The organism is Tenacibaculum sp. M341 (genome assembly GCF_004337695.1).
Classification (GTDB): Bacteria; Bacteroidota; Bacteroidia; order Flavobacteriales; family Flavobacteriaceae; genus Polaribacter.
Genome location: NZ_SJXJ01000009.1, coordinates 1 through 57671 on the forward strand (window position 1 = coordinate 1; position 57671 = coordinate 57671).

Sequence of the window (57671 nt, forward strand, 5' to 3'; positions counted from 1 at the left end):
TTCGTTCTTTATTGAATAGATTTGACACCACAATTACTAGTTGGAAAGGCTTTAATTTCCTAGCATTTATTGTAATCGGATTAAAGAAATTTCATAAAATTGAAAAGTCAAGATGACTTCTATATTTAAGAATGTATTTTTAAGTATGTAAATTAATAAATAAAACAAAAAATATTTGGTTTTATCATAGAATACGATGAACGAAACATAGTGAAGTGAAGAAGTAATCTGTTAATTCAATAACGAAAACCTCATTTTAAAAATAAAGATTGCTTCATCCGTTGTAGTTCTTCGCAAAGCCTTCTTTATTTACAAGTAAGTTAAAAGTGAAATCACATTGAACTGATGTTGATTACTAAAAAAATAAGCCTCTTAAAAAGGCTTATTTTGGTTGTTTTCTGTGAAATTATAGAGTTGTGCAACGGCTACCATTGTTGTGTACTGTTTTTTACTCCAATTCGTCATAAACAATGTTAAAATCCAAATCGTTCGGAATCTTTAATTTTTTTCTTTCACGCTCATATTGCTCGATAGTCAAATTCGGACTTTGTTCTGTATTTTTATTTACTTCAATTATGTGATAGTTAGTCACGCTTTTATTAATTCCGTTTTCTGATGTTTTTGGATGGCTTTTAGCAATTATAAAATCTCCATTTTCTCCAACAGCAAAACTGTTTCGGGTACAATTAGTCGGTTTGATTTTTTTTCTGAGTGATACCAAATACTCATTTCGTCAAGCGCATTATTAGCTAATAAAAAATAGTCGTCGGTTATTTCTCTTTCAACTAATCCAGCTCCGAAATAACAAGATTCCAAAATCAGTAATAGAAATATCCCAATAATTTTATTAGTATTTCTCAATCTTTTCATGAGTTTTTTTAATTTTACTCAACATTTAATGTAAAATGCGTTTTAATGCATTTTTACATAGTGTTAGCATTATTTTTTTAAAAATTTCACATCCCAAGTTTCAAATAAGAAATCCTTGTTAATTAAATCTTTGTACTCTATAGATTCAACCATCCTTGCTTTGACATATTGATGTTCCATTGTATATTCAGTGGTCCAATCAAAAAATTCAATAAACTGAAATAAATTATTGTCATTAGTTAACTGAATTTCTTTCCATTCAAAAGTTGTTCCTTCCGAATTAGCCCACATTGTTCTACAGCCCAATGGTCCGAAATTAGGTTGTATTTCAATCTCCTTGAAATATCCATCCTGTTCTTCCAACTTGGATTTAAATAGTTGTCCAGAAATCATTGTGTCGAATAGTTTTCGGTCGATTTCATTAAAATGATCCAAGACATCCCAGACAGTTCCATCATAAGATTCAAGGTCAATCAAGTAACTATTCCATATCATTCTGCTACAAGCACGATACTTTAAGAAAGGTTTTGAAATGTCATTTTGTTCTTTCATTTTCAATTAACGTCGTTAGCTATAGTTATTTTTTGTGAATTTCCTTTCCGTTTTCATTGACACAAAATTCTTTGGGATTTTTTTTAGCATATTCTTCAATTTTAAGCATAGTAGATTCATTTAGGTCTAAATACTTAGCATCAAAAGCTGTTAAAGCACCTAAGGATACAATTTTTTTATATTCTTCAGGAATCTTAACCTCATTAATAGATGATTTGTCATTTTTTACATAATAATTCTCTGCTTTTTTTAATAGAGATACTAATTCATCATCACCAATATATTCTAATCCAGTAATTATAGTAGGTATATACTTTCCATATCCATTAGAAAAAAATTGTTTAAATCCACCATTCGTAACTTGTCCGTCTAAATACCACCAATAATAAATAGCCTTTTGTCCAAAAGACAAATTTTGACCCTTTGTGAGTTCATTTGATGGATTTTCAATATATAGAGACAAAGGTTCTAAAATATACCATCCAAAATCAGTTCCTGTTTTTTCAAAAAAAGTTTTTTCATTTAATTTAGGTCTAAAGTGTTTACTCTCTTTAAATATCCAATATGGATTTTCCGTTTGTTTTATTTCTTTAGATTTTTCTTTTGATTCAATTTTAGACTTCTTATTGTTACAAGAAGTTAGAGAAAAAAAAACAAGAAGTGTTAATAGTATTAATTTTGAATTCATATTATATTGATTTACGTTTTTTGTTTTCTGACTAAAGCTAGGTCGTTTTATAGATATTCACTTTTTAAAATTTATTCATGATCTTTTTCTTATCTTTTTACTTTAATATGTTTGCTAACAGTTTTTAAGAACTATGAGGAATTACAGCTAACGTGTTTGTCTATGAAACGTAGGGCAGAGGGTTAGCACTACCTCCACGTTTATAACTAAGTCAAATATAATGTTTTGTGTTTATCTTCAAGATTGAAAACCAAATTTTATATTTGGCGACATAGCGGATAAGTCAAAACCTTTTGAATGATCATAGACCACCCTATGTTTTTTATATGGTATTGTAAAACGTTTTATTGCAGCTTTAATTAATCGATTCAGTCATTAAAAGTATTTCCTTATTAATTATTTCAGCGTTTTCTTTCTTTGTGATTATTGAACCGTGATTTGCATCAATATAAAGATGTTTTCCTTTAGTAGATAGATCTTTTAGTTCTTTTTGCATTTCAAACCATATTTTAGGGTTTCCATACTGTTTTTTTGCTGTAAAAACCAGAATAGGTAATGAGTCTAATACATTTGACTGACCAGCTCGTAAAAGAATATCATCATTTATGTTATTTTCTTTGAGATATCTACGATAAACATCTCCTGAATAGGAAGTAAGGTTGTGTTTTCGGTTTTGACAGTCTTGTGGTAAATCCTTATCCAATGATTTTGGGCTAGTTATTGAATTATAGGCTCCCATTATTCCCATATCATGAAGAACAGCAAATATTTTTATTAAACTAATTTGACTTTTTTCAAATAATCCATTTTCAGCTAATCGTTTCCATTGTTCAGGATGACTTGAGTCTATAAAAACCATCGCTTTTACTTCATTTGGATATAGGTCTCTAAATATTCGATTATAGGGACCACCCATCGAGTGACCAATTAATATGTAAGGTGGTTTTTCTCCATTTTTTTCTAGCAGCGCGTGTAATTGGCGTGCATAAAATTCAGGCGTAAAACTATCTTTACTCGATTCACTAAACCATTTTCCTTCTCTGTCATAACGCACAACTCTCATATTTTTTTTCAAACCTTCTGCAATCCAATGAAACACATCTGTATCATTTCCTGCACCTGATTCAAGGATAAGAGTTGGCAGATTATTTTTTTCTCCATCTGTTCTGATATGCAGTTTTGTTCCATTTACATCAACTAACTCGCCTGGTGGTATAGGTTTTGAACTAAATAATCGAAAGCATAATCCTGATATCAATATTAGAATTATAATTCCTCCTATAATTTTACCGATCCATTTGAAGATTTTTAGAATTAATTTCATTGTAGTTTTTTCGTAAATGTTTGCCAACGGACTTGTCTATGAAATGTAGCGTGCAAAAAGACACTAGCTTTTCGGTTAACACAGAGCCGAATTTTTATATTTTTTTTAAATTTTTTCTCTTTTTAAAAGCCAAAATAGACCATTTCATTCGTTTTCAAGGGAAAAAATTTAATTCTTTTTCAGTATATAGAATTAATTCTTGTATCGTATTTATCTTTTTCACAATTTCAATTTTATTTTCTACATTTTTCACTTTTGATTCTTCTGAATAACATTCAATAAAGTCTTTACAACCGCTTATGATTCTTTCTTTTATATTTTCGATAGTATCAATTGTTATAAATTCTGAAGGGTAAGAAAATCCTATGCCTGTAACCTTATCATAATGCTTATGATTAAATTTAAATTTGTTACCATTACTATCAATAACTGTATCTGATTCGTGTATTCCTGGAGTAAAGTGTTCATTCAATCCCCAATGCCCTGCTATTGATTCACTAATTAATTCAGTATGACTTTTATATACAGAGAAATCCCATAATACGTCACAAAGCATAATAATAGGATATTTCAATTTATCACTACTAACAGCTTTGTAGGCTTTATTAATCTGCTTGTTCCAGTCAGAGTCTATTTTATCATAATCTTTTTTAGAGATAAATAATCTTTTTATAAAATTCATATTTCTAAAATGACATTGTAGTTTTAAATGAATACCAACGGTTAAGCTAAACACAATTGTGTTTATTCACTTTATATTGTTTATGTTTTGTTTTTAATAATAAAAAGGAATACGAGGTTTAGTCACTTATTTCTTCATCTTTTTTCAGAACTTAAAATTATAAAATAATAATAATTGTACAATGTTTTCAGTATGAAATTTTCATAAAATATGATACACTTTTTAGTATTTTTCTAATGTTATATAAGAAGCGTAAAAGAGAAAAAGTTTAGTGTTACCTATTATCGAGAAGAATATGAACGTAATAACAAACGAATAGATAGTAAGTAAGGGCGTTATATGAAAAGCAAACGTCAAAGTACTGTAGCGCCTGTTTTTGGCACCCTGACTCAGTTTATGGGACTTCGTAAGATAAATACTTTAGGGATTAAGCAAGCTAATAAGGTGATGCATGTATCGGCAATTGCTTATAATCTGAAAAAGTATTTAAAATTTATAAAAAAGACTATAAGAAGTAAGGCAAAGGCTATAAATAGTCTGTTTTTAATAAAAAGGATGTTCGTAGACTTTATATCATACTTTTTAATGTACTCAAAATTAAAAGCAGTTTTATAATTACTAAAAAAATAAGCCTCTTGAAAAGGCTTATTTAAAGTTGTTTTCTGTGAAATTATAGAGTTGTGCAACGGCTACCATTGTTGTGCGTTCGTTTTTATTTTCCAGTCATTATATCGTATTCTTTCGGTATTTCCACGCCATTAAATTTGTTTGTCAGTCCGTAGAATATCATTAAAGTCAGTATTATTCCAATAATCAGAATAATGTAGGATTGTTTATTGGGCTCAATTCCAATTATTTTATTTTTCATTTTTTTTGAATGAACAGCAGAAATATGCACAAAAAATAAAATTATAGCAAGTCCATAATATGGTATAAAAAATAAGTTCAACGGAAACATATTTAGTCCTGCAACTCCGAAATAGAAATTAGTATCTAAATTCAAGATTAGTCTGCCAGATAAAACTGCACTTAAATGAATTAATAAGAAAAAAGCAAGATAAAGACCACTCCAAATTTGCAATCTTTCATAAAAGTCAGATACATTTTTCCGTTTTTTTAAGAATAGTTTTATTCCTGAAACAATTTGAATCCCAACTGCGAAAAGTAATATAGTTTCGGCAATTAAATTTCTATAAAAAACTCTAAAGTCATTCATTAATTCAATATGGGCTTTGGCTCCAAAAATGCTATAAAAGTGATTAAACAGGTGTAACCCCACGAAAATGGAAATGATAATTCCAGAGAAATAATGTATACGTTTCATTTTTTTTTTGGACAAAAATCAATTTAAAAATTAAGTTATCATTTGATTTATATCAAATTCGGGTTTTTATATTTCGAATTCTGCTTAATGTTTCAAGTGTAATCCCAATATACGAGGCTATATGCGTTAGCGGAATTCTTTGAGTAATGTCTGGTCGAATGGATAAAATATTATCATATTTCTGTTTTGCCGAATGAAATTGCATAGACGAAATTTTTTCCTGTTGTTGTAACATTGTTTTTGTCACAACTATTTTACTTAAACGTTCAAAATCATTGTACTCATCAGATAGTCTTTCTACATCTATTCTTGATATCTCCAATAATATGGAATCTTCCAGCAGTTCTATAAAATGTGGACTTGGGATATTGAGAAAAAAACTATTTATAGAACTAATAAAATCATTATCGAAAGCAAACCAATCCGAAATGTCTTTTCCATCTTTTAAATAGTATGCTCTTGCACAACCATTAAAGATGAAAAATGTTTTATCAGAATATTGTCCTTCTCTGACAAGTATTTCACCTTTTGGTAAAACCAAAAGGTTAGAACTATTGGATAATTTCTGTTGACATTCAAAAGACAATTTTGAATATATTTCGCTAATTTGATTTATTATTTGTTTTTTATTTACTCTCATTTAGGGAAATGACGCACAACGTAGGGCTAAACACAATTGTGTTTATTCCCGTTATATATAGACCAAAAATACTCATATATATTATAAATCTAAAGGGTTTTTAATATTATCGAAATTTTTAGTGGCAACATGTGTATATATTTCAGTAGTTTTTGTAGAGTTGTGTCCTAATAATACTTGTATATATCTTAAATCAGTTCCATTTTCTAAAAGGTGAGTAGTAAAGCTATGTCTTAAAGTATGTAGTGTTACATTTTGCATCGTTTTATAACATGGTTTTTATTATATAAATATTTTTGTTCATTTTTATGAGATCAAAGTAAAATACTACTTTTTGTTAGCTGAATATTATACGTATATTATTCGAATAATATACTGTTGTAGAATTGGAGATCATACATCGTTTATCATCTAAAAAGGATCTTTAAGGAAAATCTAATAATAAAATGAGATATGTATTGTAAAAGTGCAAAAAGGAAAGACAAAAACAGAAAAAGTTAAATGCTGAAAATAGCATATAAATCAATCATTTTAACACAGTAGTAACATGAACAGATTGCAGTAAAGAGAGAGGTAAACCCTCTTTTTAAACACAAAAAATTGCAGTAGTAACAGTAAAAAACAGCAAATAATAGCCATTAAAAAAGAAGCTTAGCTTTTATTTTTTGCAAAGTTACGGTTATACAAGAGCAAAGTTGCGTTTGATTGGTTGCAGCTTTGCAGTTGGTTAGGTGCAAAGCTGCGGTTGCATAAGAGCAAAGCTGCAAAAAAAAATTGCAGCAGCAGCAATTTTGAGAAAAAAGCACAAAAAAACCTCAAAAATATCAATGTATTTTTGAGGTTTTACCTTTTAAAAGTTGTATAACTAGTTACACCAGTTTATAATCAACGTTATTTAATAATTGTTTCAAACGTTTATCGGGTTTAAAATTTATACACGATTCATTAATTTTTCGAATAACAGCATGTATATAATGTCTTTTTAGAGTAGTAATTTCTTGCGGATTGTTCTTTCGAATTCTTTTTATATTCATCATATTTTTTTGTTTTGTGTAGCAAACATATGTTAACTACAGGTGATACTTTTTATTGATAGCTATTTTTTAATAGTATTCCTTTTGTGTCAAAAATATTGTTTAATAGAGTTCTAAGATGGTATTAGAACCTTAGGTATCTGTAGTTGCAGTAAATACTAATGGATAATAAAATTATTATTTAGTGTGATTTAAGTCTTTGTAAAGAAAAGAAATAGATTGATATTTCTTCTAAAAAGACATCTTATTATTTAAGGTTTATATTTGTATCATAAAAATAATTGTTTGGAGATAATACTCTTTATCTAAAACGAAATTCAAAGAGTTTAAAATTTACAAGGCTTAAAATAAATAGTAGTCATTTTTAGCTCTATTAACATAAAAATTGAAAATGAAACAACGAATAATGTTTATTGAACCTGGAGGAGGGTTAGATGCCTATGATGCTAGAATAGGATTAGTTACTTTCTCTAAAACTGGAAAAACCATAAAGTATGGTAATCAAGAGTTCCAATCTTTGAAAGGAATGGGATATAAATGTAATTATTATGATCTTGAAACTGGAGAAGAATATTGGATTTCTGGTCCTAAAAAAAATGGAGAAGACGCTCTTTATCCTTTAGATATTGAAATAGATGAAGATATTAGAGAGGCATATTGGATAGAAATAAGAAATAGACCTGATTTAATTGAAATGGCAACTTATAACTCTAAAGGAAAATATACTAAACGTACTCCTAATCCTGAGTTTTCTTTAGGAGGAACGACTAGAAAAGGAACAAATAGAGGAGGAGATAAAATAAGAAGAAAATAGAGTTTGTATACTCTTTAGATATATTACTTTCTGGAAGTAAGATAATAATACAATTAAATGGGAGCTTGGAGAACATTACATTTTTTTGATCATGAAACTTTTATTAGGGAAATGTCTCCTAAACTAAGAGATTTAAAATTTCTAAATGAAACTTTTGAAAATCCATATTTTAAAAGGTATTTAAAAAGGACGAATCAAGAGAAAGAAAAAGTTTTGACAAATATTTACAATATTGCTGATAGTTTAAATGATGATTTAAAAACACATCCAGAGTTATTTACTATAGAAACAGCTAAAAAGCAAGCACATGAAAAATATGATGCTTTTAGTTCTAAAAAATATAGACTTTACGAGGCTTTTATATCAAAAAACAATCTTGGAATTGAAGCTTTTGAATATTTTATGAACTATATTATTTTTTCGACATATGCTGATTTTATTCCTTATTTTAGGTTTGGAAAATCTTTACTGGAATCATTTACAAGAGCTACTAAAAATTCAATTAGTGAAGAGTTATTGAGTAGAATCTCTGGATTAGATTATGGTAGTATTTACGAAAGGTTTGATGATGGTATAATGACTTGGTTGTCTTATGAAGAAGTGGAATTATTTTATTTAGATTCTGAAAACATTATACCTAAAGATAAAGATTGTATGGTTTATGTAAACGAGTTTAAGATATTTATTAAGTATGCTTATGATAACAAGTTAGGATTAATAGCTATGAAAGATTTTTTAGAACCTGTTTTTGGCTTGAAGTCTAAGATTAGCTCTTTTGAAAATTATGCAGTCAATGAAAAATATAACTTTATACATTTTGAATAGTAAAACAATCTGTCCTTTAATTATATAAGACAGAAGTATCATAAAAACAAGAATTAGAAAACTCACTAAAAATAACTGAATATGTTTAAATGGTTTAAGAAAAAAAATAGTTCAAATTCAGAAAATGAAAATGGACTTGATTACAGTAAAATAGATAGTAATGAGAAAGCAATTGAATTGTTTAAAAAAGGTGAACTTACAGAGTTACATTTAATGCCTTTAGAATTTGGAGGACAAGATATTCCTATGAATATTCTATATGTTCCTGAATTTGCAAAAATGTTCAAATTAAGATTTGACAAAATGATTGAGGAGCTATTAATTGATGGTGAAAAATTAAGTTATTCAGCAGAACCAGAGTATAAAGGGAATAGTTTTATTCCTTCTAAGCTAAAAATTATGGTAACAGGTGATTCAGAATTTGTTGAAACAATAAATATTTGGTGAAAGTAAGAACTGTTAGAAGTAGCATCAAAGTTTGAATACTTCTAATTAATTTTACAATCAAAATAGCAAATAAAAACGCATAAAGTGTTTGTATTAAAAACTATGAAAAGAGCATTAATAATTCTAATAGTTATAATATTTTCTAATTGTTTTAATAAAGGAGATGAAGTAAAAAACTCTAAATATGAAATTTTATTTTTAAAAGGAGAAATAAAAATTCCTAATAACTATAAACTTATTAGTTTAGATGATTATGAAAAAATAATTTTAGAGAAATATACTGATACATTGTTCTTAAAATCAAAAAGATTAGCAATAAATGCTATTAAAGAAAATTTTTCTGAATATGCATTTTTTTATGACGAAAAAGATTTTGAAAATACTTTGATTATTTACCCATCACCAAATCAGAATGTTAATAAATATGTAAAGGATGACTTGATAAATTTTATGACTGAGCTAATGAAATTTCAGAATAGTAATAATAATTTTAGTTATGAAAGTGTAGAAAATAAAATGATTGGTAGTAAAATAATTAAAGTTAAAGGAAGATTAGTAAATTCTGAATTTTCTGAGAATAATATCTATTCTACTCAATACATTTTTGAAGGTAATGGTAAAGTATTTATGGCTTATGTTATGCATAAAAATAGAACTATAGATTTTGAAAAAGAGATTACTGAAATTAAATATGATTAAAGAAACTATAAAAACAGTAATTAAGAATACATATGAAAAAAAACAAAATGGAGAATATTAAATTGAGTGTACTAATTTTTTTGGTTCTAATTCCAATTTTAGCTTTTGGACAAATCCCTAAGGGTCATTTTATAGATGCTGACGACTCTGTTAAAAAAGGATATAAACTAAAACCATTTAAACAAAAGAAAAAAGGGATCTATCATTATGCAATTTTGAGTGAACTGCCATTTGAAAATGATTGTGGAAGTGATCTTTCTGAAAAGGAACAAATCGATTGCTCTGAAAAAAAATTAAATAAATTGATAAGCGCTAAACTAAATTCTAAAATTGAATTTAAAGGTGATGTTTATATTTATTTGACAGTTACAGAGAACGCTAAAATAGTTGACATCAAAGTAAAATCTTATCCTCAGACAGAGGAAATAGACAAATTATTTACTAGGGCTATTGAACAAATAGAAGTGAAGGCTGGTAAGTTTAAAAATAAGATTGTAAAATCGAGACTTTGGACGAGTTTCAAATATGAGTAAAAAATATTATTATTTCTGATTCAATTATTAATGTAAATTAAGGCAAGAGTAAATATGATAAAACTATTCAGAGCAATAAGGAGTAAATCAATAAAAAAAGAAAATATAAAAAGATATTTTGTGTATGCTATTGGAGAGATTTTTCTTGTTATGATAGGAATATTGTTAGCGTTACAGGTAAATAATTGGAATCAACATAGCATTGAAAAACGAAAAGAGAAAAAAGCATTAACCGATTTATACAAAGAGTTTAAGTTAAATAAAGAAAGAATTAGTGATAAGCAACAATTAAGAGTATCAATAGTACCTAAATTAAAAAAGTATATCGGTGAAGTTTCTTCAGGAAAAGCTACTTATAATGCTTTTAAAGAGTTTCATACAAATCAATTTATGTTTGGTATGACCAACCCTTCAAAAGGAGTAATTGATGCTTTAATTTCGTCAGGAGAGATCGGATTGATTTCTAACGACTCTCTTAAATATTATATATCAGACTGGAAAAATCAAGTAGAAAATTTATATGAGAATGAACAAATACTCTGGAATTCTGGCTTGAATTATATTGAATCCTATGCTAAATCAATCCCTATTCCTAGCCACGAATGGAACGATTGGAATGAAGAAAAACTAGAATTAGCATTTAAAGAAGTGGTTTCTAATGTAGGGTATAAAAATAATTTAATTGGTTTTGAGGGAGCTAACGCTATTGTTATTCAAGAATGTGAAGATATCCTTAAATCATTGGATGCTATTTTAACGATATTAGAAAAGGATAATAAATAGAATATAAACGATATTTAAAAGACCTATTAAGAATAATTTAATGCTGCATCCATTACGAAAACATATTGAAGAAATAATTAGCTTAACTGATGAAGAGTTTGATTTTGTTTTGAGTCATTTTAATCAAATTAAAAAAAAGAAACATCAATATATCGTTCAAGAAGGAGAACTGGTAACCAAAGAGTTTTGGATTATAAAAGGTTGTATGAAAAGTTATTTTGTTGATGGTAATGGAAAAGAACACATTCTTCAATTTGGAATGGAAAATTGGTGGATTACAGATTATGAAGCTTTTGTAAAGCAAACTAAATCAAAAACCTATATAGATTGTATAGAAGATTGTGAATTGTTATATATTACTTTTGAAAATAGAGAAAAGTTAACTTCAGAACTTCATAAAATGGAACGATTTTGGGCTAAAAAAAGCAAGTTTGGACGAATAGCTCTTCAAAATAGAATTTTATCATTACTTCAAAATTCAGCAAAAGAAAAATATGACTTACTTCTTGAACAATATCCTAAACTTTTTCAACGTGTTCCTAAAAAAATGATTGCTGCTTATTTGGGCGTTTCTAGAGAAACGTTAAGCAGATTAAATTCATAGTTTTTATTTTCTTTCATACCTTATTTTTTAAAGTGATGTACATCACTTTAAAGTTGTGACATGGCTCCTGTGTAACATTCTTGTAGTATTAGACCTTTGTATAAGAATTAATTTAATTAAAAAATTATGCCATATATTAATATTAAGGTTACTGATGAACAAGTAAGTATAAAGCAGAAACGCTTGTTAATAGAAGGAACAACCCAACTTCTTGTAAAGATACTTAACAAAAACCCTGAAACAATTCATATAGTAATAGATGAAGTTCCAATTGGAAATTGGGGAGTTAACAGCAAACAATATTTAGCAACTAAAAAAGAAAATGATGTTTAAAGAAAGTATAAAAGAAATAGAATATTTAATCACCAATTATTTTGAAGGTCTTTTTTTCGGAGATATTTCTAAACTTGAAAGTTGTTTTCATAACAACGTATTTATTTATGGAGATATTAAAGGAATGGATTATTTAAAAAGTAAAAACAAATATTTAGAGGGAGTAAAAAATAGGAAGAGTCCAAATGATTTAAAAGAAACTTTTTCTATGAAAATTATAGGAATTGAAATTATGGAGAGAATTGCAATGGTAAAAGTACATGTTCCTATGTTAGGCTATAATTACTGCGATTATTTATCCTTGTATAATTTAGAGGGTAAATGGATGATTGTAAATAAGATTTTTACGCACATAGAATAAAATTAATTATTGAACAATTCAATTATTTTATAAACTTAGTAAAGGCTTCCCTAAAAAGGGAAGTCTTTAAAACGAGATTTTCGTTATTAAATTAACAGATTACTTCTTCACTTCACTACATTTCGTTTATCGTAATGATGCAATTCATTAATTTGGATGCTTATAAAAGACATTCTTAAATCAAACTCACATTAAATAGGTATTTGAGAATAACCGTTTGTCATCTATCTTAAAAACTATATATTTAACGCTACGTGATATTAAAACAAACAGATGAATTTTGAAGACTTAATCCAAGATATATACCATAAAATTAAGACTATTGAAGATCCAGGAGAGATGGCGTCTTATATTCCTGAATTATCTAAAGTAGATCCAACGAATTTTGGAGTTCATATTTCAACAATTAATAATATTAACTTTGGTATTGGTAATTATAATGATAAATTTTCCATTCAGAGTATTGCTAAAGTACTTGCATTAATTTTGGCTTATCGTATTGTAGGTGATGAAATTTGGAACAGAGTAGGTGTAGAACCATCTGGTACAGCATTTAATTCTCTAGTTCAACTTGAATCAGATCAAGGTATTCCTAGAAATCCATTTTTAAATGCAGGCGCAATCGTAGTATCAGATATACTTTTAAGTAATTTAAAGAATCCGAAAGAAGATTTTATAGCCTTTGTTCGAAGTATTTCTGAAAACAAAACAATACAATATTCTAATAAAATAGCCCAATCAGAAAAAAAAGTAGGATATAGAAATGTAGCTCTATGTAATTTTATTAAATCATTTGGACGAATTGAAAATGAACCTTCTGATGTTCTTGATTTTTATTATGATTTATGTTCTTTAGAAATGAGTTGTAAAGAACTTTCGGAATTATTCTTGTTTTTGGCCAATAATGGTAATGATATTAAAAGTAATAAATCGGTGTTAAGCGAAAGTCAATCTAAAAGGATTAATGCTTTAATGCAAACCTGTGGTTTTTATGACGAATCTGGAGAATTTGCTTTCAAAGTAGGGCTTCCTGGAAAAAGTGGCGTTGGCGGCGGAATAATTGCAATTCATCCAGATCAGTATGCAATTGCTGTTTGGAGTCCAAAGTTGAATAAAAAAGGAAATTCGCATAAAGGAATGAAGTTTTTGGAAGAATTTACAACTAGATCTGAATTATCTATATTTTAAGTAGATAGATATGATAATGTTTAAAAATGCCTCAAAACAAGAACTTGATATATGTTATTGAAAGCGATAAAAAAAGAAAATATATTATTTTTTGTACTAATTCTATTGTCTGCTTGTCACAATAATTTGATAGATAAAGACTATGATGATAAAATAACTAAAGATTTTATTAAACAATTAATTGAAAGTCAAGAAAAACTATACCAAGAGAGAAGTTTTATTCACTCAAATTGTATACTAGAACAGCCTGAATGGACATTAATTGACAATGAATTTACATCAATTATCCAAAAAGAATTAAAAATTGAAAACAAAACTTTTTTAGAATTTCAAATAGATCTACTTAATGATTTTAAAATAGTTAAAGAGTTAACTCCTAACAAAAAAATAATTACTGATCTAGAATACAATAAATTTAATGAATCATTTAAAGAAAATGAATTTGCCTATATAGATTGGTTAGATGAAATGAGTTGTAAGGAAGGTTTTTCATCTATTTCTAAGCCAATTTTTAATGAAAAATATAATTTAGCTGTAATTCGTTATGAAAAAGTTTGTGGTCCATTGTGTGGAGGAGGAGTAATAGCTATATATGAGTTAATTAAAGGAAAATGGCAACAAAAGAAAATAATAGATAATTGGATATATTAAAAAATGAAGAGAATGAAAAAGTTTATGATATTAATCTCGATGTTAGTATTAAATTTTGGAATAGTTTTTTCTCAAACTAAATCAGAAGTTGATTCCCTATTAACTGAAATTGCTAAAACAAAAAACTCAAAAGATATTATAAAAACTATTCAAGCCAAAAGGATAGAAACATTTGGTGAAAAATCATTGATAACTCTCGCAGAGTTTTTTACAGATCTAACCTTAACCAACATTAAATCTGAGTGTAATAATCGGAATTTAACTAAAGGAGAAATAGCGATTATAATAGCAGATAAAATTGAATCCATGCCATATTATACGCTTACTCAAATTCAAAATTGTACATTGACTTTTTGTGAAAATAATCCGAATTTGATAGAATATTATTTTAGCACCAATAATTCTTTAAATAATAAAATATTTAAAGAACGATATGTAAAATGGTTATTTAGCAATGATAGATTGAAAAGAGTAAAAGGAAAAGAAAGAAAACAGCGAAAAAGAATATTAAAGGAATGGAAAAAGACAATCAGACAGGAATTAATAGAATGATTAAGCTAGATAATTTGCTCCTTATTATGATACAATCATATTTAAAAGTACATTAATTTCTAACATGTATATTTGTTTTTATACGCATCGATGTTATATGATGCTTTAAGGATAAACAAGTGGAAGTAATTTAAATGAAGAAAATTAAAAAGAAGCATATTTACAAGTACTTAATTGAAATCATTATTATAGTGATTGGTGTATTGATTGCTTTCTATGTTACTAATTGGGGAAATGAAATTCAAAAGAGAAAGACTGAAAAAGAGATTATTTCACAGATTTACTTCGAATTAAGTGATAATTTAATTGACTTAAAAAATGATATTGAAATTCATAGAGCTGGATTGAGAAGTCAGTTAAAAATTCAAAAGTATTTAGATAACGAAAAGGTCAATGTTGACTCTTTAATGATGGATTTTTATTGGGCTTCAAAAGATGAATATATTTTTCCTAATACATCTGCCTTTGATAATTTAAAAAACACAGGAATGGGAATTATAAAAAATGATTCTCTAAGAAATTTAATTACGCTTGTTTACAACAATTATTTTCCAAGAATCACAAAAGGGAATAACTTGCATCCAGATATATCAAGCTATTTAACTCCTTATTTTAAAAAGAATTTCAAAGTAAACAGAAATCCTAATATCAAATATAATTTATACTTAGGAGATTCTTTGAAGGTAACTTATCCAATAGATTTTGGTAATGGAATAAAACAAATAATCGGATATATTCCTGTAAATAAGCAAAAGTTAAAAGAAGATGAAGAATTTAAATTCTTAATATCTGAGATATTATGGTTTAGACTCTATAAAATTAATTATTATCATTTATCAATAGTCAATACTAAAAAAATATTGACAACAATTGAAACGGAATACCCCAAAACTATTTTGAATAATGCCGATAAATAATCTGTAGTTAACATAGAAAATACAGTGGATGAGTTAAAAATTATACGAGAATACTATAAACCGATTCAACCAACAGTGTCGGCTACCGATAAAGAAATCAGCTATGAAGAAATTCAACCAGATAGAAAAATCAAAAACTTTATCTACTGTTTTTGGCAACTTAAAACACAGAAAAAATTAAACAACGAATACAATTACCGTGTGGTTTCAGATGGTTGTATTGATATATTCTTTGAACATAATCAACCGACTGAAAATTTTGTTATGGGATTTTGCAATAAGTTCGTGCAATTTCCTATTGGAAAAGAATTTGATTATATCGGTATCCGCTTTTTACCTTCTGCATTTACTCATTTATTTGGAGTGAACGCTCATGCTTTAAGCAACCAATCTCAAGAATTGAAGAAGGTTTTACCTAATTTATCAGAATGGATTACCTCCAAAATTAAACCTTCAGATTCATTCGAAAACATTACAAAAATGTTGAATACAAAGATGATTGAGTTTTTAAATACACAAGTTATTCAATGCGATCATCGTTTTATAGCGGCTTTACATCTGATTTTTCAAAAGAAAGGAAATTTAGATACCGAAAAAGATCTTAATACAGGATTAAGTTCAAGACAACTTAGAAGGATATTTAACTTTTATGTAGGAACAACAGCAAAATCGTTTAGCAATGTTGTACGATTTCAATATGTATTGAATGCAAAACCTTCTAAAAACAGTAAATTATACTTTGATGTAGGATTCTTTGACCAAGCACATTTTATTAAAAATTTCAAAACATTTTATGGTGTAACACCTACCGAAGCCTCTCTTTAAGATTGTCCGATTTTTACAATACCTGATTTTCTTCTCAATCTAAATTTGCAGTATCAAAATCATTGATAATGAAGATATTTTTATTAATCGTATTTGTTATGACATTCAGCTTAACAAGTGCACAAACAAAAAACAAGATGAAACTTAATGCAGGTATAATCACCAAGAAATTACAGGAAACGAAAAAATTTTACACTGAAGTTTTAGATTTTGGAGTGAGTTTTGAAAACGAATTTTATGTATTACTTCACACACCTAACGAATCAGCAGAAATAAGTTTTTTACAACCGAATCATCCAAGTCAAAAGCCTATTTTTCAAACCGAATTTAACGGAAAAGGAGTGTATTTGACCATTGAAGTTGAAAATGTAGATGAAGTCTATAAAACATTAAAAGAAAAAGGAATTCATATGGAAATAGAAATTAGAGATGAAGTTTGGGGCGACAGACATTTTGCTATTAAAGATCCAAACGGAATTGGAATTGATATTGTTACTTATACGAAACCAGAGGAATAGAAAATGTTGAATTTGTTTTTAAAAAAGAAGCTTTATTATTTAACGTTTATATTTGTGAGAAATAGGTTAGATATAAAAAGGAAATGGTAGTACTAACAGCGAGTCAGGTAGATAAAATTTGTGCTTTTGTAGAAAAGCAGATAGAAAAAAATGGATGTTAAACAGAATTTTAATACTAGAGTAACTTATTATAAAACAGGAGCTATAAAATCTAAAGCACAATACCAAAACAATAAAGTTCATGGTACGTTATTAAAATATTCCTTAGATGGTAATTTAATGTCGAGTTTTCACTAGTTAATTAAATAAAGAGAAAATTATGTTATTAAAGAAAATACTTGATGTATTTTATGGTTTTGTATTATCTATAATATTAGTATTACTTGGTTTGTTAGTTACAACATTAATAATACACGGTATTGCAGTTATTATTTCAATTATAATAATCTTTTTTGTTGGGATTTATCTTTTTATAAATAAAAGAAAACAGTTAGCAATCGGGGTTTTTATAGGATTAATACCTATTGTTTTATTTACTTTATCTATAATTAAAATGGGAAGATTACATTAATTAATATTAGGTTATATCATAAATAAATTAATAAGCTAAACATCGTAAATAAGATTCTATATTAAATGAAAAAACTCTTTGTTATATCTAAATGGACTTTAATAATAGGAGCTATAATCTATAATGTTTTAACTATTGTTTTTACAATTATAGTAGGCACAGCAGGACATAATAGAGAAATAGATACTTCAAACTCGTTGTCTTCTCTTTTAATGATAATCTTTTTATCATGTAGTCATAAATTTGAAAATACAACAAGCTTAATATTTGAAATTCTAAATTGGTTGACAATCGCACTGGTAACTTGGGTAATGATAAATATTGTAAAAGGAAGCATTATTGATTATAATAAAGGTGAAGAATGGTTAATTACTTTATATATTCTATTACCTATGGTGATATATTTAATTGTAGTAGTTGGTTTTGTTAAAAAGATGAATAGAAACAAGATTTGACAATAAAAAAACAGGATTCAATTTACATAACTGAATCCTGTTTTAGTTTTTTAGTACTTTATAAAATTTTTAAACTATTTCATTTTAATAGCTCCAATACCAGTATTCCATAACTTTTGATTAAAAGCAGGTACTTTATTGTTTATTAAGTCTTCAGCAGTCTTCTTTAAAGAACTCCATTGCTTATCTAATTCAGCTTTTGTATCAATAGAAGCCTGGGTAACTTTAGGTAAACTACCGCTAGTTTGATTCATTAAAAATAAATATTCAGCAGAAAACTTGTTCTCAAAATTTTCTACATCATCATAGGCTTGAGACCTTCTTTGTACCATTAATTCATCCCAAGCTTTAATTTCTTTCACTAATTGTTTTCCTTCACTAATTAATGCTACATTTTTACCTTCTTTTTTCATTTGTTTCACCGCGGCATTAATATCTCTTGACATGGTACTTAGCAAGTTTACCTTGTTATGCATATCTGTAACATTAGCTTCCATTTCACTCATAATTTTATCATAGGCAGTAAATTCAGCTTTGGTAATATTATAGTTAGGATTTTCTTTGATAACAGCCTTAGTAGTGTACGTTTTTCCATCGTAAGATAATTTCATAGTATAAGTACCTGGAGCAACTCTATGACCTCTAAAATTAGCTTCTATATATACTTTTGGCACACCAGGAACAATTTTATGTTTCATATTCCATACAAAACGATTTAATCCTTTTTTCTTAGGTAACCTTGGAGCTCTAGGAGCGCCACCACCATTGTGAGGAATATAAGTTTTGTCTTTTTCAGATGTATAGATATTAATTATTTTTCCATTACTATCTAAAACAGTAAGTGTTACAGGTTTTGTTTTATCTACGTTTGGTAGGTCATAATACAATTCAATACCATTAGCAGGATTCACACCTACAAAGTCTTGCATTCCATTAAAACTAGAAATATTACCACTCATTCTGCCTCCCCAATTTCCGTAGAAAATAGGTTCTGGATTATACACTTTAACAGCTTTGTTTTTAGCGTTGTATTGAGACAATAATGATAAGTTATCTAAAATCCAAAAAGCTCTACCAGAAGTACCTACAATTAAATCATTCTGATGCACTTTTAAATCTAAAATAGGAGTAACAGGTAAGTTTCTCTGAAAAGATTCCCAGTTATTACCATCATCAAAAGAAATATACAAACCTAATTCAGTACCAGCATATAACAACCCTTTTTTGTTTTTATCTTCACGTACGACTCTGGTATGTGCTCCATTTGGAATACCATTGTTAATAGCTTTCCATGTTTTTCCGTAATTGGTACTCTTAAATAGAGCAGGAGTATAGTCTCCTAATTTATACTTAGTAGTAGCAATATATACCACAGCAGGATTGTGTGGTGATACTTCAATCGCATTCACTAATGTTTCACCTAAGTTTTTTGGAGTTATATTTTTCCAAGTTTTACCATTGTCTTTGGTTATGTGAACTAAACCATCGTCACTTCCTGAATAAAAAACACCTTTTTCGTGTGGTGATTCTATTAAATAGCTGATAGTACCATAATTTTCTGCACCTACAGCTTCGTTTGTATAAGGACCACCTCCTTTACCTTGTTTCTTATCGATATCTCTAGTTAAATCAGGAGAGAAATGTGTCCAGTTTTTACCTAAATCAGTAGATTTTAACACAACCTGAGCTGCATGAAAAATTGTATTAGGTTCGTGTTGAGACCAAATAATAGGAGCATTCCAATTATATAAATATTTCATATCTCTGGCAGCTTTCCCTAAGTATTGAAGCGGAGCAGCCATAATATTGGTGCTAATCATGTTTTTCATGTCTAAAACTTCAATAGTACCTAAGTAACTTCCACCCACAACCACATCTGGTTTGTTTTTATCAAAAGCTAAGAAAGCACTTTCACCACCCGCAGAACGAGTCCAATTACGTTCAGAAATACTATAACCAGTCATATTCATACTAGCAATACGAATCGAAGAATTGTCTTGCTGACCCGCATAAATATTATATGGAAATAAATTATCTACATTAATTCTATAAAATTGAGCTGTAGGCATGATATTTTGTGTAGACCAGCTTTTTGCAAAGTTGAATGATATTGCTGCACCACCATCGTTAGCAATCACCATGTTTTTTGAGTTATGAGGATTGATCCATAAATCGTGATAATCACCATGAGTTCCGCTAATTCTTTCCCAGCTTTTACCACCATTTTTAGAGCGTAGGGCAGGGGCACTTAATACATATACCGTTTCATCATCATTAGGATCTACAAACACCTCTGTATAATACCAAGCACGTTGTGTTAATCGGTTATCGCCACTAACTAAGGACCAACTTTTACCTGCATTATTAGATACATATAAACCACTTTTATCTTTTTGAGTATCACTTTCAATTAAAGCGTACACTTTGTTACTGTTACTTCTACAAACCGCTACAGCCATTTTACCTAATTCTTTTGGTAATCCTTTTTGAATTTTCTTCCAAGTTTCACCAGCATCATCAGACTTATATAAACCACTTCCTTCACCACCGCTAATCATTTTCCATGGGGTTCTTTGGTGATGCCATAAAGCAGCGTATAATATTTGTGGATTGTTCATATCGATAGATAATTCAGAAGCACCAGCAAAATCATTAACAAATAATGTTTTCTTCCAAGTTTTTCCACCATCAACTGATTTATAAACACCTCTTTCTGAAGTAGGAGAAGAGTATTTTCCTTGTGCAGCTACATATACAATATCTGGATTTGTTGGGTGAATTACAATTCTTGAAATTTGTTCTGTTTTAGTTAAACCGATATGTTTCCAAGTTTTTCCAGCATCGGTAGATTTATACACACCGTCTCCGTAAGAAGTCATAACACCACGTATAGCATGCTCTCCCATACCTACATATATAATGTTCGGATTACTTTCTGAAGCAGCTACAGCACCAACTGAACCTGTTTTAAAAAAGCCATCACTAATGTTTTTCCAATGTTGTCCTGCATCTTCAGTTTTCCAAAGACCACCACCAGTAGTTCCCATATAATATGTGAGTGGGTTGTTTACTACTCCTGTAGCACTTACAGAGCGTCCACCTCTAAACGGACCAATATTTCTATATTTTACAGAAGAAAAGTATTGATTTGCCTCTTGGGCAAGCATCAATAAGGGGAATGCTATTAAAATAACAGTAATCCTTAATCTCATAAGTTCAGTATTTATTCGGTATTTATTAAGTGTCCTAAATTAAAAAGAATTATTGGGTTTGCGGTGGATGTTACAAAGGAAATAAAGGGTTAGAAAACAACTAAATTGTTAATTTTTCAACAAAAAGGATGTCATAATAGACTTAATAAGTATCATTTATGTACTTTATTCTAACAAACTATTCAAGTTACTCTTATACATTTTACCAATTGGGATGATATAATCTTGAATTAAAATTCTATTTCCCTCAATTTCGTTGATATGTTTTTTAGCAATTACAAATGATTTATGAACCTGAAAAAACTCGTTATTAGGCAACACATTTAAGATATCGGATATTTTTTCTCGTACTTGTATTTCGTTGTCAACCGTTACAACTTTAATATAATTACCAGTAGCCTCTATAAATAAAATATCATCTGTTTTAACTTGAATGTATTTTTTACTTGATTTTAAAAACAAACTTTTAGATTCGCTTTTAATAGTTATAGCTTCCTTAGTGAATGATTTACCATCAATTTTATTAATTGCTTTTATAAAACGTTCAAAGCTAAATGGTTTTAATAAATAATCAACAATATTAAGTTCATAGCCTTCTAAAGCATATTCCTGATAAGCTGTTGTAACAATTACTTTTGGCGGATTCTGCAATGTTTTTAAAAAATCGAAACCTTTGAGTTTAGGCATGTTTAAGTCTAAAAATATAAGATCTACTGCATTATTTTGTAGGCATTGCATTGCCTCAATAGCATCGTAACAGTTTTGCACAAACGAGAGATTGGGTAATAAATCACAATAACCTTTTATAATATCATGAGCAATATGTTCGTCATCAACAATTATATACTTAATCATAGTCGTAAGTTTAATTTTGCAGTATAAATATTTTGGTGTATAGCAGTTGCAAACTCGTATTTTTTAGGATAAGCTAAAGCTAAACGTCTTTCTAAATTTTTCAAGCCAATACCGTTTTCTCCTTGTATTTCTTCATCAAAATTATTTTCAATTATTAGCGTAATACTATTTTCTTTAGCTGTTAGTTTAATTGAAATAAAAGCATTATTTCTTAATACTTCAATACCATGCTTAAAAGCATTTTCAACTAAAATAATAAAAAGTAAAGGCATTATTTTTAAATTTTTATTAGCTACATTAATATCAAGTTTTACATTAATCTCTTTATGATAACGCATTTTATGTAATTCAATATAATTACTGATAAAATCAATTTCTTGTTGTAATGTAACATATTCTTTTTGACCTTCATAAATGCTATAACGCATCATATCAGATAATTTTAGAATCAGTTTTTTAGCTTTTTCACTGTCTTTATCTACCAATCCATATAAGTTATTCAACATATTAAAGAAAAAATGTGGATTTACTTGAGATTGTAAATGCATTAACTCTGTTTTTGTTTTTTCATTTTTCAGATTGATAATGAATCTAATATTTATAAAAACCCAATGAAAAACAGCTATACATATAGTAATAAAGTACATAAAAATGAACTCGATAAAACCTTCTAATTTTCCGAAAGTATCGTTAAAAAAAACAATAATTAGGCCAATAACGACAAGCGTTATACGAAGGTTTCGCATTGAAAATATAGTAGTACGATTCAAAAAATTCAAATTCATAAGTCAATATTACTCAAATTAAATACGAGGTACAAATTAGTTGATAAACGACTTAAAATGTAACATAAACATTCTAATATGTGTGATAAACATCTTTGATCCCTTTTACCAATAAGAATATCACTACTTAATAGCTATACATCCCAATTTCTTTTTGTTGAAACGCTTGATAATTAGGTTTGTCCATATCAAAATAAAAAAGAATCGTATGCAACTAACTATTAATAATTTGAGTAAAACTTATGATAACGGTGTAAAAGCACTCCAAAATGTATCGTTAGAAATGTCAAACGGAATGTTTGGGTTGTTAGGACCAAATGGTGCAGGAAAATCAACTTTAATGAGAACGATAGCAACACTGCAAGACGCTGACCAAGGTAGTATAAAGTTAAATGATTTAGAAATACAAACCAATAAAAATGCTGTTAGAAGATTACTAGGATATTTACCACAACAGTTTGGAGTATATCCTAAAATGTCGGCAGAAGTGTTGTTACATCATCTAGCTGTATTAAAAGGGATTACAAATAAAAAAGAACGAGCTAATATTGTAAATGCGTTATTACATAAAACAAATTTATATGACGTTAAAAAACAAAGTTTGGGTGGTTTTTCTGGCGGAATGAAACAACGTTTTGGAATAGCCCAAGCACTTTTAAACAATCCTAAATTATTGATTGTAGATGAGCCTACAGCAGGGTTAGATCCTAAAGAACGCAATCGTTTTTATAATCTTTTAAGTGAAATTGCTGAAAATACCATTGTGATTTTTTCTACACACATAGTAGATGATATTAAAGAATTGTGCACCAATATGGCAATTATTAATAAAGGGAAAGTAGTACTAAAAGGAAATCCATTAGAATTGATTCATCAGTTAGAAGGAAAAGTATATAAAAAAATGATTCATAGAAATGAATTAAATAGGTATAAGAATTCATACAAAGTGATTAATGAAAAATTATTTTTAGGTAAACCTATTATTCATATTGTAAGTGATACGGTTCCTAATAATGGATTTACTCCTGTAAAAGCTAGTTTAGAAGATGTGTATTTCTCTCAAATTAATAACTAAAACAATATAATTATGTGGTACGAAATATTCAAATTTGAACTAAAATATAGAGTTAAAAGACCTGAAACTTATGTGTTTTTTGTGTTTTTATTATTGTTTTCAATTGTTGGTGTCGATTTTGTTTTTCAAGGAGTTGAAATTGGACTTGTAAAGAAAAATGCACCGTTAGTTATAGCGAAAACAATGGGAGCTATTACAGGAATTTTTATGATTATGGTATCTATGATTATGGGAGTTCCAATTTTACGAGACTTTCAATATGATACTGAAGTTTTGTTATTTATCAATCCATTAACCAAGCGAGATTATCTATTAGGCCGATTTTTAGGCTCTTTTGTAGTATTACTATTCATTTTTAGTGGTTTATTATTTGGTATGATGCTAGGTTCACAAATGCCCTGGCATAAAGAAGAAGAAATGCTTGTTTTTAATGTGTTTTCTTATATTCAAACATTTAGTGTGGTGGTGGTGCCAACCTTGTTTTTTGGTGCTTGTACTTTCTTTGTAACCGGAATGCTAAGTAAAAAACTATTAGTAGTATATACACAAGGAATTGTATTGTTTGTGTTGTTTTTATTGACTAAAGCCATTACAAATGAATATTTACAAGGTCTTTTTGATCCGTTTTCTTTAACTACACTAACACAGTTTTCTAAAAATTGGAGCGTTGAAGAACGTAATTTATTAAGTATTTCATTTAGCAATATTCTTTTACATAATAAGCTTTTATGGAGTGGGTTAGGAGTAAGTGTGCTACTTTTAGGCTATAATAGGTTTTCATTTACAACACTTACAAAACAAACAAAAAAAAGAAAAAAATCCAGACAAAAACTCTCAAAAACAGTAAATGAAGTTCAAAATATTATAATTCCCAAGATATTGGTTAAAAATGATTTAAAATCTAAATGCATTCAGTTATTTGAATTATCAAAATTTTATACATTCTCTCTTTTAAAAGAAACTTCTTTTTGGGCAATTATTATTTGCGGTATTATCATTATAGCTGTTAATTCTGTGAGTTTAGGAACCGTTTATGGGGTTGATAGCTATCCTACAACGTATTTTATAATAGCAGAATTACAAGAAATGTCGATGTATTTTTTCATTATTTTATTACTTTTTTATTCAGGAGAACTTGTTTGGAAAGAGCGAACTATAAAGCAATATGTTTTAAATGATAGTACCGCCATACATAATTTAATTCCGTTAGCAAGTAAATTTTTAGCATTAGTGAATATTTACATCGTTTTAATGTTAAGTTTAATTGTTACAGGCATACTATTTCAGTTAGCAAACGGGTATTATGAATTAAATTTAGGTGTCTATTTTTCTGGTTTTTTTATTGAAATTTTACCTTTTCTAATACTCTACACCTTCATTACTTTTTTCTTTCAGGCAGTGAGTAAAAACAAATTTATTGGAATCTTTTTAACGCTTATTTTTATAATAATCAATGTAAGTTCAGCGTATTTTGGCGTTAAAAATAGCTTGTATAAATTCGGAGGAAAATCACTTGGAATATATTCTGAAATGAATGGTTATGGGCATTTTTTACAACCCTATTTATGGATAAAAATGTATTGGATAGTATTCGGAATCCTACTTTTAACAATAAGCTCGTTACTTATACAAAGAGGTACAGAAACAAGTTTGTGGCTACGAATAAAACATTTAAAATATGAAATAACAACAAAACCTGTTTTAAAAATATTAGTATCGTTTTTTATACTATTTCTGTTGTCAGGAACTTATATTTTTTACAATACAAATATTTTAAATACATATTGGTCTGATACTAAAGAACTAGAGTTTAGAGCTAATTATGAGAAAAAATTAAAGTCTCTAGAGTATTTTCCACAACCAAAAATTACCGATGTCAATTTAATTGTTGATTTGTATCCTGCAAAAAGGAGCTATCAAATTACGGGGACTTACACACTTAAAAATACTACTCAAAAGCCTATAAATGAGATTTATATTCAGAAATTAATAGCGTCTCATGTTTCATTAAAAAATGTTGTTTTTGATAGGGAAGTGGTAAAAAACTCAAAGTATAGCGAATTTGATTATACAATTTATAAGCTGAAAAGTCCCTTACAACCAAATGATATTGTAAAAATGACTTTTGAACAATCATATACACCTAAAGGTTTTGAGGATGATAATTCAGATACTCAGTTTGTTTATAACGGAACTTTTTTTAATAATAATATTTTACCTACGTTAGGTTACAATCTTAAATATGAATTAAAAGATGAAGATGAACGTTTAAAATTCAATTTGTTACCAAAAAAAAATAAAGCTAGCATCCATGATGAAAATGAACTGTTAAATGCCAGATCTGGTGGTGATTCTGAAGGAATTAATTTAGAAACAATTATTAGTACTAGTAAAGCTCAAACAGCTATTACATCTGGTAAACTACTGAAAAAATGGACAGAAAATGACCGTAATTATTTTCATTATAAAACAAAACAACCGATTATAAACTTTTATTCTATTGTTTCTGCTGATTATGAAGTAGCTAAGGACTCATGGAAATCATCAAATTCAAAAACAAAAAGCGTTGATTTAGAGGTGTTTTATCACAAAAATCACACCTATAATATTGATAGAATGCTATTAAGTATGAAAAAATCCTTGTCATATTTTTCGACTTATTTCAGTATGTATCAATATGAACAATTGCGCATTATGGAATTTCCTCGTTACAGAGAATTTGCACAATCATTTCCAAATACAATTCCGTTTTCTGAAGCTATGGGGTTTATTTTAGATATTGATGATAAAGAAGATGTAGATATGGCATTTTTTATAACGGCACATGAAGTTGCACATCAATGGTTTGGTATGCAAATAGAGGCTGCTAATGTTCAAGGACGTAATTTTGTTTTAGAAACTTTATCTCAATATGCTGCTTTAATGGTATTTAAAGAGCAGTATTCTAAACAAAAAGTAGAGCAATTATTAGATTTACAAAAAGAGATATATGAAGAAAAAGGAAGAAGAGCTACACATGAAATTTCTTTAGTATTAGTTGAAAATCAAGATTTTGTTTATTATCACAAAGGAATACTAGCCATGCATAAATTAACAGAGTTAATAGGAGAGAAGCAAGTAAACAAAGCCATACAAAGTTTTATAAATGATTGGAATAGTTGTGATGGGAAAATAAAGATGAATACCAAACATTATGCAACCTCTAAAGATTTATTAAAATATTTTAAAGATGAAAGTACTGAAGACAAGCATGCTATAATTCATGATTTGTTTGAAACTACAAAAGAGATGTAAAATGTTTAAAAAAAAATATTTATTAAGTTCTATCTATCATACATTTAATGATATATAATTTCGTGTAAAATAAATTTTAATTTAACAAAAAAGTAAAGTTTATAGTTTACATTTGTTTCTATAAATATATGCCTATGTAACATCATTTTCTTTAAAACGCCACGAGCATAATTAGTGTTTAATTTTTGCTAAAAGTAACTTGGACTTGTTGTGGCTAATATCCAAGAAAAATTATTTATCTAAATAACTTAAACAATTAAAGAAAATGAAATTATTAATCTTAAAATTTTTTTCTATAGGTGTAGTAAGCTTAATCCTTATAGGAAGTTCATTAAATAATACTGATACAATAAAAGTTGAAGCAGATTATGATGGGTTTGATGAAGAAGTAGGTTATATATTTTCTTTTACTTCAGATGATGAATTTGAGTCTATTATTTTTGAAGAAGTTAAAGAAGAATATATTAAAAAATTTAATCTACAAGAAGAAACTTCCATAGGAAAAAGGTTTGAAGTTACTTATACTGTAGTAGAAATTAAAAATGAAGACGATTTTACATTCAAGTATATTTTAAAGTCTTTAAAACAAATTAAATAACAAATAATAACCTGCCTCTTATTGAGGTAGGTTAACTTTTATAAAATGTATAACTATAACACAATTATTCAGGTTTTTATATTAGTAGCTGTACTATTAACTGTAGCAAATATTACTAAAAGATTAACTAAAAAGTACACAATTAAAAATTCGATAGAACCAAACAGACGTAAGCTAATTCTAAATGTGTTCTACCTAATCTACGTTTTATCAGCACTCTTTGTTTTATTATTAATCTTAGGTATTGAATTTAAACAATTTGGTGTTTTTGCATCTTCTATTTTAGCTGTTTTAGGTGTAGGTTTTTTCGCTCAATGGTCTATGTTATCAAATTTAACAGCAAGTGTTATACTTTTCTTTTATCACCCTATGAGAATAGGTCATACAATAAGAATACTGGATAAAGAATACGATTTAACAGGAGAAATTAAAGACATTACAGCTTTTTATGTTTTACTTCATATTCCTGAAACTAAAAAGAACATTACAATTCCTAATATCATTATTTTATATAAAGGAATAGAGCTAATAGGTAAAGAATAATCGACTGTTTTACAGTTGATTATTTTTTTCTAAAAAAAAATAAAAAAAAGTTTTTCATATCGAAAAAAAGAATATATTTACCGCATCTTATTAGATAAGTCAAATGTTACGTTTTGCTTATTTCGTTGGTAATTTTTCTTTGAAGACAGAAAATTATCTTGTGTTTTGGAAACATAGCGAAAAAATTAAGGTGTCTTCTTTTCTACTTAAAAATTCTTTACAATTAAACTTTGACAAACAAAGTGGTGATTGTATGGCATTACGAGTCTAAGCATTCAATTTTTATTTCACGGCAGGTATTATAATTAGATCACAATTGTTGATGTGATCCTTTATTTGCTAGAATTTACTTAACCAATATTGATTTATATACATCAATAATTTGTTGAGAATGGAATTCTACACCCAAAATTTAAATAAAAATGAATATAAAATATATAGACTTAATAGAACAAACTTTTGATTTTCCGCAGCAAGAGTTTAAAGTAGAAAACGGTTATCTACAATTTCATGATATTGATTTAATGCAATTAGTAAAAATGTATGGAGCTCCATTAAAATTTACGTATTTGCCTAAAATATCTGAAAACATTATTAATGCAAAAGAATGGTTTAATAACACCATTAAAAAACTCAATTACAATGGTAAATATCACTACTGTTATTGTACAAAAAGCTCACATTTTAAGTATGTACTAGATGAAGCTTTAAAGAATGATATACATATTGAAACATCGTCAGCTTTTGATATAGATATTGTAAAATCTTTAAAGAAATCAGGAAAAATTAAAGAAGATACTTATGTTTTATGTAATGGTTTTAAACGCGATCAATACATTGCTAACATAGTTAGTTTAATTGATGGAGGACATAAGAATTGTATCCCTATCATAGATAATTATGAAGAGTTAGATTTAATTTTAGATGAAACGAGTAGTAAATTTAATATTGGTATTCGAATTGCATCAGAAGAAGAGCCAAAATTTGAATTTTACACTAGCAGATTAGGAATTGGATACAAAGATATTACAACTTTTTACGAGAAAGAGGTTGCTACTAATCCGCAAGTTGATTTAAAAATGCTCCATTTTTTCATCAATACAGGTATTAAAGACAATGCTTACTATTGGAATGAACTAACTAAATGTTTAAAAGTATATATAGCGTTAAAAAAGATTTGTCCAACCTTAAATAGTTTAAATATTGGCGGTGGTTTTCCTATAAAGAACTCATTAGCTTTTGATTATGATTATGAGTATATGATTGAGGAAATTATGGGGCAAATTAAAATAGCTTGTGACGAAGCAGGGGTAGATACTCCTGATATTTTTACCGAGTTTGGAAGTTATACTGTTGGTGAAGCTAGTGGAGGAATTTATGAAGTTTTATATCAGAAAAAACAAAACGATAGAGAAAAATGGAATATGATAAATTCATCATTTATTACAACACTTCCAGATAGTTGGGCTATAAATAAACGTTTTATCATGCTTCCTATTAATAAATGGAACGATAAATATGAAAGAGTTTTATTAGGAGGGTTAACTTGTGATAGTGATGACTATTACAACTCTGAACAACATACAAATGCTATTTATTTGCCAGTTTATAACAAAAAAGAAACCTTATACATAGGCTTTTTTAATACAGGGGCTTATCAAGAGTCTATTGGTGGTTTTGGAGGATTACAACATTGTTTAATACCAAATCCTAAACATGTTTTAATAGACAGAAACGAAAACGGAGATTTAACAACACAATTATTTAAAGAACAACAAAAAAGCGAAGAATTTTTATCAATTCTTGGTTATTAAAAAATATAATAAAATGGAAAAAAGAAATTATGCAGGAATACCAGATCAATATGCAAAATTAGAAAACGCATCTGTAGTTATATTACCAGTACCATACGATAATACCAGTACATGGCAGAAAGGAGCAGATAAAGGACCTGAAGCGTTTTTAGATGCATCTGATAATATGGAACTTTATGATATAGAAACTGATAGTGAGGTTTATAAAGAAGGAATTTATTTAGCTGAAGCTGTTACAGAAAATAGATCTCCTGGAGCTATGGTTGAAGCAGTACATGAAGCAACTAAAAAATATATTAATAAAAAGAAGTTTGTAACTATAATTGGAGGAGAACATTCTATATCAATAGGTACGGTAAGAGCTTTTGATGAATGCTTTGACAATTTAACTGTATTACACATTGATGCACATGCTGATTTACGTAAAGAATATGAAGAATCTGCATATAATCATGCTTGTGCAATGTACGAAGCTAGTTTAAACACTAATTTAGTTCAAGTAGGAATTCGAAGCATGGATAAATCAGAAAAAAATTCTATGAATTTAGACAAAGTTTTCTTTGCTCATGATATGGCTGTTAATGATTATTGGATGGAAGATGTGTTAGATCAATTAACAAATAATGTTTTTATTTCATTTGATTTAGATGCTTTTGATCCTTCTATTATGCCAAGTACTGGTACACCAGAACCTGGTGGTTTATTATGGTATGAATCACTTGAGTTTTTAAAACTTGTTTTTGAGCAAAAGAATGTAGTTGGTTTTGATATTGTTGAACTATGCCCTAATAACATAGATAAATCATCAGATTTTTTAGCTGCAAAATTATATTATAAAATGTTGAGCTATAAGTTTTCATCTATCCAAGAAGATGATGAAGACGAGGGATATACAAAGGAAGAAAATCCTGTGATATTGAAAATTAAAGACGACGATTTTAACGAGGAATACTAAAATGGATATAGAGGTAATTGCTTATCACTTAGAAAGAAGGTTTGATTTATCTTTTATAAGAAGTCTTTTTCCTAAACTTTCATTAGTAAAAAGAGAACATACATTTCTCTTATATGAAAGAGCCGAAAACTCATATGTTTATATTAAAGATTATGGAAGCATCGTGTTTTTCAATTGTGATGAAAGCTATATTAAAACAACTATTTGTAGCATTTTAGAGAAAGAGGTTCATCTTAAAAACTTACCTTCTGAGTTCTATAACTTATCTGAAACAAACACAACTGATGTAGATTTTGGATATATAGAAGTGGAAGTCTTAAATATAGATACAGTACATATAGTATGTTTAAATCTAGCTCAATCTGTAGCATTGATGAATTATGTAGATAAAACTTCTGATTTGCACGATAAAACATTGACTTATTCAAAACAATTAGAAAAAACAGGAAGCTTCAAATTATCTAAAAATAAAATGAGAAGGTTTATAGGTAAAACAATGAATTTAAAAAACAGTATTGCTGAAGATTTATTTGTTTTTGAAGCACCAGAAGTGGCATGGAATACCAAAGAACTATCTCTTTTAGATTATAAATTAAGAGATGAATTAGATGTTGTAAAAAGACATCATGGAGTAGTAAATAGTTTAAACGTAATTAAAGAGAATTTAGATCTTTTTAGAGACATTATGAATCATAAGTATAGTAGCATGTTAGAATGGATAATAATCATTTTAATTCTATTAGAAGTAATGCAAATGTTTTTCTAATTAAAACTAAACACAAATTAAAAGACAACAAAAAAAATGAATACAAATACACACCCAATATCAGAGTTTATTGAAAAATACTTTTTACACTTTAACGCAGCTTCTTTGGTAGATGCTGCCAAAGAGTATGAAAATCAAATAGAAAAAGGCTCTAAAATGTTAGTATCATTAGCAGGGGCAATGAGTACAGCAGAAATTGGAAAAATATTTGCAAATGTAATTAGAGAAGAAAAAGTACATATTATTTCATGTACAGGTGCAAATTTAGAAGAAGATATCATGAATTTAGTAGCACATTCTCATTACAAAAGAGTGCCTAATTATAGAGATTTAACTCCGCAAGATGAATGGGATTTATTATTAAAAGGATTGAACAGAGTTACTGATACTTGTATTCCTGAAGAAGAAGCATTTAGACGTTTACAAAAGCATATTTTTAAAATATGGAAAGATGCTGAAGAAAAAGGAGAACGCTATTTTCCACACGAGTTTATGTATAAACTTTTGTTATCAGGTGTTTTAGAAGAGTATTATGAAATTGATATTAAAGATTCATGGATGTATGCAGCTGCTCAAAAAAACTTACCAATGGTGGTTCCAGGTTGGGAAGACTCTACTATGGGAAACATTTTTGCTTCCTATGTAGTAAAAGGAGAGCTAAAAGCATCTACAATGAAATCGGGTATTGAGTATATGACTTTCTTGGCCGATTGGTATACTGAAAATTCAGAAAATGGAATTGGTTTTTTTCAAATAGGAGGAGGAATAGCTGGTGATTTTCCTATTTGTGTGGTACCAATGTTGTATCAAGATTTAGATAGAGAAGACACTCCTTTTTGGAGTTATTTCTGTCAAATTTCTGACTCAACTACTAGTTATGGTTCGTATTCAGGAGCCGTACCTAATGAAAAAATAACTTGGGGAAAACTAGATATAGATACTCCTAAGTTTATTATTGAAAGTGATGCAACCATTGTAGCACCTTTAATTTTTGCTTATTTACTTAAAATGTAACAAAATGAAAAGAGTAATTGTTACTTATGAGAAATTGACTACTAATATTTTAGAATTATTAGTAGAAAAATATCCTTTTGGTTTTGATTATAAAGATGTTATATCTTTTAAAAATTCTAAAGGAGAGCTCGTAAAAGCTGTACAAGTTAGTACAGAGGATACTGTGTATTTAGTGAAAATAAGCACTAGACTAGAAAAAAAGATGGAAACTTTTAATGATGATGACTTTTCATCTGATGAAGACAACATAGATAGTTACTTAGATAACAATTTTATTGGAATATGATATACTATAGTACAGAGCAACAAATCACTTCTAAGGGCGTTTACGCCGGTTATAAAGAAGGGTATTATGTTTTTATTCTAGATAATAATGATATAGTAGATTTTGAACAAATTAAAAAAGCATTATTAATTCAGTTTGATCTTAAATCGGAAAAGTTAAAAGGTCATCGTTTTGAAATAGAATATAAAGTTATAGTTGATGATATAGACGATGAAGATTTTATTATCTTGAAATTAAACAATTTAAAATTATTATAGGAAATGTATTCAAATTTTCATGTATCACTACCTTGTAAGGATATAAATAAAACAATACAATTTTACACACAAGAATTAGGAATTGAGATTGGAAGAAATAATTCTGAATGGGTTGATTTTAACTTATATGGATGTCAGTTAACATTTGTTTTAGCGGAAGATTTTAAATTTCAGTATCCGTTTTATGTTTTAGATAATGAGAAATTACCTTCGTTTCACTTTGGAGTTATTTTAGAGAGTGAAGAATGGGAAGATCTTCATGATAAGATTAATAGATGGTCAACAGATACAATTGTTAAGAAAACTTTTTTTGAAGATAAAAATGGTGAACAAAGTTCATTTTTTGTTATTGATCCGAATGGATATCATATAGAATTTAAAACATTTAAAGAGCATGATGAAATATTCATGTAAAACAAAATAAAATTATGAGTATAGTAGATCTTTTTGAGTCTAGTGTTCATAGAAATAATATGGCACATTTTTCAGCAATCGTTAATATCGCCTTAGTTGATGGTGAATTAAATTCTGATGAACAAGTAATAATAAATCGTTTTGTTAAAAAACTTGATATTACACAAGAGGAGTATAAAGAAGTGTTCAAAAATCCCTCTAAATACCCTATAATTCCTCAGAATGGTATTGATGATAGATTAGAACGTTTGTTAGATTTATTTAAAATTATTTTTTCAGATCATAAAATTGATAAAGAAGAAAGCACCCTAATTTTAAGATATGCAATTCAATTAGGTTTTAATGAAGAGTATGCAAAAACTTTGATACAAAAATCAGTAAAACTATTTAAAGCGGATATCGAATTTGATGATTATAAAAAAATTCTAGCTTTAATCTAATAATTAGTTTAAGAAGGTGTATGATGAATTTCATACACTTCTTAAACATTAAAATTCATAAAATCAATCAACATATAAAATGTTATTTTTAAATTTCTTTTTGGTTGCAAACACAAGTAATACTGATATGTTAAACATTGTTTTCATATGCTTTATGGTTGTAGTTGCAGGAGTCTTATTAAAACTTTTAAAACAGCCCTACATTATTGCCTACATGATTACAGGTATACTTATAGGTAAACAAGGATTAAAAGTTATTACCGATGAAGAACTTATAAAAGTTTTAGGAGAGTTTGGCTTGGTATTGCTGTTGTTTTTCATAGGAATGGAAATAAACGTTTCTAATATTTTAAAACAATGGAAAACAGCGGTATTTGGAACCATATTTCAAATACTTGGGAGTGTTTTTTTCGTTGGACTGATAGGTGTTTACTTAGACTGGAATATCAGTAGAATTATAATTTTAGGTTTTATTATTAGTTTAAGTAGTTCTGCTGTAGTGATTAAAATGCTACAAGATAACAAAGAAAGTGAAACTCCCATTGGACAAAACATTATAAGCATATTATTAATGCAAGATATTTTTATTGTTGCAATGCTAATAATATCTAATTACCTCGGAGGTCAAGTTCCAACTACCAAAGAGATTACTTTGCAAATAACTGGAGGTGTGTTTATGATTGGTTTAATGATTTGGGTATTAAAAAAGAAAGAGTTTACTATACCTATAATAAAAAACTTAAAAAAAGATCATGAGTTACAAGTATTTATAGCTTTAATATTTTGTTTTGGTTTTTCTACAATGACTTCCTTTTTTGGGTTATCAGCAGCATTAGGAGCATTTTTAGCAGGTATGTTGGTAAGTGCAGCAAAGTATACTGATTGGATTCATCATAGTCTTCATGCTTTCAGAGTAGTTTTAGTAGCTATATTTTTCTTATCAATAGGTATGCTTATCGATTTATCTTTTTTCTTAAACCATTGGAAAATTGTGAGTTTATTATTAATTTCAGTGTATTTAGCAAATCACTTAATTAATTCTATAGTTTTATTTTACTTTGGTAGAAATTGGAAAAATAGTATTTATGGCGGAGCGTTATTAGGACAAGTAGGGGAGTTGGCCTTTGTGTTAGCCACTACTGCCATAACCACAAATGTAATATCTGATTTTGAGTATCAATTAACAGTAATAACTATTGCATTAACGCTGTTTATAAGTCCTTTATGGATTTTGATTACAAAAACATTAATCAATCGAAAAAACAAATCAAATTAACAACTCTTACAATGAAAAATATCTTAATCCCTTACGATTTCTCTGAGGCAGCATTAAATGCTTTAAACTACACAAAAAAGTTTTTTGAAGGTGAAAACATCAATGTTTTTTTGTTAGATGTATATATTGGAGAAAGATCTAACTTATTAAGTGCAGAATACAATGAGAAATGGTTTAGTCAAATGGATGATGAAATTGAAGATGAACTAAAATATTTAGTAGATATATTGAATTCAGAAAATAAAGGATTCATATACCATTCTATAGTAGATTCTAATTCACTAACCAATGCTGTAGTAGAAACAATTTCAGAAGAAAAAATTGACTTAGTGGTTTGCGGTACTAAAGGAGCTAAAAGTTTGGCACAAACATTTATAGGAACCAATACTATCAAAATAATTAATGCAATTGACAATACCCCTGTATTAGTAGTACCTACAAATTACAAGTATAAAAAAATAGATAAAATTATTTTTTCAACCAATTACAAAAGAATGTTTTCTAAAACAGAATTAAAAACTTTGGTAAAGTTTAGTGAACAAAAAAATTGTGATATAGAAATAGTAAACCTATCTGTTGAAGAGGCATTAACTAACAAACAAAGAACTCATAAAGTAAAATTAAGAGAGCTACTGCAAGATGTAAACTTTAGATTTAAAAAGTTAGACTGGAAAGAATCTGAATCTAATACTATTCAAGAATATGTTTTAGAGTCTAATGCACAGCTTTTAGTGTTTATAAATCATCACTATAATTTTTTTAATAAATTATTAAGTGAAGATGTAATTAAAAAAATAACATTTACGAGTAATATTCCTTTATTAATTTTACCAGAAGCCTAATGAAATCAATAACTTATACAAAAGAATTTTACATTGCTATTGCACATCTTTTTTATTCTTTTTCTATGATTGATAAAAAAATGACGATTCAGGAAAAGAAAGAAATAGTTTGGGCTATCAAAGAAGAATGGGCTACCAATGAATATGGATTTGATAGTGAAGAACTCATTTATGAAACAATGAGAACACTCATAAAAGATAAAATTTCTGCCGAAAATGCTTTTGAAAACTTTAAAGCTTTCTTTTTAGCTAATGAAACCTTTTTCTCTAAAGAGGTTAATTATGAACTTTTAGAAGCTTGTCATAAAATTTCAGATGCTGAAAATGGTAAGAATAAATCTGAATTAATTTTGTTGGCTCAACTTCATAAATTATTTCAAAAAATCACTAAATAGTAATCTGATAATGAGGTTTTTTGTTGAACAAAAAAATAAAGGAGAAATACCAGGAAAACCTATTTTTATAGGAACACAAAAGCAACATAAAGTTGAAATTAATTTAATTGCTTACGATGATGAAAAATACACAGAAGTAGAAATTACCGATATAAATGAACTATCGAAGTATGTAGCTAATTATAAGAATGTTTGGATAAATATTGACGGTATACATGATGTTGAATTGATTAAAAATATCTGTAATTTATATAATATTCATACATTAATTGTTGAAGATATTGTAAATACAGGACTCAGATCAAAATCAGATATTGATGAAGATTATATTTTTACTGTTATTAAAATGCTGTTTATAGATAATGAACAAACACTTCATGCTGAGCAACTTTCAATGTATTTAATAGAGAATGTATTATTAACATTTCAAGAAAAAAAAGGAGATGCATTTGATAAAATAAGAGAACGTATTAGAAATAAAAAAGGAAGAATAAGAAGTAATAACCCTAGTTATTTAAAGTACTGTTTATTAGACGTAATAGTTGATAATTATAACAATTTAGTAGAATTATTTGGTGAAAATATAGAAGATTTAGAAGACCGAATTTTATTAAATCCGAATAAAGATATTCTTGAAGATATTAATAAAAATAAAATAGAATTAAATTATTTTAAAAAGAATATTAGACCTGCACGAGTAACAATTGGAAATTTTAAAAACAATAAATCACCTCTAATAACTAAGCGTGAACAATTGTTTTATAATGACTTAAATGAATTAATTGGTAGGGTATATGATACATTAGAAAACTATAAGAACATGTTAAGCGAGCAATTAACTGTGTATTCTACAAATGTAAATTATAAGTTAAATGAAATTATGAAACTACTAACCATTTTTTCAGTAATATTCATTCCAATTACTTTTATTGTAGGTGTTTACGGTACAAATTTCAATAATATTCCTGAACTTAAATTAGAGTATGGTTATTTTTTAATGTGGGCAGTAATTGTTTTTATAATAGTAGCTATGCTAATTTTCTTTAAAAAAAGAAATTGGTTTTAAATTATTTAGCAAGAATAGTAGTTTTTTAAAGTTTATGATATTATGTAAAATAGAAAAATCATTTTTAAAAAATTAATTAAAAGTGCTGGATAAATCAATGATTATCCTGCATTTTTTGTGTTTGCTGAGAATCGCGTATTTGAAAATTTATGTATGAATATGTACAGAATATGAAATTCTCATGACTTTAGTTTTTTACATAAAAAGTTCCACAAAAAAGATGTAAATTTATAAAAATTGAATTTCTAGTTATGACAGAAAGACAAAAGAAAAGAAGAAAGAAAAAAATATTGCAGGAGTTTTTAACTTTTATAGCACTATTAATAGGTTTTATAATTTTTATTTTAATTATAATTTTTGCTGATATAAAAGTTATATGGAGTTTAGCTTTCATTGCTATTTTAATTACAATAGGAAAAGGGCTCAAAACAGAATAAAAATTCAAAGTTCAATACTTTTTTAACGTTCGCTGAGAATCGCGTATTTAAAATTTTCTGTACAATTGTACAGAATATTAAATTCTCACAAATCTGAATTTTAGACTAGAATTATTATAAATATCTATTTGTTTTCATATCTATGATGAAAAATAAATGAGCTGTCTTATTTTTGTCATCTATTTTTTATAAATCTCGAATTTTGTTAGATAAAAGATCACAATTACCCCAAGTACAATTTATAGATACAGATTATTTTATTTTCTGCTTAGAAGCTGTTGAAGATGTGGAAATGAATGAGGTTACAGATACACAAAAAAAACTGGAAGAATTAACCATGAATCATGGTATTGCTACCATTCATAAAACTTGTGATACCATTGAAGGTTTGGAAGAAAGTTTAAATACTTTGGTTTTAGATGACCATAACTTTAAAAATTATGAAATTATTTATTTAGTAATTACTGGAGAAAGAAATAATATTTGCTTAAATGATTATTATTATAGTTTACAGGAAGTTGCAGAAATTTTTGAAGGACGTTTAAACGATAAAATCTTACATTTTTCTAATGCAAAAGCACTCGATTTAGAAGAAGAAGAATTCCAATATTTTTTAGATATTACTGGAGCAAAAGCTATTTCTGGTTACGGTAATGAATTCAATGGTATTTCTAGTTCAAATCTTGATAGCGTGTTTTTTAACTTATTTAAAGAAGATGATGACATGCTAAATGTTGTTGAAAAATTATATCAAAAGCATTATAAACTGTGTACATTGCTTGATTTTAGGTTGTATTATTAGAACTAAAGCTTAATAACATAAAGATAAAATATACAAAACTGTTAACGAAATGAATAGTTAACAGTTTTGATTGCTTAAAAAGCGAGTTATGAAAACGTATTATTACACTTTATTTTAATATGTCACTAAAAACATTTTTATTCTCTCCTGTAGGTACTACTGCAATTTTAACTTTGGATGCTAGCTCTTTATTTACCATATATTTAGCATACACTGGGTTATCATTACATAGTTTCGCCATTCTCATGTCATTTTCAAATTCAGCATTTCTAATTTCAGCCTGATTTTCTATGGCTACTTTATTAAAATCTCTTTTCTTTTGAACTTCAAGATCTTTTAAATTTTTCATTTTTTCCAATTCTGCTTTTGCCAATAATACTTGACGTCTCGCATCAGATTCAGCCCTTTTTTCTGCAACTTGTTTTTCCGTTTCAGCTTTTGCTAGCATTGTTCTTCTTCTACTTTCTTCTGTTTTTGCGTTTATTTTTTCAACTTTAGCTGTAGTTAAAGCTTTTTCCATATCTACTTCGCCTTGTGCACTGGTTTGTTTTTTTCTAGCTTCAGCAGCCTGAAGGTCAATTAAACTCTGTTTGCGAATTCTTTTTAATTCTTGATCTTGCATCGCCAACTTTTCTTTAGCATCTGTATATTTAACAGGAAAAATAATATCTGCTACAATTACTTCATTGATCTTAATTCCTTTTTCTCCTAGATTTTCAGTTAAATACGTTTTAAGATTCTTGATAAAAGCATGTCGTTGTGTCGTAAATACAGAATCCACATTCTGGTATTGATTAGATACATTGTTTGCTAATTCTAGTTCGCGAGGAAACAAGACCAAAGAATCGTAATTAACTCTATTTTCAAATTGAGCTTTAAAAGTATTTTGATCTTCTATTTCCCATCGAGTTGAAACCTGAATATGCAAAGGAATACCATCGGCCAATCTCACATTTTTAAGAACTGTTTGAGATAGTACTTGAGTTTTTGGTGCTTCGTTTTTGTTGTTACAACTGGTTAATGCTAATAGTAAACCAATCATAGTACTTGCTTTTACTTTAGGTGAGATGTTTTTTAAAAATGTAGTTTTCATACGGCTTTATCTAAGAGTTTATTGAATTATTTCTGATGTAAATTTACTTGCTATATACCTATTAAATATGAGGTATCTATAATTAGTAATCATTCAACTATTATCTGTCCACTTTCATATAGTATTCGTTTTTTATAAAAAAAAGACCGTTTTTAGTTCATCGGTGCTATACTTTTAGATGATTATCATTTTGAAAAAATGATGAGATTATTTACTTGTAAATACCAGACGAATAAATTCTTTAATAAGCCCTTATTACTAGGGCAACACTACTTACCTTTGCAAAAAATACTTTCATGTCAAAAAGTTTTACTGACTTAGGAATTAGTCCTGAACTACAACAAAGTTTAACCAACTTAAAAATTTCTGTACCTACAGATATACAAGAAAAAACGATCCCTATTATCTTAAATCAACATCAAGATGTAGTTGCTTTAGCTAAAACAGGAACAGGTAAAACTGCTGCTTTCGGATTGCCTTTATTACAGTTAATTGATACAAATAACTCAAATATTCAAGCAGTTATTTTGGCTCCAACGAGAGAATTAGGGCAACAAATTCATGCAAATTTAACAGCTTTTTCATCACATGATTCTTCTATATCTATAGCTGCTATTTGTGGAGGGATTCCTATAAAACCTCAAATTGAACGATTAAAAAAAGAAACTCATATTGTGGTAGCTACTCCAGGACGTTTGGCCGATTTAGTAAATCGTGGAGCAATTAATATAAAAAACATCTCTTATTTTATTTTAGATGAAGCTGATGAAATGGTGAGTGCTTTAAAGGATGGTTTAGACAGTATTATTAAAGAAATCCCTAAAAAAAGAAGAACTTTATTGTTTACAGCAACATTATCAGGAGCTATAAAACAACTGATAAACAACTATATGGCTAAAGATGTTGTTCACATTGAAGCTAATATGGAAACTGTTGGGCATCAGGGAATAAAACATCAATATGTAGTAGTAAAACCAATAGAAAAGCTAGAGGTATTATTACACTTTTTAGCTACCAAAGAAGGAGAAAGAGGTATTATTTTTTGTAAAACTAAAGCAGCTGTAAATAAATTAGCCAAAAAATTAGCTATTAATAAATTTTCATCAGGTGCAATTCATGGAAGTTTAACACAAGGAATTCGTGATCGAATAATGGAACAATTTAGGGTAGGGCATATTGATATTTTAGTGGCAACCGATTTGGCTGCTCGTGGTATTGATGTAAAAGAAGTTGCTTACGTTGTACATTACCATTTGCCAGACACTTACGAAACTTATGTACATAGAAGCGGACGAACAGCTAGAGCAGGAGCAAAGGGACTTTCTTTAAGTGTTATACAAGAAGAAGAAGTTGATGAAATTCCAGATTTTGAAGATGAATTAGGCATTGTTTTTCGTGAATTTAAAAAAGCTGATGCTCAAAGTATACAAGAAAATAATACTTTATTATGGGCTAAGAAAATTTTTAAAACAAAACCTAATAGAACTGTTTCAGAAGAGTTTAAAGAAAAAGTAAGAACAGTGTTTCATCATTTAACTAAAGAAGAATTGGTTGAAAAGATTTTAGCACATCATTTAGCAGAAGTAAATAAAGATAACTTGAAACAAGTTTCTCAAAAAAATAAGTAATAATTATGGCTAATAGCATTAAAGATCAACAGGATATTTTAGCGAAATTGAATATTCATGAGTTAAATCCAATGCAAGAAGAAGCTATCGCTGTTATTGAAAAAACAAATAATACAGTACTATTGTCACCTACAGGAACAGGGAAAACATTAGCTTTTTTATTACCATTACTACAAACATTAGATCCGAATAATACCGAAGTACAAGCTTTGGTTTTAGTGCCTTCACGTGAATTAGCGATACAAATAGAACAAGTAGCCCGAAATATGGGATCTGGTTACAAAGTAAATGCTGTTTATGGCGGAAGACCAATGGCTAAAGATAAAGCTGAATTAAAGCATTTACCTGCTATTTTAATTGGTACACTAGGAAGAATTTCAGATCATTTTAGTAGCGATCGTTTTTCAAAAGATTACATAAAAACAATAGTTCTGGATGAGTTTGATAAATCTCTAGAAGTTGGTTTTGAGTATGAAATGAGAGGCATCATCAATCAAATTCCGAATTTAAGTAAACGAATATTAACTTCTGCTACTCAGGGTGTTGAAATTCCTGAATTTGTAGGCTTAGATAAGCCTAAGACCATTAATTACTTGCAGCATAAGAAAGCTTCAAAATTAGAGATAAAGACGGTTGTTTCTCCTAAAAAAGAAGACAAAACACAAACTTTGGTCGATTTACTATTGCACATAGGAAATAAACCAGGTATTATTTTTTGTAATTTCAAAGATAGTATTGCAAAGGTTAGTGATACCTTAAAGAAACATAAGATTAACCATACTTGTTTTTCTGGAGGAATGGAACAAAGAGATCGTGAACGTTCTTTAATTAAATTCAGAAATGGAACTTCTCAATTATTAATTGCAACTGATTTAGCTGCAAGAGGAATTGATATTCCTGAACTGAAATATATTATTCATTACGAGCTTCCTAGAGCTATCGAAGAGTTTACCCATAGAAATGGAAGAACAGCAAGGGTAAATGCTAAAGGAATAGCGTATGTTTTGCAAGGTAAAAACGAATTTTTACCTGAATTTATAAAGAAAACAAGACCAATAGACATTGCTGAAAAAGCAGTTTGGAAACCTCAATTTTGGACAACGTTGTTTATTTCAGGAGGAAGAAAAGATAAAATATCAAAAGGTGATATTGCAGGGCTTTTCTTTAAACAAGGAAATTTAAATAAAGATCAATTAGGTGTTATAGAGTTAAAGCAAGATTGTGCCTTTATTTCTGTTCCGTTAAGTATTGCTGACAATTTAGTAGAAACATTAAATAATGCTCGTTTAAAAAAGAAAAGAGTGAGGATATATATTGTTTAAACTAAATTATAGTAACCCGTGTGGTTAATCGGAATATTATCAGGTAATTACACATATTCTTTTTACTTCAAAATTTACGACAGTAAAACTGTGTAGATGAACATTACGTTAAAAATTAAATATATGATTTAAATGATTCCTTAATTTCTTATTTTTAATCTTCTCGCGAGGAATTGGCAGATATCGTGATTGCCATAAAATGTTCACGATTTTTAAATAAATTTAAAAATTTTAAAATGAAAAACAACTTAAGAAAATTAGGGAAAGTTTTAAACAGAAACGAGCAAAAACAAATTAAAGGAAGTATTTCTATAAATAATTCTGCATGTTGGGAATGTTTACCAGGTGCTTTACCTGGTACTTTTTTCGCTTGTGCAGGAGCTGATATCTGTCAAGTTATGGATGATGGATGTCATTTTTGTGTATAAAAAACTATTTAAAAGCGAATTTCGATTCGCTTTTTTCTTATTTAATAAAATTTCATTATAATATTCTGGTTTGTGTAGTATAACTTGAACTTAGAATAAAACTAAGTTTTAACTTCTACTATTCTTACTTTTTTTCTTCAAAAAACTATACTGAAATATTAACATACGCTTTTTTCTAAACAACAATAGGAGAGAGGGACAAAGTGTATGAAATAGATTATATTTGATCGTTATCATATTTTATTTTTTATTCTTTAGGAGAAATTTTTATGCTAATAATTTCAATATATTATATGATTATTAGAAAAAAGTTAAAAAAATAATTATATAAAATTTTAGTTATTACTTTTAGCAATAACATTTATTAAAAAGTTTATACTACTACTATAACCATAACTATTATGAAATTTCAAGCCTTAAAAAAAAGAAAATTCTGGCTGCGATTTATTGCTTGTGTCATACTTTTACCTTTATTCTTACTAGGGGCTACAGTATTGTATATCAATACACAACAAAATAGTATTATTAAAGATCAAATAGCTGAGCTTAATAAAAAACATAAAGGTTCCATTGATATAGGAAAAACTCATTTATCACTTTTTAGTAATTTTCCTAATATTTCTTTTAAAGTAGACGATCTAAAAATAAATGAAACTAAAGAAGATAATTCTCCTGTTATTCTAGATGTTAAAGATATTTACGTAGGATTTAATTTGTGGGATATTTTAGAAGGAAATTACACCATTAAATCATTAGTTGTAGAAGACGGTTTTTTCGATATTGTAATTCACGAAGATAAAAGTCTAAACCTTTTAAACGCATTAAAATCCTTTGATGAAACTGAAAGCGAGGAACCAATAGATTTTAAACTTCAAAAAATTAAATTACATAATCTAGATATTCACAAAAAAGATGAAGGTCAAAATACCGACTTAGAAACATTTATTTATGAGGCTGATGGTGGTTTCAATATTGATAATGAAGTTATTTCAGGACATATTGATACTAAGTTTGAAATGAATTTAATAAGTAATGGCGATACTACGTATATAAAACACAAACATTTTGATCTTCATACAGATATTAGTTTAAATAAAGATACTGAATTGCTTACCATTGAGCCTTCAGGTGTTACTATGGAGCATGGTGATTTTGAGTTAGAAGGAAAAATAGATACCAAAAACGATTTTGATCTTGATCTTATCATAAGAGGGGCAAAGCCTAATTTTGATATGCTTATTGCTTTTGCTCCAGAGGATCTTATTCCTGTTTTAGAACGTTATAAAAATGCAGGGGAAATCTATTTTAATGCTGTAGTTCAAGGACCTACATTGAATCAACAAATACCTTTTTTTGATGTGAATTTTGGTGTAAGTGAAGCTTTTTTAGAAAATACCAACAAAGGTAAACGAGTTAAAAACATTGGCTTTAAAGGGCATTTTACGAATGGTAAAGAACGAAGTTCTCGTACCACAACATTTTCGCTTGAAGATATGACAGCCAAACTAGGAAAAGGAAAAATTCTAGGAAATGTCGTGATCAATAATTTTGATGAACCAGAAATAGATATGCGATTAAATGCAGATTTTAATCTTGAATTTATAACTGATTTTTTGAATTTAAGTGAAGTGGATATTGCATCTGGAAATGTTTCTTTAAAAATGAATTTTCATGATATTATAGATATTGACAACCCAGAACAAGCACTCAGTAAATTGAATCAGGCCTATTATAGTGAGTTGAAAATTGATAGCCTCAGTTTATCATCCAAAGATCTTCCTGCACCATTAAAAAAGCTGAATGCACACGTGGTTATGAATGGTAAAAAAGCAACAATCAATCAATTTGATATGCTTTTAGGAAAATCGGATATTTCAATGACCGGATATGTATCAGATTTACCTGCAATTGTACATCATACAGATAAACTAGTCGTTACGCATTTAGATATTCAATCAAAACAATTAGATATTGCAGAACTGACAAAATTCTCTGCTACTGATAGTATCAAAACTGGTATAGATGAGCAAATTAAAGATTTAACTGCTGGATTTTCATTTAAATCCTCAGCAAAGGCTTTTACTGAAAGCAAATATTTACCTAAAGGCGAGTTTTTTGTAGATAGTTTAAATGCACAATTAAAGCATTATCCGCATAAATTACACGATTTTCATGTAGATGTATTAGTGGATGATAAAGATCTTAAAATTAAAGATTTTACAGGGTTTATTGACGATTCTGACTTTCATTTTAACGGACTTGTGCATAATTATGGCTTTTGGATGCAAAAAGAATTGAATGGCGATGTAGATTTAGACATCAGTTTAACTTCCGATTTATTGCGTTTGGAAGATATTTTCTCGTATCAAGGTGAAAATTATGTACCGGAAGAGTATAGGCACGAAGAGTTTGAAAAATTGGCATTACATGTAAATTCTAGTATGCATTATAAAGCATCTAAATTACATTCTATAGATGTAGAATTGGACAAGTTAAACACCAAAATGCATGTACATCCATTACGATTTGAACAATTTACAGGCGATTTCCATTATGAAGATGATCATCTTGTTGTAAAAGATTTTATAGGTAAAATAGGAAGAACTTCTTTTAATATAGGTTTAAACTATTATTTAGGAGACAATCAAGCAATTAAAAAGAGAGATAATAATCTTAGTTTTAAAGCAAATTATATTGATTATGATCAATTATTTCCTCCTGATAAAACCACAGAAAAGGCTACAATAACTGTAAAATCAAAAACAGCAGATGTTGCTGCACATGCAGATGCTTTTAATTTGTATGAATTACCATTTACGGATATGAAATTTGATGTAGATGTAGATTATTTTATGTATCAACGAATTCATTTACAAGATATAAAAGCAAATTTACGTACCACTCAAAATCATTACATTTATGTAGATACCTTACATATGAATGCAGCAGGAGGTAATTTTAACATGTCTGGGTACTTTAATGGTAGTAATCCGAAGAAAATTTACCTAAAACCCAATATAGAAGCTACTAATGTTGATCTTGATAAATTCTTATTTAAGTTTGAAAATTTTGGACAAGATCATTTGGTTTCAGATAATTTAAAAGGTCATGTTTCTACTACAATAGATGGAAAAATTAGAGTGTACCCTGATTTAGTACCAGATTTAGATCAATCTGAAATTCATATGGATGTAAAAGTTTTTAACGGAAAATTACAGAATTATGAACCTATGAAAATGCTGTCTAGTTATATGGGAGATAAAAACTTGAACAATATCAAATTTGACACCATTCAGAATCATATAGATATCGTTAATGGTCGCATAAATATTCCTAACATGACGATTGAATCCACATTAGGACATATGGAATTATCTGGAACACAAGATTTAAATAATAATATTGAATATTACTTAAAAATTCCATGGAAAATTGTTAGAAAAGCTGTGATGTATAAATTATTTAGTAGCAAAAAAAATAGTGGAAATAAAGAAGAAGAGGATGAAATTGTAGAAGTCGATCCTAATAAAAATGTAAAATACTTAAATGTAAAATTACATGGTACTGTGGATGATTTTAAAGTTTCTATGAAGAAAAAGCCCAAAAAAAAGAAAAAGGAATAAGTTTTTTTACATAGTTGAATTTTCACATTTTTAAATCTGTAAATTAATATATCACGTCATTACGATGAACGAAACGTAGTGAAGTAAAGAAGTAATCTGTTAATTTAATAACGAAAATTTCGTTTTAAAGATAGAGATTGCTTTAACCACATTTGTTTTATAATGTTCTGCTTTATGTAACTTTACTTGTGTAAAAAGCTTTTACTAAAGACAAATCATCTTTTATTTTTTTCTTCCCAAAAGTTTCTTTTAAAATTTAATGTAATACTTTTTTACAAAAAGAGAAGAGAAATAGGGGCTAAATATGTATGTAAAGGCAATATTTTAAACTAACTTACGGATTACCATAATAAACTCTTATTCAAAATTCAATATATTTATGAAACTTTTATTCTAACCAAATAAAATAAAAATGACACAAAAAAATAGAGGATCTGAATGGAGAAAATGGGATTTACATATACATACTCCTGCATCTGGTTTTGCAACAGATAATGATTATCCAACCCTCATTGAAAACCTTAAAAATTCAGAAGCTGAAGTGATAGGTATAAATGATTATTCCACAATTGATGGTTATGCTAAAATCTTAGAACTAGGTGGTGTTCAAGGTAAAGAAATTATACCTGTAGTTGAGTTTAGAATGATTAATAAAATTAATCATAAAAACTCGACTGCAACAGAAGGAGGAGTTAGTATAAATTTTCATGTCATTTTTGATAATGAATTGAGTATTAGGCAAATTCAAACGGAAATAAATTCATTAGAATGTTTTTTTGAAGGAGGTAAAGAAACTAAATTGGGACACGTAGATTCTAATCAATATCAAGAACTATCTTTTGACTTTTTTAAAACAATAGAAGCTCTTAAAAAATCTCCAATAGCTAAAGAAAAGTTTCTTGTTTGGGTTCCTTATGATGAATATGGAGGAATTGATAACATAGATCCCAATGTTGATACTTTTTTCAAATTAGGTATAATTAATAATTCAGATATTTTAGGTTCTGCAAACTCAAAACAAATAGATTTTTTTCTAAGTGATAGATGTGTTAATGATGTTGGAAAAAAAATACCTTGTATTAAAGGAAGTGACTCTCATCAAATAGATTATCCATTTGGAAAATTAAAAGATAAAGACTCTAATCCTATTAATAAATATTGCTGGGTAAAAGCAGATCGCACCTTTCAAGGATTAAAACAAATTGTATATGAACCATTATTGAGAGTAAAAATAAATGATGAAATACCAGATAATAAACAGCCTCACAAAACCATAAAGTCTATAAAATTTATAAATCATCCAGATTTCATAAAAAAGCCAATCTATTTCAGTAAAGACTTAAATACTATAATTGGAGGTAAATCATCTGGTAAATCACTTTTATTATATTATTTAGCAAATACAATTGATTATAAATATTCGTATAAGCAAATAAATCCAAATTCAGAGTCTATTGAATTAGATGATAAATATAAATTTTCAGATAATGAAGAAACACCATTAGATGTAGAAATTCAATGGGATGATGATGTTATATATAAATTTTCAGATAGAGAAAATATTAAAAATCGAAGATTCGTCTACATTCCTCAAACATACATTTTATCATTAACAGAAAAAATTGAAAAGAAATCTAGAAAAACATTAGGAAAATTCATTAGAGAAATTCTATTGCAAAATACAAGTAGCAAAGACGCTTATGATAATTTTATTAGTGAAGTTAAGAGATTAGATAGAGTAAGAAATGATTTAATTGAAGATTATTTTAAAATTAAAAATGATATTAAAATAAAATATGAAGAAATAAAAAATTTAGGAGATAAGGAGGGGATTCAAAATTTTGTTAAAAATACTCTTGAAAAATCTCTTAATGAACTTAAAACCAAATCTAATATAAGCAACGAAGAATCTATTAGATATAATATTTTAAAAGCGAGACAAGAAAAAATAAACAATATAAGTCTTGAAAATGATAATGAGATCGATCTTTTAAAAGTTTACATAAATAATTTAGAATCACAAATTGAAAATTTAATTGAAAATAAAACTAGACTTCAAGACAATTTTAAACTTAATAGCAAATTCCTAGAATTATTAAATAAGATAGAATCTGATATCAACGAATTACAAGGGAATTTGAATTCTTATAACTCTAATTTATACAGTTTAGAGAGCTTAACTAACAATAGAATAAAAAAGTTATCCGATACATTAGAAGAAAAAATTAAACCTATTTCAGAAAAGCTTGTAGATAAGATTAAAATAAGCAACTTAGAAAAAGAAATTAAAAATCAGAAAAATATTTTATTTAAGATTCAAAATATTGAAGAAAACGTACTTATTGTTTTACAAAAGAATTTGGAAGAAACAAAAACTAAGATTTTTTTGGAATACGAAAACGCATTCAATGAATATAAAAAGATTATAGAAAATTTAAATGAAAGAGGTAAAGATTTTGATGACTTAAGCTTAATTGGTTCAATTAAATTTTACGCGAACAGATTTAAAGATCAATTTTTAAATGATTTTTTTAATTTAAATCATAGAGTTAATTCGGAAATTAAAAATTCTTATTTGTTTAAAGTAGAAAAAAATATGTTTGATGACATAATAATAAATGATCATAAAAATGAAATTGAAAGAATTTTTGATTTAATTATTAATGATGATGTTTCTTTTAAAAAATATAAAAACAAAAAAGATAGTATAAAAGCATTATTAAAAGATGAATTCTTTGATTATTGGGAATTAAAAGTGGGGAATGATGAAATGGCAGATATGTCTCCCGGAAAAGCTAACCTTGTAATATTAAAATTATTAATAGATCTAAGCGAATCTGATTGCCCTATATTAATAGATCAACCTGAAGATAACTTAGATAACAGATCTATATATAACGATTTAGTTCAATTTATTAGAAAAAGAAAAATAAATCGTCAAATAATTATAGTGACACATAATCCAAATGTAGTTGTATCTGCTGATTCAGAGAATGTAATTGTAGCTAATCAAAAAGGAGAAGATGATGAAAGAGAAAATAATAATTTTCGCTTTGAATATATAAATGGAGCAATAGAAAACTCTTTTAAAATTGATGATGATACTATTGGAATTCTTAATAGAATGGGAATAAAAGAACATGTTACTGAAATATTAGAAGGAGGAAAAGAAGCTTTTGTTAAGCGTGAGGAAAAATATGGCTTTTAATTTAAAAGTTGTAGTATTTAATATAATTTTTAATGTTAATTGTGAACGATTTTGAGAAACTCACATAAAAAAATGAATGTTTAATACCCCAGATCAAAGCTTCTTATTCTATGGAATACGCTTTGCCTGAAACGACGATAGGAGCGAAGTGCAATTTGTATGGAATATTTCTTCTATTTTTTAATTGATTACTGAAAACCGTAAGTATTAATCAAATGACTTGATTACTTTTAAGATCAAATAAATAAACGAAAATATTATGAAAACAATTAGAGCTATTAAACCAGGACCTAAACCTAAAAAGCAAGATGGTACTCTTGATAAAAGAAGAAGAGACAACAAGAATACTCCAGGTAACAAACCATCATTAAAACCTAGTAAATCAACTAAAAAGAAATAACTTATAGTTTTTTAGTTATGTAAAAATTAACATAATACTAATTAATTAAGCTTGTGAACTAATTCTATAATGTAATTTATTTCTCCAGCTTTTTTAGTTTTGTCTAAAATTATTTAAACATAGTAATAATCAAATATACCTTAGACTTAGATACTGCAAAAATGAAATGTTAAATTTCAAAAAGAGAATTTAAAGATATAATTGATAAACTAAAAGATTAATGCTTTACATTATGTTAAATAGAAGTTGAAATTAAAGAAAACGGCTTCAGAGAATTTTGATAAAAACAATAATTGTATATTACAAAGACTATTGATTATAGTAAGTTTAATGTTATTTAAGAGAAAATCATTAAGTTACAATCCATTGTAAAATATAACGAATGAACCGTTATTGTTTCCATAAATATCTGAAGCCTTGAATTTTTGTTTCTTTTGTTTCAAGACAAAAGATAGCACAAAATGATGATTTCAACGAGAATTTTAATTATAATAGCTACAAATTTTCAAGTTAGAATGTTTCTTGAGAATCGCGTATTTGAAAAATTATGAACCATTCTACAGAATATTCAATTTAAACGAGAAGTCAAAACACGAATGCTAAATGCCCAATTATACTATATATGATAAACAAACGAGTATATCCTGGGATATTTAACATAATAGAGAATTATAGCTATTAAATAGACCTTGAAGTTCATAAGCCGTAATTTCTTTTAACATAATATCTGACGATATAAGTCTAAAGACGTTATATCTGATATTATGTGTAAATAGCCTGAAAAACGGCTATACAGAAATCACTATATATTTAAACTATAATTAATATTATGTAAAATAGAATATATAGAAAAGAGTAAACTACTCTGTTTCTTTCGACCATTTAGAATAACCTCCCTCTAAATCGAAAATTTGATTAAAACCTAATTCATTAAGCATTTTAGAAGCTTTACCACTGCGATTACCACTTTTACAATATACATACACAGGAATATCTTTATTCAGTTTAAGTAATTGATTTTTAAAATCATCAGAAAAATAATCAATCAGTTTAGCGTTTGCAATATGTCCGTTGTCATATTCTTTTTTTGTTCTAACATCAATCAATTGAATATCAGAATTATGAATTGTTAATTTCAATTCATTAACACTAATTTTCTTTATGTTTGATTCATTGTTATTTGTATTACAGCTAATTAGTAATACTATGAATGATAATAAAAAAGCTATTTTATTCATTTCAATTGGTTTATTTGGTTATTTTATCAAAGATAAATTTAATTAACGATTAACTTATAACCAACACCATGAACATTCTTAATTTGAATGGTATCATCGTCTTTTAATTTTTTACGTAATTTAGATATGTAAGTATCTAAACTTCTGCCAACTACTACTCCATTATCTTCCCAAACCTTTTTTGTAAGCAACTCTCTTTTAGTTGTTTGGTTCTTATTTTCTGCCAATATTTGTAGTAATTCACATTCTTTTTTTGACAAACTAATTTCATCAGAGCTTTTAATAAGTAAGTTTTGTTCCGGATAAAAAGAAAAAGCTCCAATTACGATACTTTCACTATTATCATGAACTAGAATTGGTTTCTCAATTCTTTTTCTATTCATCATAAATCGCATTACTACAATCAAGAAAGGAATTAAAATAAGTAGTAACCAATACGAATTGTTTGATGTATTGAGCTTTTTATCAGTATTTAAAAATGAAATTTGTATGTAATAACAATCTTTAGAAAGAACTCTATTCGCACAAGGTATAATCCCCTCTTCTACTTGTTTTTTCATTAAGTAACTATAAGCTACTTCATTAGTAGTGCAGTTGTATACTTCTACTAAATATTGGTTTGGAAGGTTTGCTTTTTTGAGATTATTTTGAATGATTGCTACCAGTTGAGATGGTTCAATTAGTAAGTGATTGATAAAAGAAATCTCATATTTAGAAGCACTCAGTTTTTTTATCGGATTTACAGGAGTTGATAGATCATTATTAATAGTTAATAATTCATGTCCAACCTGTCGCAACGATACTTTTACAGTTTCAGAAAAATAATCGTCTGATTTTTGGTTACACTGTACTAACATTAGTAAAAATAATGGCAGAATTATATGAATTGAAATCCTTTTTACAAACATGACACAAATAACCTATTTTTTAATGAATTTTTACAGCTGTTGACACTTCTTTTACATTTTTTTGACACTTTTAACTAGGTAATCCTATAATTTTGAAACTGTTATATAACCATAGAATTACGCGTTACTTTTTCTTAAAATACTAATTATTAAATTAATAAAAATGATACGATATATATTATTCACTTTTTTAGTTGGCTTTTTCATAAACTGCACTTCTAAAACTAAAAAAAACAATTTGGTAGCTAAGAATACTACTAGTGAAACAAAAATTAATACCGATTTTAGAAATTCTTTCTTTTATCCTGTAGAAAAAAAGGATAAAAATCCTTATGAATTAGACATTAAGCTACACTCTTTAAACAAAGATGAATATCAATTAGAGATTGATGTAAAATTAATGCCTGGCTCATTTTTTGTGTCTCCAAATTCAAAAGGAGATTTCAAAGGTAAATTTAGGATGGATTTTAAGGATAAAAACAATATAGATTTAATTGCTGATTTAAAAGAAACTCCTTTAACAGTTGAAGTTTTCGATGATCATCCGTATGTGAATGGAAAAGTAAATTGGGTAAAAGAGAATACAGTATATAAGCAAAAAATTAAAGTAAAATCAAAAGAAAACTTTATCACCACAGGTGTGATACGTTTTGTAATTGAACCTCGCTGTACTTTGGAAGAAATTCCCTTTCTACTGGTATATGAACATGGTAAATTGGTTGTAAAACGTGATATGTGTTAGCCTTATTACAGGAAGTTATATAAGAATAAATGTTTAATATAAAAAACTTATGATCAAACATTTATCTATTTAGAACATTTCTAATATTAACTTTTTTTATTATATTTGTTAAAGTTTTCATAATGACTTTACCATATATTTAAAAATATTTGGGGGCCTGAGTCCTTAAGAAGATTTTAAACCTTTCGAAAGAAAGGTTTTTTTCTTTAAAATTACTTATCTTTTAAAGGTATAGAAACACAAAGTTTTTCTTCAATTATTTCGTTTAGCTTTTGTTGGCTGTCACTTGAAAGTGAATTAGCCCAAGCATTTAAGCTTTTTGCACATTTTTTTAAGACTTCAATATCTTCTTTTTCAAAAGCTGATGTAATTGTTTTTCTAGCATCTTCAAAGAAATCTCTTTTCTTATCAGATAAACTTGCCCAATAATCTATGATTATCAAACATCTGTTTTTAATTGTGATGGTGCCCTCCATTGATTAAATTGATATTTATTTGATTCAAATGTATTATTAATATGAATTTCAAATAGTTAAAACTCTTTAAACGGCATAAAAGCTACGATCAATGAACTTTTTTACTATAGTTTATGAGTTTTAACGCATTCATTTATAAGAGTTTTGGTTGTTTTAGATACTAATCGAATAAACTACCATAGCCGGAAATAACTTGGTCATCTTTAAACTCCTCAGGTTCTAAATGAATAATATTTTCGGGATTTTTTCTTAAATATCCATGTAATATACGTTGAATATCTCTATTATCTTTCTGTAAGTCAATGAATTTTAAATAATCTTTAGCGCTATTTATGTTGTCAGTATCATCCATGTAGCCAAAACCTTTGTAAATACCATTTAAAACTAAAATGAAACCTATCTGACCATTATTTTTCCCTTTTTCATAAATCACGAAATTATCGTTCTCATATCGTAAAGAAGCTATAGCTGTATCTACTCTTGCATTGTATTTTTCTATTGCTTCTGCTTCTCTACAAATACCATGACACTTTTTTATTTGATAGTGAAAACAACTACTAACATTGGTTTGTAAATGACAATATTTAGGACATAGTTCGTAACGCTCACACAAACTTTGTACAAAACCACGTGCTTCTGAATTAGAATAAAATTTCATAATTGGATTGGGTACCATTTTAATACTATTCCAAGCTAAATGACGCACTCCTCTCCTATCTTTATAACTAAATAAGGCAAAACTTTCACTAGATCGTCGTTGTGCTCTATTAAATTTTGGATATAATCTTTTAATTTCTGCAGATTCAAAAAGCAAAGCTATCAACTCATTACCTGTCTCTTTATAGGTAATATTAGCAGTTGCCATACACATGTTTATTTCTTTCTTCTTTTTATCGTAAAAGTGGCTTAAAACACGTTGTTTAATATTATTTGCCTTACCTACATAAATAATCTCTTTGTCTTCATTCCAAAAATAATAGACTCCATGTTTTTCTGATAAATTATCAAATACTTCTTTAGGCAATAAAGGTGGTAATGTAGCTTGTCTTGATCTTGGATTTAAAAAAGATTCAAATACATCAGTTTCATGTTCATAATTTAAATTTAATAACTTATGAAATAAAATCACAGTAGCTTCAGCATCACCTCTAGCTCTATGCCTTGCTGTAATATTAATTCCTTCAGAAGCGCATAATTTTCCTAAACTATACGAACGTTTATTAGGCAATAACTTTCTTGATAAACGTACCGTACATAGCTTTTTACGACGATATTCTAAGCCTAATGATTTAAATTCTTTACCTATAATTCCATAATCAAAATTCACATTGTGAGCTACAAAAATGCAATCTTCAGTAATTTGATATATTTTTTTAGCTACTTCATAAAACCTAGGTGCATCTTTTACCATAAAATTGTCAATTCCTGTTAAACTGGTAATTCTAGGTGGAATGCTATATTCAGGATTTATAAGTGTTGTAAATTCATCTAGTACAGTACTACCATCTGTAATAAAAATACTTATTTCAGTAATTTTCACACCTCCATTAGTCTCAATATCAACAACTGCATATTTTTTCATAAGTATAATACTACCTTTTCTAAATTATTTTTGTTTATATTTTTCACAATATAGTTAAACATTTTGTATTTTTACCATAATTAATAAAATTACAACATTGTTCAAATTATTCAAATCCAAAAAGGAAAAATTAGAGTCAAAATACAAAAAGCTTTTAAAAGAAGCTCACTCGCTTTCTACAGTAAATAGATCGTTAAGTGACGATAAAATTTTTGAAGCAGAGCAGGTATTGAAGGAAATTGAACGTTTAGAAAAATAACAGTTTTAAGAATGTCAGATAAAAAGAAACCCGATCAAGTTGTTTACAACGAAGAAACTCAAGAATATGATGCGTATTTAAAACCTTACGCTACTTCTGTAGGCGCTCCTATAATTACCGTAGAAGATACTGTTACATGGAAAAATAGAAGTGTAAACAAGGTAAATCATAAAATAAAAAGTAGGTATTTAGAAATTAAAGCCGAATACGAGAAAATGGTTGAAGAGTATGAATACAATAAGTTGATACTAACTTCTAAATTTTCTTTTGAACCTATTGTAGGACAAGTATATCATTTATACAAAAACAATAAAAACGAGAATTTTTTATCAATTATCGCTCCTAATGAATGTAATTTTGATTGTATAGGTAGTTTTTATTTAGATACTGAGTTGATCTGGAAAAAAGTAGAATAGTTGCTTGAAAAGTGTTGTTATTTAGTAATAGCTCTAATTCTGACTACTACTGTCTACTGACTTTATAACTCTTCCTCTGTAATCAATAGGAGTTCTGTGTGAGCTATTTACAGAGATATTGCTAGACATGTTAGGAAAAACTTGAACGATTAAATTATAACTTTCGTTACTATAATTTCCGTCGTTTACAGTAAAACTAATTTTATAACTACCGTTTTTTGCTTTGTACTTTTTTAAATTTCTGGCTTTAGATTTAAAACTGATTCCTATATCTCTAGCGCCATAATTCCCTGGCAATTGTCTTTCTCCAAAATAAGGCAAATTGGCAAAAACAGAATCTTTTTCGATTCTGAAATAATTAGAATTACCCGTAATATTAATATTTGTAAGTGAATTTCCGTTAACATTAAAGAAACCTGAATTTTGTAAACTAGCCAATCCGGTTGTAAGCATTGGATTTGCCCAATCAGATTCTATTTTAAAAGAAGCATCTGTAACTAAATTTTCTAATTGTTTTATTTCTTGTTCAGAAAACTTTGTAGCAGCACAACTCGCTAAAAAACAAGCTACTAAACATAAAACGCTATATCTTACAAAATTATTCATACATCTTAAAGTTAAGAAAAAAATGAGACATTTCACTGGTTTTTAACATTCTATAACATTTAAAGCAGTCACATTTAACTTTTTTGTACGCATTTATCAAACTTCGTTTGAAAATGTTCTACAATTAACTAAAAACAATAAAAACTTAAAAAGTATCTCTTTATTTTAAACAACTTCTCGACTGCGCTCGAAGAGACAGAGAGAATTCCTTTTAATACTGTAAATTAAATCACTGTATACTAGTCACTAAGAAAAAAATAATATAAATGCTTTTGTCAGATCGAGCGCAGTCGAGATCATACAGTTTTGAATTTCTAATCAATAATGCTCGAAGAGACATAGAAAGTTCTTTTTTAGTATTGGAAAATAAATCACTGTACACTGCTAACTAAGAAAAATATTACAATGATTTTGTTCTATAGAGCA

The 57671-nt window shown here is 27.6% G+C and carries 60 protein-coding genes and 3 pseudogenes; 47 read left to right on the forward strand and 16 right to left on the reverse strand.

Annotation, left to right across the window (positions count from 1 at the left end):
- Positions 1 to 116: pseudogene (locus EYW44_RS22780) on the forward strand (IS5/IS1182 family transposase); the annotation flags it as partial.
- A gap of 823 nt (positions 117 to 939) precedes the next feature.
- On the opposite strand, the gene EYW44_RS11355 reads toward EYW44_RS22780, so the two are convergent.
- The 4 genes from EYW44_RS11355 to EYW44_RS11370 all read right to left on the reverse strand — a co-directional run bounded on the left by EYW44_RS11355 (position 940) and on the right by EYW44_RS11370 (position 4170).
- Positions 940 to 1365 (reverse strand): hypothetical protein, encoded by a 426-nt coding sequence (locus EYW44_RS11355; RefSeq protein ID WP_132723789.1) that lies wholly within the window; start codon positions 1363 to 1365, stop codon positions 940 to 942.
- Between the two features lie 82 nt (positions 1366 to 1447).
- Entirely contained in the window at positions 1448 to 2110 is a 663-nt protein-coding gene (locus EYW44_RS11360) for a DMP19 family protein (RefSeq protein WP_132723790.1), read from the reverse strand.
- A gap of 355 nt (positions 2111 to 2465) precedes the next feature.
- A complete protein-coding gene (locus tag EYW44_RS11365) occupies positions 2466 to 3434 on the reverse strand; it encodes an alpha/beta fold hydrolase (RefSeq protein WP_132723791.1) in 969 nt (322 codons plus the stop codon).
- A gap of 154 nt (positions 3435 to 3588) precedes the next feature.
- Complete coding sequence (locus EYW44_RS11370) at positions 3589 to 4170, reverse strand: hypothetical protein (protein ID WP_132723792.1); 582 nt, start codon at positions 4168 to 4170, stop codon at positions 3589 to 3591.
- A 204-nt stretch (positions 4171 to 4374) separates the two neighbouring features.
- On the opposite strand from EYW44_RS11370, the pseudogene EYW44_RS11375 reads away from it, so the two are divergent.
- Positions 4375 to 4731 (forward strand): annotated as a pseudogene (locus EYW44_RS11375) (transposase); the annotation flags it as partial.
- Between the two features lie 97 nt (positions 4732 to 4828).
- On the opposite strand, the gene EYW44_RS11380 reads toward EYW44_RS11375, so the two are convergent.
- The 3 genes and pseudogenes from EYW44_RS11380 to EYW44_RS11390 all read right to left on the reverse strand — a co-directional run.
- Entirely contained in the window at positions 4829 to 5440 is a 612-nt protein-coding gene (locus EYW44_RS11380) for a hypothetical protein (RefSeq protein WP_132723794.1), read from the reverse strand.
- 52 nt (positions 5441 to 5492) lie between these two features.
- The gene (locus EYW44_RS11385; protein ID WP_132723795.1) at positions 5493 to 6080 is read right to left on the reverse strand and encodes a Crp/Fnr family transcriptional regulator; all 588 of its coding nucleotides are present in this window, start codon (positions 6078 to 6080) and stop codon (positions 5493 to 5495) included.
- Positions 6081 to 6161: 81 nt separating this feature from the next.
- A pseudogene (locus tag EYW44_RS11390) lies at positions 6162 to 6332 on the reverse strand (tyrosine-type recombinase/integrase); the annotation flags it as partial.
- A 1173-nt stretch (positions 6333 to 7505) separates the two neighbouring features.
- On the opposite strand from EYW44_RS11390, the gene EYW44_RS22480 reads away from it, so the two are divergent.
- The 18 genes from EYW44_RS22480 (at position 7506) to EYW44_RS11475 (ending at position 18190) form a co-directional block, all read left to right on the forward strand.
- Positions 7506 to 7928: a hypothetical protein gene (locus EYW44_RS22480; RefSeq protein ID WP_207893773.1), complete on the forward strand. Its 423-nt coding sequence runs from the start codon at positions 7506 to 7508 to the stop codon at positions 7926 to 7928.
- 57 nt (positions 7929 to 7985) lie between these two features.
- Positions 7986 to 8753, forward strand: coding sequence for a hypothetical protein (locus tag EYW44_RS11400; RefSeq protein WP_132723796.1), 768 nt, complete (start codon positions 7986 to 7988; stop codon positions 8751 to 8753).
- An 81-nt stretch (positions 8754 to 8834) separates the two neighbouring features.
- The gene (locus EYW44_RS11405) at positions 8835 to 9200 is read left to right on the forward strand and encodes a hypothetical protein (RefSeq protein ID WP_132723797.1); all 366 of its coding nucleotides are present in this window, start codon (positions 8835 to 8837) and stop codon (positions 9198 to 9200) included.
- A 102-nt stretch (positions 9201 to 9302) separates the two neighbouring features.
- Positions 9303 to 9899 carry a hypothetical protein gene (locus EYW44_RS11410; RefSeq protein WP_132723798.1) on the forward strand — a complete coding sequence of 199 codons (597 nt, stop codon included), beginning with the start codon at positions 9303 to 9305 and terminating at the stop codon, positions 9897 to 9899.
- A gap of 47 nt (positions 9900 to 9946) precedes the next feature.
- Positions 9947 to 10432: a hypothetical protein gene (locus tag EYW44_RS11415; protein ID WP_132723799.1), complete on the forward strand. Its 486-nt coding sequence runs from the start codon at positions 9947 to 9949 to the stop codon at positions 10430 to 10432.
- Between the two features lie 54 nt (positions 10433 to 10486).
- Positions 10487 to 11215, forward strand: coding sequence for a DUF6090 family protein (locus EYW44_RS11420; RefSeq protein ID WP_132723800.1), 729 nt, complete (start codon positions 10487 to 10489; stop codon positions 11213 to 11215).
- A gap of 40 nt (positions 11216 to 11255) precedes the next feature.
- A complete protein-coding gene (locus EYW44_RS11425) occupies positions 11256 to 11819 on the forward strand; it encodes a Crp/Fnr family transcriptional regulator (RefSeq protein ID WP_132723801.1) in 564 nt (187 codons plus the stop codon).
- Between the two features lie 126 nt (positions 11820 to 11945).
- On the forward strand, positions 11946 to 12152 hold the full coding sequence (locus tag EYW44_RS11430; RefSeq protein WP_132723802.1) for a tautomerase family protein: 207 nt from the start codon (positions 11946 to 11948) through the stop codon (positions 12150 to 12152).
- Positions 12145 to 12513, forward strand: a complete 369-nt coding sequence (locus EYW44_RS11435) for a nuclear transport factor 2 family protein (protein ID WP_132723803.1) — start codon at positions 12145 to 12147, stop codon at positions 12511 to 12513. The genes EYW44_RS11430 and EYW44_RS11435 overlap by 8 nt, the downstream gene beginning before the upstream one ends.
- 273 nt (positions 12514 to 12786) lie before the next feature.
- Entirely contained in the window at positions 12787 to 13701 is a 915-nt protein-coding gene (locus EYW44_RS11440; RefSeq protein ID WP_132723804.1) for a glutaminase, read from the forward strand.
- A 51-nt stretch (positions 13702 to 13752) separates the two neighbouring features.
- A complete protein-coding gene (locus EYW44_RS11445; protein ID WP_165872206.1) occupies positions 13753 to 14352 on the forward strand; it encodes a hypothetical protein in 600 nt (199 codons plus the stop codon).
- A gap of 12 nt (positions 14353 to 14364) precedes the next feature.
- Positions 14365 to 14904, forward strand: a complete 540-nt coding sequence (locus EYW44_RS11450) for a hypothetical protein (protein WP_132723806.1) — start codon at positions 14365 to 14367, stop codon at positions 14902 to 14904.
- Positions 14905 to 15038: 134 nt separating this feature from the next.
- Positions 15039 to 15821 (forward strand): DUF6090 family protein, encoded by a 783-nt coding sequence (locus tag EYW44_RS11455; protein WP_132723807.1) that lies wholly within the window; start codon positions 15039 to 15041, stop codon positions 15819 to 15821.
- Positions 15822 to 15845: 24 nt separating this feature from the next.
- Positions 15846 to 16646, forward strand: a complete 801-nt coding sequence (locus EYW44_RS11460; RefSeq protein WP_243643645.1) for an AraC family transcriptional regulator — start codon at positions 15846 to 15848, stop codon at positions 16644 to 16646.
- A gap of 137 nt (positions 16647 to 16783) precedes the next feature.
- Entirely contained in the window at positions 16784 to 17164 is a 381-nt protein-coding gene (locus EYW44_RS11465) for a VOC family protein (RefSeq protein WP_132723997.1), read from the forward strand.
- Positions 17165 to 17314: 150 nt separating this feature from the next.
- Positions 17315 to 17461: a hypothetical protein gene (locus EYW44_RS22200; protein WP_165872207.1), complete on the forward strand. Its 147-nt coding sequence runs from the start codon at positions 17315 to 17317 to the stop codon at positions 17459 to 17461.
- A 22-nt stretch (positions 17462 to 17483) separates the two neighbouring features.
- On the forward strand, positions 17484 to 17735 hold the full coding sequence (locus tag EYW44_RS11470; protein ID WP_132723809.1) for a hypothetical protein: 252 nt from the start codon (positions 17484 to 17486) through the stop codon (positions 17733 to 17735).
- Positions 17736 to 17800: 65 nt separating this feature from the next.
- Positions 17801 to 18190: a hypothetical protein gene (locus EYW44_RS11475; RefSeq protein WP_132723810.1), complete on the forward strand. Its 390-nt coding sequence runs from the start codon at positions 17801 to 17803 to the stop codon at positions 18188 to 18190.
- A 74-nt stretch (positions 18191 to 18264) separates the two neighbouring features.
- Here EYW44_RS11475 and EYW44_RS11480 read toward each other — a convergent pair whose 3' ends face one another.
- The 3 genes from EYW44_RS11480 to EYW44_RS11490 form a co-directional block, all read right to left on the reverse strand.
- Positions 18265 to 21402, reverse strand: a complete 3138-nt coding sequence (locus EYW44_RS11480; protein WP_132723811.1) for a WD40/YVTN/BNR-like repeat-containing protein — start codon at positions 21400 to 21402, stop codon at positions 18265 to 18267.
- Between the two features lie 165 nt (positions 21403 to 21567).
- Positions 21568 to 22257, reverse strand: coding sequence for a LytR/AlgR family response regulator transcription factor (locus EYW44_RS11485; protein WP_132723812.1), 690 nt, complete (start codon positions 22255 to 22257; stop codon positions 21568 to 21570).
- A complete protein-coding gene (locus EYW44_RS11490) occupies positions 22254 to 22805 on the reverse strand; it encodes a sensor histidine kinase (protein WP_243643646.1) in 552 nt (183 codons plus the stop codon). Before EYW44_RS11490 ends, EYW44_RS11485 begins: the two co-directional genes overlap by 4 nt.
- A 445-nt stretch (positions 22806 to 23250) precedes the next feature.
- On the opposite strand from EYW44_RS11490, the gene EYW44_RS11495 reads away from it, so the two are divergent.
- The 18 genes from EYW44_RS11495 (at position 23251) to EYW44_RS11580 (ending at position 39316) form a co-directional block, all read left to right on the forward strand.
- Positions 23251 to 24117 carry an ABC transporter ATP-binding protein gene (locus EYW44_RS11495; protein WP_132723814.1) on the forward strand — a complete coding sequence of 289 codons (867 nt, stop codon included), beginning with the start codon at positions 23251 to 23253 and terminating at the stop codon, positions 24115 to 24117.
- A gap of 12 nt (positions 24118 to 24129) precedes the next feature.
- Entirely contained in the window at positions 24130 to 27411 is a 3282-nt protein-coding gene (locus tag EYW44_RS11500; RefSeq protein WP_132723815.1) for an ABC transporter permease/M1 family aminopeptidase, read from the forward strand.
- Between the two features lie 265 nt (positions 27412 to 27676).
- Entirely contained in the window at positions 27677 to 28009 is a 333-nt protein-coding gene (locus EYW44_RS11505) for a hypothetical protein (protein ID WP_132723816.1), read from the forward strand.
- 45 nt (positions 28010 to 28054) lie between these two features.
- Positions 28055 to 28552 (forward strand): mechanosensitive ion channel domain-containing protein, encoded by a 498-nt coding sequence (locus EYW44_RS11510; protein ID WP_132723817.1) that lies wholly within the window; start codon positions 28055 to 28057, stop codon positions 28550 to 28552.
- Between the two features lie 422 nt (positions 28553 to 28974).
- Positions 28975 to 30366 (forward strand): arginine decarboxylase, encoded by a 1392-nt coding sequence (locus EYW44_RS11515; RefSeq protein WP_132723818.1) that lies wholly within the window; start codon positions 28975 to 28977, stop codon positions 30364 to 30366.
- A gap of 13 nt (positions 30367 to 30379) precedes the next feature.
- On the forward strand, positions 30380 to 31321 hold the full coding sequence (speB, locus tag EYW44_RS11520) for an agmatinase (RefSeq protein ID WP_132723819.1): 942 nt from the start codon (positions 30380 to 30382) through the stop codon (positions 31319 to 31321).
- Between the two features lies 1 nt (position 31322).
- Complete coding sequence (locus EYW44_RS11525; protein ID WP_132723820.1) at positions 31323 to 32087, forward strand: RMD1 family protein; 765 nt, start codon at positions 31323 to 31325, stop codon at positions 32085 to 32087.
- A 36-nt stretch (positions 32088 to 32123) separates the two neighbouring features.
- Positions 32124 to 33101 carry a deoxyhypusine synthase family protein gene (locus EYW44_RS11530; RefSeq protein WP_132723821.1) on the forward strand — a complete coding sequence of 326 codons (978 nt, stop codon included), beginning with the start codon at positions 32124 to 32126 and terminating at the stop codon, positions 33099 to 33101.
- A gap of 4 nt (positions 33102 to 33105) precedes the next feature.
- The gene (locus EYW44_RS11535; RefSeq protein WP_132723822.1) at positions 33106 to 33387 is read left to right on the forward strand and encodes a hypothetical protein; all 282 of its coding nucleotides are present in this window, start codon (positions 33106 to 33108) and stop codon (positions 33385 to 33387) included.
- Positions 33384 to 33644: a hypothetical protein gene (locus tag EYW44_RS11540; RefSeq protein WP_132723823.1), complete on the forward strand. Its 261-nt coding sequence runs from the start codon at positions 33384 to 33386 to the stop codon at positions 33642 to 33644. Before EYW44_RS11535 ends, EYW44_RS11540 begins: the two co-directional genes overlap by 4 nt.
- 3 nt (positions 33645 to 33647) lie before the next feature.
- Positions 33648 to 34058: a VOC family protein gene (locus EYW44_RS11545; protein WP_132723824.1), complete on the forward strand. Its 411-nt coding sequence runs from the start codon at positions 33648 to 33650 to the stop codon at positions 34056 to 34058.
- 14 nt (positions 34059 to 34072) lie between these two features.
- Positions 34073 to 34498, forward strand: a complete 426-nt coding sequence (locus tag EYW44_RS11550) for a TerB family tellurite resistance protein (RefSeq protein ID WP_132723825.1) — start codon at positions 34073 to 34075, stop codon at positions 34496 to 34498.
- 79 nt (positions 34499 to 34577) lie between these two features.
- Positions 34578 to 35774 carry a cation:proton antiporter gene (locus EYW44_RS11555; RefSeq protein WP_132723826.1) on the forward strand — a complete coding sequence of 399 codons (1197 nt, stop codon included), beginning with the start codon at positions 34578 to 34580 and terminating at the stop codon, positions 35772 to 35774.
- Between the two features lie 11 nt (positions 35775 to 35785).
- Positions 35786 to 36616, forward strand: coding sequence for a universal stress protein (locus tag EYW44_RS11560; RefSeq protein ID WP_165872208.1), 831 nt, complete (start codon positions 35786 to 35788; stop codon positions 36614 to 36616).
- Positions 36616 to 37011 (forward strand): hypothetical protein, encoded by a 396-nt coding sequence (locus EYW44_RS11565; RefSeq protein WP_132723828.1) that lies wholly within the window; start codon positions 36616 to 36618, stop codon positions 37009 to 37011. Before EYW44_RS11560 ends, EYW44_RS11565 begins: the two co-directional genes overlap by 1 nt.
- A 10-nt stretch (positions 37012 to 37021) precedes the next feature.
- On the forward strand, positions 37022 to 38077 hold the full coding sequence (gene corA / locus EYW44_RS11570; protein ID WP_132723829.1) for a magnesium/cobalt transporter CorA: 1056 nt from the start codon (positions 37022 to 37024) through the stop codon (positions 38075 to 38077).
- A gap of 251 nt (positions 38078 to 38328) precedes the next feature.
- Positions 38329 to 38514 carry a hypothetical protein gene (locus EYW44_RS11575; RefSeq protein WP_132723830.1) on the forward strand — a complete coding sequence of 62 codons (186 nt, stop codon included), beginning with the start codon at positions 38329 to 38331 and terminating at the stop codon, positions 38512 to 38514.
- Between the two features lie 202 nt (positions 38515 to 38716).
- Positions 38717 to 39316, forward strand: a complete 600-nt coding sequence (locus tag EYW44_RS11580) for a DUF6642 family protein (RefSeq protein ID WP_132723831.1) — start codon at positions 38717 to 38719, stop codon at positions 39314 to 39316.
- 109 nt (positions 39317 to 39425) lie between these two features.
- On the opposite strand, the gene EYW44_RS11585 is transcribed toward EYW44_RS11580, so the two are convergent.
- Positions 39426 to 40409, reverse strand: coding sequence for an SPFH domain-containing protein (locus tag EYW44_RS11585; protein ID WP_132723832.1), 984 nt, complete (start codon positions 40407 to 40409; stop codon positions 39426 to 39428).
- Between the two features lie 296 nt (positions 40410 to 40705).
- On the opposite strand from EYW44_RS11585, the gene EYW44_RS11590 reads away from it, so the two are divergent.
- The 6 genes from EYW44_RS11590 (at position 40706) to EYW44_RS22205 (ending at position 51018) form a co-directional block, all read left to right on the forward strand.
- Entirely contained in the window at positions 40706 to 42037 is a 1332-nt protein-coding gene (locus tag EYW44_RS11590; RefSeq protein ID WP_132723833.1) for a DEAD/DEAH box helicase, read from the forward strand.
- A gap of 5 nt (positions 42038 to 42042) precedes the next feature.
- Positions 42043 to 43359 (forward strand): DEAD/DEAH box helicase, encoded by a 1317-nt coding sequence (locus EYW44_RS11595; RefSeq protein WP_132723834.1) that lies wholly within the window; start codon positions 42043 to 42045, stop codon positions 43357 to 43359.
- A gap of 236 nt (positions 43360 to 43595) precedes the next feature.
- A complete protein-coding gene (locus EYW44_RS11600) occupies positions 43596 to 43787 on the forward strand; it encodes a hypothetical protein (RefSeq protein ID WP_132723835.1) in 192 nt (63 codons plus the stop codon).
- A gap of 401 nt (positions 43788 to 44188) precedes the next feature.
- Positions 44189 to 47410, forward strand: coding sequence for an AsmA-like C-terminal region-containing protein (locus tag EYW44_RS11605; protein ID WP_132723836.1), 3222 nt, complete (start codon positions 44189 to 44191; stop codon positions 47408 to 47410).
- Between the two features lie 412 nt (positions 47411 to 47822).
- Positions 47823 to 50618 carry a TrlF family AAA-like ATPase gene (locus EYW44_RS11610; protein WP_132723837.1) on the forward strand — a complete coding sequence of 932 codons (2796 nt, stop codon included), beginning with the start codon at positions 47823 to 47825 and terminating at the stop codon, positions 50616 to 50618.
- Positions 50619 to 50877: 259 nt separating this feature from the next.
- Positions 50878 to 51018: a hypothetical protein gene (locus EYW44_RS22205; protein WP_165872209.1), complete on the forward strand. Its 141-nt coding sequence runs from the start codon at positions 50878 to 50880 to the stop codon at positions 51016 to 51018.
- A gap of 860 nt (positions 51019 to 51878) precedes the next feature.
- On the opposite strand, the gene EYW44_RS11615 is transcribed toward EYW44_RS22205, so the two are convergent.
- Both EYW44_RS11615 and EYW44_RS11620 read right to left on the reverse strand, forming a co-directional pair.
- The gene (locus EYW44_RS11615; protein WP_132723838.1) at positions 51879 to 52256 is read right to left on the reverse strand and encodes a rhodanese-like domain-containing protein; all 378 of its coding nucleotides are present in this window, start codon (positions 52254 to 52256) and stop codon (positions 51879 to 51881) included.
- A gap of 38 nt (positions 52257 to 52294) precedes the next feature.
- Entirely contained in the window at positions 52295 to 53113 is an 819-nt protein-coding gene (locus tag EYW44_RS11620; RefSeq protein WP_165872210.1) for a helix-turn-helix domain-containing protein, read from the reverse strand.
- 214 nt (positions 53114 to 53327) lie between these two features.
- Here EYW44_RS11620 and EYW44_RS11625 point away from each other — a divergent pair, with 214 nt between their 5' ends.
- Positions 53328 to 53906, forward strand: a complete 579-nt coding sequence (locus EYW44_RS11625) for a hypothetical protein (protein WP_132723840.1) — start codon at positions 53328 to 53330, stop codon at positions 53904 to 53906.
- Between the two features lie 212 nt (positions 53907 to 54118).
- Here EYW44_RS11625 and EYW44_RS11630 read toward each other — a convergent pair whose 3' ends face one another.
- Together EYW44_RS11630 and EYW44_RS11635 are read right to left on the reverse strand one after the other, a co-directional pair.
- Entirely contained in the window at positions 54119 to 54349 is a 231-nt protein-coding gene (locus tag EYW44_RS11630; RefSeq protein ID WP_165872211.1) for a hypothetical protein, read from the reverse strand.
- Positions 54350 to 54542: 193 nt separating this feature from the next.
- Positions 54543 to 55964, reverse strand: coding sequence for an exonuclease domain-containing protein (locus tag EYW44_RS11635; protein ID WP_132723842.1), 1422 nt, complete (start codon positions 55962 to 55964; stop codon positions 54543 to 54545).
- Between the two features lie 97 nt (positions 55965 to 56061).
- On the opposite strand from EYW44_RS11635, the gene EYW44_RS11640 reads away from it, so the two are divergent.
- Together EYW44_RS11640 and EYW44_RS11645 are read left to right on the forward strand one after the other, a co-directional pair.
- The gene (locus tag EYW44_RS11640) at positions 56062 to 56223 is read left to right on the forward strand and encodes a Lacal_2735 family protein (RefSeq protein ID WP_132723843.1); all 162 of its coding nucleotides are present in this window, start codon (positions 56062 to 56064) and stop codon (positions 56221 to 56223) included.
- An 11-nt stretch (positions 56224 to 56234) separates the two neighbouring features.
- Complete coding sequence (locus tag EYW44_RS11645; RefSeq protein ID WP_132723844.1) at positions 56235 to 56639, forward strand: DUF2452 domain-containing protein; 405 nt, start codon at positions 56235 to 56237, stop codon at positions 56637 to 56639.
- Positions 56640 to 56672: 33 nt separating this feature from the next.
- Here the strand turns inward: EYW44_RS11645 and EYW44_RS11650 are convergent, their stop codons facing one another.
- On the reverse strand, positions 56673 to 57245 hold the full coding sequence (locus EYW44_RS11650; RefSeq protein ID WP_132723845.1) for a DUF4251 domain-containing protein: 573 nt from the start codon (positions 57243 to 57245) through the stop codon (positions 56673 to 56675).
- Positions 57246 to 57671 lie beyond the last annotated feature (426 nt).

What these genes read in the sequence shown, in the direction of transcription:
- speB (WP_132723819.1), top strand. Translation starts at nt 30,380, where the DNA reads ATGGAAAAAAGAAATTATGCAGGAATACCAGATCAATATGCAAAATTA.
- EYW44_RS11455 (WP_132723807.1), top strand. Translation starts at nt 15,039, where the DNA reads ATGAAGAAAATTAAAAAGAAGCATATTTACAAGTACTTAATTGAAATC.
- EYW44_RS11495 (WP_132723814.1), top strand. Translation starts at nt 23,251, where the DNA reads ATGCAACTAACTATTAATAATTTGAGTAAAACTTATGATAACGGTGTA.
- EYW44_RS11505 (WP_132723816.1), top strand. Translation starts at nt 27,677, where the DNA reads ATGAAATTATTAATCTTAAAATTTTTTTCTATAGGTGTAGTAAGCTTA.
- EYW44_RS11565 (WP_132723828.1), top strand. Translation starts at nt 36,616, where the DNA reads ATGAAATCAATAACTTATACAAAAGAATTTTACATTGCTATTGCACAT.
- EYW44_RS11470 (WP_132723809.1), top strand. Translation starts at nt 17,484, where the DNA reads ATGTTATTAAAGAAAATACTTGATGTATTTTATGGTTTTGTATTATCT.
- EYW44_RS11405 (WP_132723797.1), top strand. Translation starts at nt 8,835, where the DNA reads ATGTTTAAATGGTTTAAGAAAAAAAATAGTTCAAATTCAGAAAATGAA.
- EYW44_RS11450 (WP_132723806.1), top strand. Translation starts at nt 14,365, where the DNA reads ATGAAAAAGTTTATGATATTAATCTCGATGTTAGTATTAAATTTTGGA.
- EYW44_RS11535 (WP_132723822.1), top strand. Translation starts at nt 33,106, where the DNA reads ATGAAAAGAGTAATTGTTACTTATGAGAAATTGACTACTAATATTTTA.
- EYW44_RS22205 (WP_165872209.1), top strand. Translation starts at nt 50,878, where the DNA reads ATGAAAACAATTAGAGCTATTAAACCAGGACCTAAACCTAAAAAGCAA.
- EYW44_RS11620 (WP_165872210.1), bottom strand. Translation starts at nt 53,113, where the DNA reads ATGTTAGTACAGTGTAACCAAAAATCAGACGATTATTTTTCTGAAACT.
- EYW44_RS22200 (WP_165872207.1), top strand. Translation starts at nt 17,315, where the DNA reads ATGGATGTTAAACAGAATTTTAATACTAGAGTAACTTATTATAAAACA.
- EYW44_RS11400 (WP_132723796.1), top strand. Translation starts at nt 7,986, where the DNA reads ATGGGAGCTTGGAGAACATTACATTTTTTTGATCATGAAACTTTTATT.
- EYW44_RS11525 (WP_132723820.1), top strand. Translation starts at nt 31,323, where the DNA reads ATGGATATAGAGGTAATTGCTTATCACTTAGAAAGAAGGTTTGATTTA.
- EYW44_RS11530 (WP_132723821.1), top strand. Translation starts at nt 32,124, where the DNA reads ATGAATACAAATACACACCCAATATCAGAGTTTATTGAAAAATACTTT.
- EYW44_RS11490 (WP_243643646.1), bottom strand. Translation starts at nt 22,805, where the DNA reads ATGCATTTACAATCTCAAGTAAATCCACATTTTTTCTTTAATATGTTG.
- EYW44_RS11615 (WP_132723838.1), bottom strand. Translation starts at nt 52,256, where the DNA reads ATGAATAAAATAGCTTTTTTATTATCATTCATAGTATTACTAATTAGC.
- EYW44_RS11355 (WP_132723789.1), bottom strand. Translation starts at nt 1,365, where the DNA reads ATGATATGGAATAGTTACTTGATTGACCTTGAATCTTATGATGGAACT.
- EYW44_RS11605 (WP_132723836.1), top strand. Translation starts at nt 44,189, where the DNA reads ATGAAATTTCAAGCCTTAAAAAAAAGAAAATTCTGGCTGCGATTTATT.
- EYW44_RS11540 (WP_132723823.1), top strand. Translation starts at nt 33,384, where the DNA reads ATGATATACTATAGTACAGAGCAACAAATCACTTCTAAGGGCGTTTAC.
- EYW44_RS11480 (WP_132723811.1), bottom strand. Translation starts at nt 21,402, where the DNA reads ATGAGATTAAGGATTACTGTTATTTTAATAGCATTCCCCTTATTGATG.
- EYW44_RS22480 (WP_207893773.1), top strand. Translation starts at nt 7,506, where the DNA reads ATGAAACAACGAATAATGTTTATTGAACCTGGAGGAGGGTTAGATGCC.
- EYW44_RS11435 (WP_132723803.1), top strand. Translation starts at nt 12,145, where the DNA reads ATGTTTAAAGAAAGTATAAAAGAAATAGAATATTTAATCACCAATTAT.
- EYW44_RS11545 (WP_132723824.1), top strand. Translation starts at nt 33,648, where the DNA reads ATGTATTCAAATTTTCATGTATCACTACCTTGTAAGGATATAAATAAA.
- EYW44_RS11550 (WP_132723825.1), top strand. Translation starts at nt 34,073, where the DNA reads ATGAGTATAGTAGATCTTTTTGAGTCTAGTGTTCATAGAAATAATATG.
- EYW44_RS11485 (WP_132723812.1), bottom strand. Translation starts at nt 22,257, where the DNA reads ATGATTAAGTATATAATTGTTGATGACGAACATATTGCTCATGATATT.
- EYW44_RS11475 (WP_132723810.1), top strand. Translation starts at nt 17,801, where the DNA reads ATGAAAAAACTCTTTGTTATATCTAAATGGACTTTAATAATAGGAGCT.
- EYW44_RS11635 (WP_132723842.1), bottom strand. Translation starts at nt 55,964, where the DNA reads ATGAAAAAATATGCAGTTGTTGATATTGAGACTAATGGAGGTGTGAAA.
- EYW44_RS11560 (WP_165872208.1), top strand. Translation starts at nt 35,786, where the DNA reads ATGAAAAATATCTTAATCCCTTACGATTTCTCTGAGGCAGCATTAAAT.
- EYW44_RS11420 (WP_132723800.1), top strand. Translation starts at nt 10,487, where the DNA reads ATGATAAAACTATTCAGAGCAATAAGGAGTAAATCAATAAAAAAAGAA.
- EYW44_RS11650 (WP_132723845.1), bottom strand. Translation starts at nt 57,245, where the DNA reads ATGAATAATTTTGTAAGATATAGCGTTTTATGTTTAGTAGCTTGTTTT.
- EYW44_RS11415 (WP_132723799.1), top strand. Translation starts at nt 9,947, where the DNA reads ATGGAGAATATTAAATTGAGTGTACTAATTTTTTTGGTTCTAATTCCA.
- EYW44_RS11385 (WP_132723795.1), bottom strand. Translation starts at nt 6,080, where the DNA reads ATGAGAGTAAATAAAAAACAAATAATAAATCAAATTAGCGAAATATAT.
- EYW44_RS11425 (WP_132723801.1), top strand. Translation starts at nt 11,256, where the DNA reads ATGCTGCATCCATTACGAAAACATATTGAAGAAATAATTAGCTTAACT.
- EYW44_RS11465 (WP_132723997.1), top strand. Translation starts at nt 16,784, where the DNA reads ATGAAACTTAATGCAGGTATAATCACCAAGAAATTACAGGAAACGAAA.
- EYW44_RS11575 (WP_132723830.1), top strand. Translation starts at nt 38,329, where the DNA reads ATGACAGAAAGACAAAAGAAAAGAAGAAAGAAAAAAATATTGCAGGAG.
- EYW44_RS11440 (WP_132723804.1), top strand. Translation starts at nt 12,787, where the DNA reads ATGAATTTTGAAGACTTAATCCAAGATATATACCATAAAATTAAGACT.
- EYW44_RS11445 (WP_165872206.1), top strand. Translation starts at nt 13,753, where the DNA reads ATGTTATTGAAAGCGATAAAAAAAGAAAATATATTATTTTTTGTACTA.
- EYW44_RS11625 (WP_132723840.1), top strand. Translation starts at nt 53,328, where the DNA reads ATGATACGATATATATTATTCACTTTTTTAGTTGGCTTTTTCATAAAC.
- EYW44_RS11645 (WP_132723844.1), top strand. Translation starts at nt 56,235, where the DNA reads ATGTCAGATAAAAAGAAACCCGATCAAGTTGTTTACAACGAAGAAACT.
- EYW44_RS11595 (WP_132723834.1), top strand. Translation starts at nt 42,043, where the DNA reads ATGGCTAATAGCATTAAAGATCAACAGGATATTTTAGCGAAATTGAAT.
- EYW44_RS11590 (WP_132723833.1), top strand. Translation starts at nt 40,706, where the DNA reads ATGTCAAAAAGTTTTACTGACTTAGGAATTAGTCCTGAACTACAACAA.
- EYW44_RS11500 (WP_132723815.1), top strand. Translation starts at nt 24,130, where the DNA reads ATGTGGTACGAAATATTCAAATTTGAACTAAAATATAGAGTTAAAAGA.
- EYW44_RS11610 (WP_132723837.1), top strand. Translation starts at nt 47,823, where the DNA reads ATGACACAAAAAAATAGAGGATCTGAATGGAGAAAATGGGATTTACAT.
- EYW44_RS11430 (WP_132723802.1), top strand. Translation starts at nt 11,946, where the DNA reads ATGCCATATATTAATATTAAGGTTACTGATGAACAAGTAAGTATAAAG.
- EYW44_RS11600 (WP_132723835.1), top strand. Translation starts at nt 43,596, where the DNA reads ATGAAAAACAACTTAAGAAAATTAGGGAAAGTTTTAAACAGAAACGAG.
- EYW44_RS11555 (WP_132723826.1), top strand. Translation starts at nt 34,578, where the DNA reads ATGTTATTTTTAAATTTCTTTTTGGTTGCAAACACAAGTAATACTGAT.
- EYW44_RS11360 (WP_132723790.1), bottom strand. Translation starts at nt 2,110, where the DNA reads ATGAATTCAAAATTAATACTATTAACACTTCTTGTTTTTTTTTCTCTA.
- EYW44_RS11585 (WP_132723832.1), bottom strand. Translation starts at nt 40,409, where the DNA reads ATGAAAACTACATTTTTAAAAAACATCTCACCTAAAGTAAAAGCAAGT.
- EYW44_RS11380 (WP_132723794.1), bottom strand. Translation starts at nt 5,440, where the DNA reads ATGAAACGTATACATTATTTCTCTGGAATTATCATTTCCATTTTCGTG.
- corA (WP_132723829.1), top strand. Translation starts at nt 37,022, where the DNA reads ATGAGGTTTTTTGTTGAACAAAAAAATAAAGGAGAAATACCAGGAAAA.
- EYW44_RS11515 (WP_132723818.1), top strand. Translation starts at nt 28,975, where the DNA reads ATGAATATAAAATATATAGACTTAATAGAACAAACTTTTGATTTTCCG.
- EYW44_RS11510 (WP_132723817.1), top strand. Translation starts at nt 28,055, where the DNA reads ATGTATAACTATAACACAATTATTCAGGTTTTTATATTAGTAGCTGTA.
- EYW44_RS11365 (WP_132723791.1), bottom strand. Translation starts at nt 3,434, where the DNA reads ATGAAATTAATTCTAAAAATCTTCAAATGGATCGGTAAAATTATAGGA.
- EYW44_RS11410 (WP_132723798.1), top strand. Translation starts at nt 9,303, where the DNA reads ATGAAAAGAGCATTAATAATTCTAATAGTTATAATATTTTCTAATTGT.